This window comes from Halorubrum laminariae, from assembly GCF_024494655.1.
Lineage (GTDB): Archaea > Halobacteriota > Halobacteria > Halobacteriales > Haloferacaceae > Halorubrum > Halorubrum laminariae.
On sequence record NZ_JANHDL010000002.1, the window covers coordinates 392,061 to 447,263 of the forward strand.

General features: G+C 59.6%; 60 protein-coding genes and 1 tRNA gene (2 of these 61 running past the window's edge). 24 read left to right on the forward strand and 37 right to left on the reverse strand.

What is annotated here, in order from left to right; all coding sequences use genetic code 11:
- A protein-coding gene (locus NO887_RS05000) for a hypothetical protein (RefSeq protein ID WP_256417361.1) crosses the window boundary here: on the reverse strand, positions 1–96 show its start. It extends 375 nt beyond the left edge of the window; only the first 96 of its 471 coding nucleotides appear in the window; it begins with the start codon at positions 94–96; the stop codon falls past the left edge of the window.
- A 288-nt stretch (positions 97–384) separates the two neighbouring features.
- Between NO887_RS05000 and NO887_RS05005 the strand changes: the two genes are divergently transcribed.
- On the forward strand, positions 385–609 hold the full coding sequence (locus NO887_RS05005) for a hypothetical protein (RefSeq protein ID WP_256417362.1): 225 nt from the start codon (positions 385–387) through the stop codon (positions 607–609).
- A 13-nt stretch (positions 610–622) separates the two neighbouring features.
- On the opposite strand, the gene NO887_RS05010 is transcribed toward NO887_RS05005, so the two are convergent.
- From NO887_RS05010 to NO887_RS05020, 3 genes are all read right to left on the reverse strand, one after another.
- A complete protein-coding gene (locus NO887_RS05010) occupies positions 623–1,222 on the reverse strand; it encodes a site-specific integrase (protein ID WP_256417363.1) in 600 nt (199 codons plus the stop codon).
- A 123-nt stretch (positions 1,223–1,345) separates the two neighbouring features.
- Positions 1,346–1,945 carry a glutathione S-transferase family protein gene (locus tag NO887_RS05015; RefSeq protein ID WP_256417364.1) on the reverse strand — a complete coding sequence of 200 codons (600 nt, stop codon included), beginning with the start codon at positions 1,943–1,945 and terminating at the stop codon, positions 1,346–1,348.
- Positions 1,942–2,412 (reverse strand): hypothetical protein, encoded by a 471-nt coding sequence (locus NO887_RS05020; RefSeq protein ID WP_256417365.1) that lies wholly within the window; start codon positions 2,410–2,412, stop codon positions 1,942–1,944. The genes NO887_RS05015 and NO887_RS05020 overlap by 4 nt, the downstream gene beginning before the upstream one ends.
- Positions 2,413–2,921: 509 nt before the next feature.
- On the opposite strand from NO887_RS05020, the gene NO887_RS05025 reads away from it, so the two are divergent.
- The 4 genes from NO887_RS05025 (at position 2,922) to NO887_RS05040 (ending at position 8,313) form a co-directional block, all read left to right on the forward strand.
- On the forward strand, positions 2,922–5,696 hold the full coding sequence (locus tag NO887_RS05025; RefSeq protein ID WP_256417366.1) for a phage NrS-1 polymerase family protein: 2,775 nt from the start codon (positions 2,922–2,924) through the stop codon (positions 5,694–5,696).
- A gap of 678 nt (positions 5,697–6,374) precedes the next feature.
- A complete protein-coding gene (locus tag NO887_RS05030; RefSeq protein WP_256417367.1) occupies positions 6,375–6,740 on the forward strand; it encodes a hypothetical protein in 366 nt (121 codons plus the stop codon).
- A gap of 92 nt (positions 6,741–6,832) precedes the next feature.
- A complete protein-coding gene (locus tag NO887_RS05035) occupies positions 6,833–7,654 on the forward strand; it encodes an IS5 family transposase (RefSeq protein ID WP_256417368.1) in 822 nt (273 codons plus the stop codon).
- 149 nt (positions 7,655–7,803) lie between these two features.
- Positions 7,804–8,313: a hypothetical protein gene (locus NO887_RS05040; RefSeq protein ID WP_256417369.1), complete on the forward strand. Its 510-nt coding sequence runs from the start codon at positions 7,804–7,806 to the stop codon at positions 8,311–8,313.
- A gap of 243 nt (positions 8,314–8,556) precedes the next feature.
- On the opposite strand, the gene NO887_RS05045 is transcribed toward NO887_RS05040, so the two are convergent.
- Positions 8,557–8,757: a hypothetical protein gene (locus NO887_RS05045; RefSeq protein WP_256417370.1), complete on the reverse strand. Its 201-nt coding sequence runs from the start codon at positions 8,755–8,757 to the stop codon at positions 8,557–8,559.
- A gap of 246 nt (positions 8,758–9,003) precedes the next feature.
- On the opposite strand from NO887_RS05045, the gene NO887_RS05050 reads away from it, so the two are divergent.
- Together NO887_RS05050 and NO887_RS05055 are read left to right on the forward strand one after the other, a co-directional pair.
- Positions 9,004–9,408 carry a hypothetical protein gene (locus NO887_RS05050; protein ID WP_256417371.1) on the forward strand — a complete coding sequence of 135 codons (405 nt, stop codon included), beginning with the start codon at positions 9,004–9,006 and terminating at the stop codon, positions 9,406–9,408.
- A 24-nt stretch (positions 9,409–9,432) separates the two neighbouring features.
- Positions 9,433–9,747 carry a hypothetical protein gene (locus NO887_RS05055; RefSeq protein ID WP_256417372.1) on the forward strand — a complete coding sequence of 105 codons (315 nt, stop codon included), beginning with the start codon at positions 9,433–9,435 and terminating at the stop codon, positions 9,745–9,747.
- A 533-nt stretch (positions 9,748–10,280) separates the two neighbouring features.
- Here the strand turns inward: NO887_RS05055 and NO887_RS05060 are convergent.
- Genes NO887_RS05060 through NO887_RS05075 form a run of 4 tightly spaced genes read right to left on the reverse strand, consistent with a single transcriptional unit; the run spans position 10,281 to position 17,067 of the window.
- Complete coding sequence (locus NO887_RS05060; RefSeq protein WP_256417373.1) at positions 10,281–10,670, reverse strand: DUF8076 family protein; 390 nt, start codon at positions 10,668–10,670, stop codon at positions 10,281–10,283.
- A 2-nt stretch (positions 10,671–10,672) separates the two neighbouring features.
- Positions 10,673–13,306 (reverse strand): DUF1156 domain-containing protein, encoded by a 2,634-nt coding sequence (locus NO887_RS05065; protein ID WP_256417374.1) that lies wholly within the window; start codon positions 13,304–13,306, stop codon positions 10,673–10,675.
- Positions 13,307–13,358: 52 nt separating this feature from the next.
- Entirely contained in the window at positions 13,359–14,282 is a 924-nt protein-coding gene (locus tag NO887_RS05070) for a PglZ domain-containing protein (protein ID WP_256417375.1), read from the reverse strand.
- Complete coding sequence (locus tag NO887_RS05075; RefSeq protein WP_256417376.1) at positions 14,275–17,067, reverse strand: DUF499 domain-containing protein; 2,793 nt, start codon at positions 17,065–17,067, stop codon at positions 14,275–14,277. Before NO887_RS05075 ends, NO887_RS05070 begins: the two co-directional genes overlap by 8 nt.
- Before the next feature lie 306 nt (positions 17,068–17,373).
- Between NO887_RS05075 and NO887_RS05080 the strand changes: the two genes are divergently transcribed.
- Positions 17,374–17,979, forward strand: a complete 606-nt coding sequence (locus tag NO887_RS05080; protein ID WP_256417377.1) for a hypothetical protein — start codon at positions 17,374–17,376, stop codon at positions 17,977–17,979.
- 217 nt (positions 17,980–18,196) lie between these two features.
- On the forward strand, positions 18,197–19,156 hold the full coding sequence (locus NO887_RS05085) for a hypothetical protein (RefSeq protein ID WP_256417378.1): 960 nt from the start codon (positions 18,197–18,199) through the stop codon (positions 19,154–19,156).
- 214 nt (positions 19,157–19,370) lie between these two features.
- Here the strand turns inward: NO887_RS05085 and NO887_RS05090 are convergent, their stop codons facing one another.
- The 8 genes from NO887_RS05090 to NO887_RS05125 all read right to left on the reverse strand — a co-directional run bounded on the left by NO887_RS05090 (position 19,371) and on the right by NO887_RS05125 (position 25,308).
- Positions 19,371–19,700, reverse strand: coding sequence for a transcription factor S (locus tag NO887_RS05090; protein WP_256417379.1), 330 nt, complete (start codon positions 19,698–19,700; stop codon positions 19,371–19,373).
- Positions 19,701–19,915: 215 nt separating this feature from the next.
- On the reverse strand, positions 19,916–21,004 hold the full coding sequence (locus tag NO887_RS05095; protein WP_256417380.1) for a putative sulfate/molybdate transporter: 1,089 nt from the start codon (positions 21,002–21,004) through the stop codon (positions 19,916–19,918).
- Positions 21,005–21,091: 87 nt separating this feature from the next.
- A complete protein-coding gene (locus NO887_RS05100) occupies positions 21,092–21,631 on the reverse strand; it encodes a DUF8135 domain-containing protein (RefSeq protein ID WP_256417381.1) in 540 nt (179 codons plus the stop codon).
- Positions 21,628–22,557, reverse strand: a complete 930-nt coding sequence (locus NO887_RS05105) for a hypothetical protein (protein WP_256417382.1) — start codon at positions 22,555–22,557, stop codon at positions 21,628–21,630. Before NO887_RS05105 ends, NO887_RS05100 begins: the two co-directional genes overlap by 4 nt.
- Before the next feature lie 100 nt (positions 22,558–22,657).
- Complete coding sequence (locus NO887_RS05110) at positions 22,658–23,494, reverse strand: RAD55 family ATPase (protein ID WP_256417575.1); 837 nt, start codon at positions 23,492–23,494, stop codon at positions 22,658–22,660.
- A gap of 25 nt (positions 23,495–23,519) precedes the next feature.
- On the reverse strand, positions 23,520–24,572 hold the full coding sequence (locus NO887_RS05115; protein WP_256417383.1) for a beta-ribofuranosylaminobenzene 5'-phosphate synthase family protein: 1,053 nt from the start codon (positions 24,570–24,572) through the stop codon (positions 23,520–23,522).
- A 98-nt stretch (positions 24,573–24,670) separates the two neighbouring features.
- Positions 24,671–25,006 (reverse strand): rhodanese-like domain-containing protein, encoded by a 336-nt coding sequence (locus tag NO887_RS05120; protein ID WP_256417384.1) that lies wholly within the window; start codon positions 25,004–25,006, stop codon positions 24,671–24,673.
- A 2-nt stretch (positions 25,007–25,008) separates the two neighbouring features.
- On the reverse strand, positions 25,009–25,308 hold the full coding sequence (locus NO887_RS05125) for a sulfurtransferase TusA family protein (RefSeq protein ID WP_256417385.1): 300 nt from the start codon (positions 25,306–25,308) through the stop codon (positions 25,009–25,011).
- A gap of 150 nt (positions 25,309–25,458) precedes the next feature.
- On the opposite strand from NO887_RS05125, the gene NO887_RS05130 reads away from it, so the two are divergent.
- A complete protein-coding gene (locus NO887_RS05130; protein ID WP_256417386.1) occupies positions 25,459–26,478 on the forward strand; it encodes a PLP-dependent cysteine synthase family protein in 1,020 nt (339 codons plus the stop codon).
- A 37-nt stretch (positions 26,479–26,515) separates the two neighbouring features.
- Here the strand turns inward: NO887_RS05130 and NO887_RS05135 are convergent, their stop codons facing one another.
- Complete coding sequence (locus tag NO887_RS05135) at positions 26,516–26,779, reverse strand: MoaD/ThiS family protein (RefSeq protein WP_256417387.1); 264 nt, start codon at positions 26,777–26,779, stop codon at positions 26,516–26,518.
- 246 nt (positions 26,780–27,025) lie between these two features.
- On the opposite strand from NO887_RS05135, the gene ubaA reads away from it, so the two are divergent.
- Complete coding sequence (gene ubaA, locus NO887_RS05140) at positions 27,026–27,889, forward strand: SAMP-activating enzyme E1 (protein WP_256417388.1); 864 nt, start codon at positions 27,026–27,028, stop codon at positions 27,887–27,889.
- Between the two features lie 6 nt (positions 27,890–27,895).
- On the opposite strand, the gene NO887_RS05145 is transcribed toward ubaA, so the two are convergent.
- Positions 27,896–28,324, reverse strand: a complete 429-nt coding sequence (locus NO887_RS05145) for a desampylase (protein WP_256417389.1) — start codon at positions 28,322–28,324, stop codon at positions 27,896–27,898.
- A gap of 72 nt (positions 28,325–28,396) precedes the next feature.
- Here NO887_RS05145 and NO887_RS05150 point away from each other — a divergent pair, with 72 nt between their 5' ends.
- Both NO887_RS05150 and NO887_RS05155 read left to right on the forward strand, forming a co-directional pair.
- Entirely contained in the window at positions 28,397–28,657 is a 261-nt protein-coding gene (locus NO887_RS05150; protein WP_256417390.1) for a hypothetical protein, read from the forward strand.
- Between the two features lie 24 nt (positions 28,658–28,681).
- Positions 28,682–28,978: a TaqI-like C-terminal specificity domain-containing protein gene (locus NO887_RS05155; protein ID WP_303652253.1), complete on the forward strand. Its 297-nt coding sequence runs from the start codon at positions 28,682–28,684 to the stop codon at positions 28,976–28,978.
- 63 nt (positions 28,979–29,041) lie between these two features.
- On the opposite strand, the gene NO887_RS05160 is transcribed toward NO887_RS05155, so the two are convergent.
- From NO887_RS05160 to NO887_RS05180, 5 genes are all read right to left on the reverse strand, one after another.
- The gene (locus tag NO887_RS05160) at positions 29,042–29,314 is read right to left on the reverse strand and encodes a hypothetical protein (protein ID WP_256417391.1); all 273 of its coding nucleotides are present in this window, start codon (positions 29,312–29,314) and stop codon (positions 29,042–29,044) included.
- A gap of 230 nt (positions 29,315–29,544) precedes the next feature.
- Complete coding sequence (locus NO887_RS05165) at positions 29,545–30,186, reverse strand: hypothetical protein (RefSeq protein ID WP_256417392.1); 642 nt, start codon at positions 30,184–30,186, stop codon at positions 29,545–29,547.
- Positions 30,187–30,398: 212 nt separating this feature from the next.
- A complete protein-coding gene (locus NO887_RS05170) occupies positions 30,399–31,415 on the reverse strand; it encodes a DUF7972 family membrane protein (protein WP_256417393.1) in 1,017 nt (338 codons plus the stop codon).
- Between the two features lie 1,214 nt (positions 31,416–32,629).
- A tRNA-Ile gene (locus tag NO887_RS05175) sits at positions 32,630–32,703 on the reverse strand.
- 118 nt (positions 32,704–32,821) lie between these two features.
- Complete coding sequence (locus NO887_RS05180; RefSeq protein WP_256417394.1) at positions 32,822–33,490, reverse strand: FxsA family protein; 669 nt, start codon at positions 33,488–33,490, stop codon at positions 32,822–32,824.
- 91 nt (positions 33,491–33,581) lie between these two features.
- On the opposite strand from NO887_RS05180, the gene NO887_RS05185 reads away from it, so the two are divergent.
- Together NO887_RS05185 and NO887_RS05190 are read left to right on the forward strand one after the other, a co-directional pair.
- The gene (locus tag NO887_RS05185) at positions 33,582–34,301 is read left to right on the forward strand and encodes a DUF1405 domain-containing protein (protein ID WP_256417395.1); all 720 of its coding nucleotides are present in this window, start codon (positions 33,582–33,584) and stop codon (positions 34,299–34,301) included.
- Between the two features lie 46 nt (positions 34,302–34,347).
- Complete coding sequence (locus tag NO887_RS05190) at positions 34,348–35,394, forward strand: enolase-like domain-containing protein (protein ID WP_256417396.1); 1,047 nt, start codon at positions 34,348–34,350, stop codon at positions 35,392–35,394.
- A 30-nt stretch (positions 35,395–35,424) separates the two neighbouring features.
- Here NO887_RS05190 and NO887_RS05195 read toward each other — a convergent pair whose 3' ends face one another.
- From NO887_RS05195 to NO887_RS05230, 8 genes are all read right to left on the reverse strand, one after another.
- Positions 35,425–35,796 carry a 2Fe-2S iron-sulfur cluster-binding protein gene (locus NO887_RS05195; protein WP_256417397.1) on the reverse strand — a complete coding sequence of 124 codons (372 nt, stop codon included), beginning with the start codon at positions 35,794–35,796 and terminating at the stop codon, positions 35,425–35,427.
- Positions 35,797–35,957: 161 nt separating this feature from the next.
- The gene (locus NO887_RS05200; protein WP_256417398.1) at positions 35,958–36,668 is read right to left on the reverse strand and encodes a TOBE domain-containing protein; all 711 of its coding nucleotides are present in this window, start codon (positions 36,666–36,668) and stop codon (positions 35,958–35,960) included.
- A 44-nt stretch (positions 36,669–36,712) separates the two neighbouring features.
- Positions 36,713–38,053 (reverse strand): glutamyl-tRNA reductase, encoded by a 1,341-nt coding sequence (hemA, locus tag NO887_RS05205; RefSeq protein ID WP_256417399.1) that lies wholly within the window; start codon positions 38,051–38,053, stop codon positions 36,713–36,715.
- Positions 38,050–38,739 carry a precorrin-2 dehydrogenase/sirohydrochlorin ferrochelatase family protein gene (locus NO887_RS05210; RefSeq protein ID WP_256417400.1) on the reverse strand — a complete coding sequence of 230 codons (690 nt, stop codon included), beginning with the start codon at positions 38,737–38,739 and terminating at the stop codon, positions 38,050–38,052. Before NO887_RS05210 ends, hemA begins: the two co-directional genes overlap by 4 nt.
- A gap of 7 nt (positions 38,740–38,746) precedes the next feature.
- A complete protein-coding gene (gene ahbB / locus NO887_RS05215; RefSeq protein ID WP_256417401.1) occupies positions 38,747–39,832 on the reverse strand; it encodes a siroheme decarboxylase subunit beta in 1,086 nt (361 codons plus the stop codon).
- 54 nt (positions 39,833–39,886) lie between these two features.
- A complete protein-coding gene (locus NO887_RS05220; protein WP_256417402.1) occupies positions 39,887–40,354 on the reverse strand; it encodes a DUF7112 family protein in 468 nt (155 codons plus the stop codon).
- Positions 40,355–40,363: 9 nt separating this feature from the next.
- Positions 40,364–40,783 (reverse strand): 30S ribosomal protein S6e, encoded by a 420-nt coding sequence (locus NO887_RS05225; protein ID WP_256417403.1) that lies wholly within the window; start codon positions 40,781–40,783, stop codon positions 40,364–40,366.
- 104 nt (positions 40,784–40,887) lie between these two features.
- Positions 40,888–41,595, reverse strand: coding sequence for a lipoate--protein ligase family protein (locus NO887_RS05230; RefSeq protein ID WP_256417404.1), 708 nt, complete (start codon positions 41,593–41,595; stop codon positions 40,888–40,890).
- A 91-nt stretch (positions 41,596–41,686) separates the two neighbouring features.
- Between NO887_RS05230 and NO887_RS05235 the strand changes: the two genes are divergently transcribed.
- Both NO887_RS05235 and NO887_RS05240 read left to right on the forward strand, forming a co-directional pair.
- Positions 41,687–43,369: a sensor histidine kinase gene (locus NO887_RS05235; protein ID WP_256417405.1), complete on the forward strand. Its 1,683-nt coding sequence runs from the start codon at positions 41,687–41,689 to the stop codon at positions 43,367–43,369.
- A 63-nt stretch (positions 43,370–43,432) separates the two neighbouring features.
- Positions 43,433–44,323 (forward strand): DUF8155 domain-containing protein, encoded by an 891-nt coding sequence (locus tag NO887_RS05240; protein WP_256417406.1) that lies wholly within the window; start codon positions 43,433–43,435, stop codon positions 44,321–44,323.
- Between the two features lie 131 nt (positions 44,324–44,454).
- Here NO887_RS05240 and NO887_RS05245 read toward each other — a convergent pair whose 3' ends face one another.
- The 3 genes from NO887_RS05245 to NO887_RS05255 form a co-directional block, all read right to left on the reverse strand.
- A complete protein-coding gene (locus tag NO887_RS05245; RefSeq protein WP_256417407.1) occupies positions 44,455–46,485 on the reverse strand; it encodes a molybdopterin biosynthesis protein in 2,031 nt (676 codons plus the stop codon).
- Entirely contained in the window at positions 46,482–47,789 is a 1,308-nt protein-coding gene (locus NO887_RS05250; RefSeq protein ID WP_256417408.1) for a molybdopterin molybdotransferase MoeA, read from the reverse strand. Before NO887_RS05250 ends, NO887_RS05245 begins: the two co-directional genes overlap by 4 nt.
- A 99-nt stretch (positions 47,790–47,888) precedes the next feature.
- Positions 47,889–48,821 (reverse strand): CehA/McbA family metallohydrolase, encoded by a 933-nt coding sequence (locus NO887_RS05255; protein ID WP_256417409.1) that lies wholly within the window; start codon positions 48,819–48,821, stop codon positions 47,889–47,891.
- A 108-nt stretch (positions 48,822–48,929) separates the two neighbouring features.
- Between NO887_RS05255 and NO887_RS05260 the strand changes: the two genes are divergently transcribed.
- The 7 genes from NO887_RS05260 (at position 48,930) to NO887_RS05290 (ending at position 53,651) form a co-directional block, all read left to right on the forward strand.
- Positions 48,930–49,448, forward strand: a complete 519-nt coding sequence (locus NO887_RS05260; protein WP_256417410.1) for a nucleoside deaminase — start codon at positions 48,930–48,932, stop codon at positions 49,446–49,448.
- 75 nt (positions 49,449–49,523) lie between these two features.
- Positions 49,524–49,970, forward strand: coding sequence for a DUF7969 family protein (locus tag NO887_RS05265; protein ID WP_256417411.1), 447 nt, complete (start codon positions 49,524–49,526; stop codon positions 49,968–49,970).
- Positions 49,971–50,069: 99 nt separating this feature from the next.
- Entirely contained in the window at positions 50,070–50,408 is a 339-nt protein-coding gene (locus NO887_RS05270; RefSeq protein ID WP_256417412.1) for a hypothetical protein, read from the forward strand.
- A gap of 96 nt (positions 50,409–50,504) precedes the next feature.
- Entirely contained in the window at positions 50,505–51,443 is a 939-nt protein-coding gene (gene mch / locus NO887_RS05275; RefSeq protein ID WP_256417413.1) for a methenyltetrahydromethanopterin cyclohydrolase, read from the forward strand.
- A 12-nt stretch (positions 51,444–51,455) separates the two neighbouring features.
- On the forward strand, positions 51,456–51,989 hold the full coding sequence (locus tag NO887_RS05280) for a double winged helix-containing putative transcriptional regulator (RefSeq protein WP_256417414.1): 534 nt from the start codon (positions 51,456–51,458) through the stop codon (positions 51,987–51,989).
- Positions 51,990–52,072: 83 nt separating this feature from the next.
- Complete coding sequence (locus NO887_RS05285; protein ID WP_256417415.1) at positions 52,073–53,278, forward strand: potassium channel family protein; 1,206 nt, start codon at positions 52,073–52,075, stop codon at positions 53,276–53,278.
- A gap of 25 nt (positions 53,279–53,303) precedes the next feature.
- Positions 53,304–53,651 (forward strand): nuclear transport factor 2 family protein, encoded by a 348-nt coding sequence (locus NO887_RS05290; protein ID WP_256417416.1) that lies wholly within the window; start codon positions 53,304–53,306, stop codon positions 53,649–53,651.
- Positions 53,652–53,895: 244 nt separating this feature from the next.
- Here the strand turns inward: NO887_RS05290 and NO887_RS05295 are convergent, their stop codons facing one another.
- Together NO887_RS05295 and pyrI are read right to left on the reverse strand one after the other, a co-directional pair.
- Positions 53,896–54,756: a hypothetical protein gene (locus NO887_RS05295; RefSeq protein ID WP_256417417.1), complete on the reverse strand. Its 861-nt coding sequence runs from the start codon at positions 54,754–54,756 to the stop codon at positions 53,896–53,898.
- A 321-nt stretch (positions 54,757–55,077) separates the two neighbouring features.
- Positions 55,078–55,203, reverse strand: partial view of an aspartate carbamoyltransferase regulatory subunit gene (gene pyrI / locus NO887_RS05300; protein ID WP_256417418.1) — the 3' end only. 333 nt of this gene lie beyond the right edge of the window; only the last 126 of its 459 coding nucleotides appear in the window; its start codon lies beyond the right edge, outside the window; the stop codon is at positions 55,078–55,080.

Here is a 55,203-nt window from a genome sequence, read left to right on the forward strand (position 1 = left end):
CACCGCCTTCTCAAAAACTACAACTAAAAGATACGCCGCAATACCGCTGATCACCCAGTCTTGAAAGACTTGAGTCGATTCAACTTCTGCGGCCATGAGGGATAGTTCCCGTTGAATTTACTTTTTGTCATCGATTCTGTCTACCAATGGCAACTTGCTGATTACATACTCTCGGCCCTGTTTGAGCGCCCAGATTTGGTAGATCAACTTCTCGATGTCCTGTTCTACGCCAAGGTACTACTCCGTATCCATTAATACTATTTAATATGAAACTTTCTGTAATTTGATTGTTTTAGATGGGTTTAATACATATATATCTTTGTTTTTTAGAAGTAAGATTTATATATTAACTAAACCAATTGTGAACTGTAAGGTGAATGTCTGATGGCTTCCAAATCAACTGATTACAAATGGGCGCTCAAGGACAAGTTAGCTCGACAAGAACACGAGGAAAGATTAGACGAATGTTCTGTATTCATCGTCACAGATGATGCGAAAGATCGAGAGGCAGTTGTTGTCTCGGATGCTGACGGAACCGATATCCAGAGTGTAGACGAATCTAATTATCTAATGGTCGAGAGAGAACTGCTTGTTGATGTGGAACCGTAGGGATGACCGAGCCTCAGACGTTTCGTAGCTCTTCTCCGATCTTCGCAGGGGTTGGCTTAGTCAAATAGGGTTCAATCGCGTCATAGCTACTCCATCCACCGATTTCCATCATAACGCGCACAGCAACATCCTTCTCGACTAGATGATGCGTTGCCCACGATCGACGGAGATCGTGACTACTGACCTCTTTCCACCGATCATGTCCTGTGTTGTCTGCGATATTATCCGTAACCTCTCTTACCCACCGTCTCACTGTCGACACAGAGGTGTCCACATACGGTTCTGAGTCATCTATGTCTCGTTCTGATGCGTACCTATCAAGATTCTTCTTGACGCTCTCAGGCACGTATGTGTCTCTTACAGTCTTATCACCACCCTTCGTGTTTTTACCTCTTATCTGAAGTTCCCAATACTCCCCTTCAGAATTCCAACGTAAACCGTTAGGACAAGCTGTGAGAACTCCAGAGGCTCGACAGCCAACTCTACTCATCAGTTGGATCGCAATCTCTTGTTTCCAGTCTCGTTCACGTGCGTGTTCTTCTAATAACGGTACTTCTTTTTCAAAGTCGATCCAGCATTTAGATTTACTAGATGAATCATCTAATCTAACCATACACGGATACTATAGACTAAACGGTTATTGGTGTTGTGGTGATTCAGAATATAGCGTGAATATCAGGCGTATATTCGCTATTTTGAACGACTTGTGTTACAAGCCGTTCACTTAGTGATTAACTCAATCGAGGAATTCAACATCAAACTCAATTCGATCTTGGTTCAAAACCCACCATAAAAATTGAGGTGGAACTTCATCATTTAATTTAATTTCTTCAGACTCATCCTCAACTTCGATCCTAACTCGGTCTGAATATGATTCTGAATTATGAATCAATTTCAACACACAATCTTTCCAATCTTCCCGAAGTTGATCTATTGATTTATTGAGTGTAGTGTGATCGTGCGCATCCGGATTTTGTGATTGAGTTATAAGATCTCTTGCTGTCTGAAGCGTCTTATTCACCATTATAGCACCTGAATAAAATCTAATTACCGATTCACTTTCTTCAGCAGTCAACAACGATATTTGAGATGAATTTGATCTATACACTTCAGATGTAATTATTTCGTGCGCAGGAATTTGAGTTCGATAATTAGATGACCTCTCATTAAGTAGTTCATCAAAAGAAGCCAACTCTGTAAGCAATGACTGGCGGAGTTGTTTGATTTTCTCTTCTTGTTTATTTTTTCTACTCTTTTCTTGTGCCGCATAAGTCCCTATAGAACCTAGTATAGCGCCTATAAATGCTGATGCAAGACTAGATAGTAACACCGTCATTCGAGAATAGAGATTGTTTCAGACACAGGGTCACTTTGATCACCATTTTGCGATTCCAGAACTAATGTTACTTCATACTCGCCTGCTTGTATCTCATTATCCCACCTATTCAGCATCCACATACTCTGATCAACCCACACAACATCGCTAGTTGAATCTGGTTCAACGTGTTGATCTCGCTCTTTTTCAAGCGTCAAATCATCACTCTCTATCGTCCACTGCTCGGTTATCAGGAACTCATCTCCATAATATGGAGTCTTATATCTCCGAGATAACATCAGCCATTCGTCGTCGTACTGTAGAGATATTTCCTCTATTACAGGCTTTTCAATATCCTCATTCTCAACTTCATTCGAGTCACTCTCTCCCGTACTAGTATTCTCAGGTTCTTTTTCAGATTCAGGTGAATCTGAATCACTGCTATAATTAAACGAAGCAGAACACCCACTTAGAGCAACCACTGACACAGAGAGCAGCGACCTACGATTCATAGTTCAACTAACTAGATACATCCGTATATTAGTTTTTGAGGTGAGAAACCTAGAAGTCGTGGAAGCGGGGGTTTTTTTATTCACAATATGTGACAAATTGCCTAAGACTGCTATTTTGGACGGTTTGAGGAGATCAACCTAGAAACAGTGGGGGGTGAGTAACCTAGAAACAGTGGGGGGTGAAGAGCCGGATAAAGAACAGTAGACAGTCTGTTTTACTCGATACACTTCCAAATATACTACAAAGTAATCTCAAGTAAGATATATAAGGTACCAACCCATTGATACAACCGTCATGATAGAAGACAAAATGACACAGCGGATCAAACGATCGCTATCCACTAAGCGCCAACTCACAATTCCCTCGGAATTCGCAGAAGGCGTGGATGCGTATGTTATTGAAGAATCGACAACTGAACAAGACCAACCAACTCTCACCCTGTACCCAATCACGGAGGAGAGTCAATGACAACTAATATAGACTTATGTCCGCAAAACAGCAAGAATCAACTGATACGACGCACCGCAGTGACTTAAATATTACGGAGGAATCGAACGAAAATAACCTACTCGAAGACCTGAAAACCCGACCACAATGGGTCTGCTGGAAGTTCGAAGAACGAAACGATAAGACAACGAAAATCCCGGTCGATCCTCACACTGGACAGTACGCCAGCAGTAGCGACCCAGACACATGGGGCACATTCGATCTGGTCCGGGAACACAACCAGAGCAACCCGGAAACAGATGGTATCGGCGTTGTTTTCGGTGATGACGATTTTATCGCTGGAATAGACCTCGACAACGTTCGAGACCCCGACACAGGCGCACTCGAACCATGGGCACAAGACGTGATTGATGCCCTCGATTCATACACCGAGATCTCCCCAAGCGGAACAGGAGTTCACATCCTGCTCTACGGGATGCTCCCATCTGATGGACGCACTCGGGCACATCAGGAGTCCACACTAGAGCCGTTCGACACAAGCGAGATCGAAATGTACGACAGCGGGCGATTCTTCACAGTTACGTTCGATCATATTACCTCGACGCCAACAGACCTCAACCACCGCAAAAATGCTCTCGTTGATATCCACAATGAGTATCTCGCTCAGGACGACACAAACGGGCAAAACACTACCACAGAAGCAACTACAGAAGAACTCGACCTAAGTGACCAAGAACTCATCGAGACGGCCAAAAATGCGGGTAACGGGCGTGATTTCGAGCGTCTCTGGAACGGAGACACCAGTGCCTACGATGGTGATCACAGTCGAGCAGACATGGGCCTTCTCTCGCACCTCGCATTCTGGACTCAGAAGGACGCTACCCGCATGGAACGGCTCTTTGGCCAGTCAGGATTAGTCCGTGACAAGTGGACAGATCGTTCTGATTACCGAGACAGATCGATCCAGAAGGCAATCCGCAATTGTTCAGAAGTCTACGAGCCAGCCGACAGCGAAGAGTCACAGGACGGTGTTTCTGATTCGTCTACAGACACAACCGACGACGATGAACTAACACAAATCGATGCTAACACCGACATTGTGGCCCGCAATGGAGCCTATTGTCAACCACAACAACGAGATGATGGTTCCATTGTGTACAACCCGATCACTACGTTCACACTCAGTGCGCAGGCTTTCGTGGTCGATGAACATGGGGACGAATACGCAGATATACGAGTACACCCGCAGTCAGAAGCTGAAGAACCGTATGACGTAGTTGTTCCTTGGACAGCGTTCAACGAACCGAGAAAACTCAAAGAAGAGATTGTGATTGGCCGTACAACGACGTTTGAAGGTCAATCACACCATATTAACGACCTCCGAAAAATCGTTAGTCACCAAGACGCACCACACCTTCAGAAAACAGATAAGCTCGGTATTCACGGTGACGAAATCGTCACCGCCGACGGCGTTCTCGGAACCGACAACCCGTCGCATCGCTACGTACAGTCCAATACTAATTTCGAACAGATGTTCAAACTCAGTGATGTTGGAATTGACGACGACGAAGAGTCTGAAGTCGCAGAACTGCTCGAACTCCTACCGAAGACCCGCAACAAAGAACGTCTACTCCCGATCCTCGGCTATTGGTACGCATCATTGTTCACGCCTCAGATTCGAGAGTGGGAAGGCGAAGTACCATTCTTGGGTATTTCAGCCGAAACAGGTTCAGGCAAGTCGTCTCTATTTGAGCTGCTTAATGAAATGATCGGCGTCAAAGGAGAGCCTCTGTCCGTGAAAGCCTCACAGTTTGCTCTCAAGAACCACTTTAGCGGCGCTACAAACATCCCATTATGGTTGGACGAATACAAGCCGTCAGACATGCCAGACTGGAAAATCAACAACCTCCACGACTACATTAGAAAATCAACTCGTGGCGGCATAGAGACGGCTGGTAGCCGCACTCACACAGGCACAGAATCATGGCACTTCGGCGGGCCGATCGTCGTGAGCGGCGAACAAACAGTCAAAGGAAACGCTGAGTCTCGTCGCCAAATCGAAGTCAAGATTCTCAAAGAAAGCGTTCGTGACGACACATACTGGACGCAAATCGATGGTGGAGATACCCACGAAGACGGCGAGACGATTCATCATGACGCTCTCGATGTCAGCATTCACGCACGGGCGATATGGCAATATATCATTGATTCAGACGACGACGATCTTCAACAACACTGGAGTTCTGCGAAGGAACATGCGCACGAAATCGCAAATCAAGCAGGCGTCGAGAATATCGAGGAACTCGAAATTATACAGTTGACAATGGTGCACTTCGGAATCGCTGTGTATCGACATTTCGCCACAACAGTTGGTGCTGACCCGGATATCACAGAAGACGAAATCGACAACGCACTACTGTACATCGCCGATGCAACAGGTTCAGGAAATCGAGAATCCCACGTGGATGAACTCCTGCGCATACTCTCTGAAGCTGCTCGCAAAGAAGATGCTAAGTGGGAGACTGACTACGCCGTCATCAATGCTGGTAAGAGCAACGAACAACTCTGTATCAAGCTCGCACAGGCGCACTCAACAGTCCGCAAATACATCAGAGACCACGATATTGCCTCAGACGTGTTCAACGATGCGAAAGACTACAAACACCGCCTGAAGGAATTAGAGGATGACTCAGAGAGCTACGTGTTGAATACAAGCAAAGTCCATCGAGATCTTAACCGTTGTGTTGCTATCGATATGGAGATGGCAACAGAGGAGATTGATGGGTTTGACGAACAAGCGTTCGTAAGATAACAGCCACCGCACCGAACAGCGATAATCACGGGGAGGTTTTTCTTTTTCTTCCCCGATTTGTTGACGTTTGTTGAATTTATTGGCGTGGTAATTAGTCTCACTATTAGCTTCGAAGTGTAATATGTTACACCTAGTTACGGTTTTGTTACACCCCAAAAACCGCATGACGTGACGGGTTTGTTTACAGATGTTACACCTCTCATCTAAGAGGGTTAAACATAACAATCCCCTTCTGCTGTACTTCTTCAATTCTCCTCTGTGATCACACAGACACCCTGATATGAGAGGTGTAACATCTGTAAACAAAGTACTGCGTTCATGCGGTTTAGAAGTGTAACAAAGCCGTAACAAAGTGTAATTATCCGTAACTTCGTTTGTAGCAGAAATCAGAAACTCCCTCCGTGATTATGGTGGATGCGGAGTGCGGTTCGGTTGCGGATGTGGTATGTAATAACAAAACATATATGAGTTGGTGCGGGCGGTAATATCACACAGTAATACATACATGTAATGTATGTACTGGGAACACAAAGTACAGGACCTCTATTGCTTGATTAGACTAATTACGATAGTATACATCTGTACCGCTGGGTAGTATAGGGTGTTAATCCATGTATTGATTGTAACATGTAAGGCGGAGTAAGATATATAAATCATAAACTCGTTGACAGTAATGTCATGAACGACAACAAAATAACAAATGCGGCTGAGGAAGAGTTTACAACTGAAATGGAGAAGCGAGACACGGCATTGTGCTGGACGCCATACCAGGATAGTACGCTGTACTTGTGGAACGATCACGTCGAAGTGGGTGGTGAATCCAAGACGATTGTACAATGGTCTGTACAGGACGTTACTGCGCCAATTAGCGTCACTGAGGCCGACAATCCTAAGGCAATGCGAACATGGGTTGAAGACGAACTCAATTCTGACGGGAGTGAGATTGACGACATCGAGGTTCAGTCAATTCGGTCTACTGTGGTGGTGATTGATCTGATTACACGCATGGCCACACGGGTGACTGTGCGTTTTGACGTTCAATAGGTGTTCTAACGAACACGTTGCTTCGTTTTTAGAGTCATACGGCTCTGTTGAAATCCTCAGAGAGTTACATGTTGGCCGTGTAATTCGACGAGATGAAGTCCCTCCCGAAGTCGCAGATTCTCCGGTTTACTGAGAAGGCGATCCATTTGGCACGCCGAGCGGTTTCTCGATACTCCTCAAAGTTCTCCAAACATCGCTATACACTTCCCCAGCACGTTGTTTTGCTGTGTCTCAAAGTTCGGAAGAACACGACCTATCGTGGCCTGCTTGACGAACTGATCGAGATGCCACGCATTCGTCACGCCCTCGGATTAGCTGAACTTCCTACGCCATCAACGCTTTGTAAGGCGTTCAACCGGCTTGATATGGCTGTCTGGCGTGCCATATTGACTCTCTCAGCGACGCTACTTCCGACGAGCGGTGTCGTTGGTGTTGATGCGTCAGGGTTTGACCGCAGTCACGCTTCGAAACACTACACGAAACGAGCTGAACTCACGATTCAGCAGCTCAAAGTGACGTTGCTGGTCGATACGAAAGTGAACGCGATTCTCGATTTACACGTGACGACGACTCGGAAACACGATAGCCAGATTGCGCCGTCGTTGATCAAGCGCAACCCCGAGGATATTGGCATTCTACTCGGTGACAAGGGCTACGACGACCAGAAGATCAGGCAACTTGCCCGGCAACACGAGGTTCGGCCACTGATAAAGCATCGTGAGTTTACATCGCTCCACAAGGCATGGAACGCGCGCTTAGACGCTGATCTCTACGGCCAGCGGAGTCAATCCGAGGCGGTCAACTCAACGCTCAAGCGGAAGTACGGTGCGTTTGTCCGGTCACGGCGCTGGTGGAAGCAGTTCCGTGAACTCACCATCGCCTGTCTCATTCATAACGTAGATCGATCACTCTGAGCGGTCAATATGCGTACTTTAGATGAAAATCCGTGTGAGTATTAGTGAAATATATTGGCGTTTCCACGTCAAGCAAGAGCGCCATAGATCCAAACCATTTTGATTGGGTAATACATTTCTCTATTTAACCGGCTGTTATAATCTCGCTAATGGATCAATTCCAAATTCTTCCGGGAAATTGTGTGGTACATGATGACTATATCGAGATCGAAAGTGACAAAATCACTAGAGCTAAGCGTCTCCTGAAAAATAGCCATACACTACAAATAATTCTATCAACAACAGCTCTCTATCTGATATTATCTATTGTTTTTAACACTAGTATATTTATCAGAGAAGTCGCGGTAAATGGCTTAGTTAGCGGTGTACTTTTGGGAGTTTTATTATTATCAGGGAAATATATCTACAATAGGTATTTTGAAGTCTCTGACGAAACTAAAATTGAGCTTGGAACAATCCAACAGATCATCTTATCCAAACCAAATAAGATCGGTCACCCACACATGATCATACAATATCAGGAGAATGACTCTGAAAAACTCCGAGTAGTTCAATTGATGCCGACGTGGTCTAAGAGTGAAACAGATACTCTATCAGATGTTGAAGATATTTTAATCCAAAATGGGTTGAATGTGAAATATCGTGAGGATCTTGAGTAACTTTTTTTTGACTTCAGCCGCGCAACCCCAGAAGTATCGACTGTAGATCGTTCAGTACAGAGGAACTATCTACTACCGATATTCTCGATGATGGCCGTTCCTACAACGTAGACAGGGAGTATGAATAGAATCATCAAAACCGGAATCACGATAAATTCTGGTGGAACTGTTGAAATCCTATTCTTGAGACATATTTTCGCCTGAAACAGCCGGTCGATGAGAGCTGCGTATTGACGGAATGTATCAGAACCAGTCGTCCTTCTTGAGATAGAACATCGTAATTCCAGAAGCGAGACCGAGTAGCCCTCCCTCCATGACTGCACTAGTCAACTCACCATTGAAGAGCGTCACTTGCATAGCACTTACGACTACTATCCCGAGAACAACGTTCGTGAAAACGAACAGCCACGGATTCTCCAAGTCGAAACGCCGGACCTCGTTCATACTTCAATTACTGACTGCAATAGGAAATACATTCTCTGTACTAACCACGAAGGATCAAAATATATCAGATACTGAGGATTTCAACAGGGCCGAAGAGGAGTATTATTTACGCATAAAACAGAAAAACTGTCTTATAATTTGTATAGAATATCTTTCATAACATTCTTAAGTATACCTACACTATTATGACTTGGTGATAACACGAGAAAAAGAAACAATAATTTTCTCTAAAATCATCCGATATCTATGGAAAATAACAATAACAACTCCAAAAATAGCATCGAAAAGAAAATAAACCGCAGAGATGTTGAATCTCTTGTTCAACGCCTTGCTGATAGAGACGTAGTGGCTATTACAGCCTCTAAAACCGCTCTTAAGACCGGCAATCTGGTTCTCAGAGCATACGGGATAACTAACGATGATCTGCCTGATGAGATCCATCAGAGCTGTCAGGAACTGTCGGAAGGAACATCGTCACAAATTGTAGTAGAAACCAGCCTTGATGGAATCAACACCCTTGATGGGTTCTTGCTGTACGCAGATCAAGACACACAGAACAACCTCAATAACGTAGCTCCGCAAATGGACACGGATCTTGATAACTTCTATGATGAGTTTGTCCAGCAGGTTGAGGAGGTGACCGAAAATTGAAATAAAAATCACATCTGATATAATATGAATACCAAAGACAAACTCAAGAAACGCGTCGAATCGACTCGGGAAAAATATGAAGATTTAGACGCAGTATCTGATCTTGGCGACTCACTAGATATTGAGTATAGGGTGCGGCATGACGGCACAATAAATGAGATCGTACTCTGCGAAGCATCTGGTGGACCAGGTATCCAAGTTCTTCTAAGAAAAGGTGTCGTCAAAGGCGTATGGAGTTCCGCTCGGTTTAGCAGTCCGATAAGCAACGAATCACTGTTGGACGAGCTTTTTGAACACCACAGATCTCTTTTTCAAGAGATGCGCTTTCAAGGAGAATAGATTCTGACGCGCGTTCTATTCGCGTCTTCTGTGGATTCTAGAGCTATCCTGGAGCCTGATAGATTCTTCAGACACAAACTACAACCAGTGCGCCTACAAGAAAGGCGGCTAACTGAGTTCCGATGTTCTCAGTCACACTGCCGCCACTGAAAGTAGGTTACTTAGCCACTGAGGGAATTCGCAGACCAACCATTGCCCAAATTGGAATACAAAATTATCGACAAATGGTCCGTCTACTGTCTCACATACCATCTGTTGAATGTCTATCATCAAATTATAAATATTTTCTGGCTGATTTGAGACAATTCCGTTTATATTTCGAATTTGATTAGGTCTCAAAAATGTAGACTGCCCAAAAAGATACATCGCTGATCGATTCAGTTTGTAAATCACCTGTATTAACCACGTGAGAGTCTACATATATCGTCTACTGAGGATTTCAACAGAGCCAACGCAACCTATCAACAGATACCGCATCTGCTATCCTTGAATTTGAGGAACATATTGGGGAGAATTAGACCCCTCGCGTGTTCTCATTTTCGCGCTACAACATGAGTTGAAGTAAGAGGCTTTGGCTCTTCCACAAACAGCTGCCCAATATCAAGATAAACCCCTCCGTCACTTCCCTCGACTCGGACACGAAATTCAACATCATCAACGAATTGCCCATCAATAACGAACTGAACAGCATCCATCGAGCCAAGTGATCGGGAACTTCGAAGTGTCTGACGGAGTGTACTCAAAATTGCTCCACGTTCGTCTTCATCAGCGTTATAGAGGAGATCTTCAAGTCCAGTTACTGTAGTGGGAGTAGACACCTCTTCATCCGCTGCTAGCCTACGGAAGAACTCCAGCGAAGCCATCTCACTTTCGGTGTCCGCAACTGGTTCCGTCACGAGGTTGTAGCCTTGATGGAGAGCCATGTTTAGAACTGTTGGAGTCCCATCTCCATCACACTCTCATATCGTTCATCATCTGTGACTTCCGCCATAAAGTCGGCTAAGTCCTCAAGATCGTCTGTCTTCCACTCCTTCAGATATTCGACCGTGTTCTGGTCGCTCTTGTAGAGGTGGTACAGATAGTGAACCTTGTCAATATCCAGTAGACTGTCTGACCCTCTACCGTTCTTGTTGAGTTTTCCCTCGATGTAGTTGATCCGCTCATCGGCGGTTACTGGTTCCTTCGCATCCCGTGGACCTTTGACGAGCTTCTCGTCTTCAAGATCACTTACATTCAGATTCTTCGCTAAGAGGTGTTTGTTGAGCTGGTCATAGTCTTCTGCCCCACGCTGGAAGAGAGCAGCGTAAGATTGTGTGAGTGGATCAATCGCTTGCGGGAGATTAACAGAACCCTCCAAGATTTGCTCGATAACGGAGTCCACCGTATCGAGAGCGGTATCGATATCTACCTCTTCACCATCGGAGTATACATTCGGATAGTGTTTTGAATAGTAGTACATACACTTCCCACGGAGAATGACACCGAGGTCTGCCTGTCCGAGATCTTCATGGCGCTCTCGTTCCTCCTGAATGATGTCTTGAAGTTCGAAGAAAAGATTCTGACGGAGTTCTGTCAGCGTTATCTCCTCGTCCGTTCGCTCCTTGTTAGCGAAGATGAGGATGTCGTACTCCGCATTATCCAGATCAGAGATATGTGGGTTGTTCGGCATCTCTGACTGAACGGGATACGCACCAGCAATAGTGAACCCACTCCGAATGAGCGCCTGAAGAATCACCGACCACGCTTCGTTCTCATTGTGGTGGTAAGTAAATATCATCTCACCGTCAGGCTTCAGCACCCTGTTAGCTTCCGAGAAAACATTCGAGAGGGAGTTTACGAAGAACTCCTCATCTTTGTTCGCACTTCGATTAGCGACAATTTCTCGCGCTTTGGGTACGACTTCGGGTGAGAATTCCTCATACTCGTGCTGAAGACACTCACGAAGCCAGACATAAAAATAGTCTGAGAGTTCTGAGTACTGGACATTGTCGTAGTACGGCGGATCTGTGATCACATAGTCTACAGACTCGTCTTCTTGATCTAATCGTTCCGAAGTTTTACAGTTTAGACTCTCAACACAATCATTCGAAATGGATTCAGATTCGACATAGAACTGCTCCATCTTCCCTTTCTTTCTGTTTTTGATCTTCTCAAACGGTCTAACACAGTATTTTTTAGCCTCGTATGTTTTATCAAAATAATTTTGTAGAGAGGCGATATTACCTTCTTCGCTCAAAGGATTGGCTTCCACAGGCTGAACTCTCGGGATATATGCGTGCCTGACAAAAATGTCTGTAGCTTTGTTTTGTCCAGGCCTCCAGCGGGTCAGTTGATTGTTGTAGTTGAGTGAGTTTGAAAGAGTAGTGATAAGGAATTCAGAAATGTTCTGTGCTTCATCGCTCTCAAATTCTTTTGTCTGGATCTCCTTTGCTTTCTTGAATAACAGTCCATAGGTCAGTAGATGTCTATCTGTAAATAGATCTTTAAATCTCTCATAGTTGTAATTCTCAACGATCCTCTTCGTCTCATCACCAACCGGAATTCTCTGATGAGGGATCGGGAGTTCGTCATATAATTCCCCAAGCTTCTCTCGTGCTTTTTTTACACGCTCCGCATCATCCTGCTCAAATTCTTTGATACGCTTATCCCCATGAATATTTACATACTGGATAGCAAATCGCTCAAAATGTGGCTTTTCGTCCCGACGCTGTAGCGTCTCTTTTACATCGTGTTTGTGTCCATTCGAGCAGGTGTATTTTCCGTATCCGTAGGTTCCATCGCTTGGGTCGAATTCGAGCCTACAATTAGAACAGACCTCATTCCCATCATCTGAAATAATCAAGTCAGGTTTCTCATTAGACTGCTCAGAAAGGATTTCTAGATCGCCATCTTTTATTTTAACCTTATCACCTTTCTCAAGCCCTTTACTTCTCGACTTTAGTTCTATTATTCGGTCATCACAGTCTTGGTTTGGGCAGTATAGTGCTCCAGAGCTAGTCTTCTTCTTTTTTGATAGTTGGTATCGGGGGAAAAGCTGAACCTCTTCACCACAGGTTACACACGGGACTTTTTGCGACTGAAAGTAGTAGAGAACTTCACACTCATTTCCAGTCTGAGGGTCTATTGTTTTATACAGGTCTCCAACCTCCTTTTTTGTCTCTTCTATAATACGGTTGTATTCCTGTTCGAGAATATCGAGATCCACCTCATCCATCGACTTCTTTTCGGTCCACCACGCAACGGGGTTCAACTCGTAGCCGATGACATCTGCTCCGATTCGATTCATTTCCACGAGAGTCGTTCCACCACCTGCGAACGGATCGAGAACCGTTACATCGGTATTAATGCGGTCATCGTCTGGATTGATGTACAGCCCGTCGTGAGTTCCCGAATTACGCTCTGTTAGGATGTCGTCTTTCGTTACGGACTCGTCTGTCAGAGCGGCGAGTCCGAGACTACGAAAAGTGGATCCTGCCCGTCGTGCCCACCACTTGTGAAGCGAATAGATGGGTCGGTACACATCTCGTCGGTAGGTCTCTTTCTCTGCCAGTTCGTCCATCAGGTTTAGGGGTAGTTTATCCCAAGTTTCCATTGTGAGTGTCTCCGTGTCGTTAGTTGGTCTGGATCCGCAGTACGGGAGTCATACATTCGGGGAGACTGACCCCCCCGTGTGAGATCTTTTTTGTCGCACCACGCTTCGTCCAGTTGTGGTGCCCTTGTACGACATAGTGCTCCCGTACCCTTTTAATAATGTTCGCCCGTTCGAGAATTCGGTATGATTGCCCATTTCCCACCTCACAGAATCGTCCGCTGAACTTACTGGATAGGGCTTCTTCGTGATCGTCGTTCGTGGAGTAGGGGGAATTCCCGAGATGGTTCACATATCCATGATCGCTTGTTACGAGGAACTCCTCGTGGGTACTCTCGTGGATGATCCCTTCGAGTAACTCCTTCGCGTCCTCGTAGATATCTTCGACCTCTTCGGTCGAATAGTTGCCTTGTAGTGCTGATTCGAGTCGCTTGTCGGGGTGACGGGTCCAAACGAATTCGGGGTCCGTGTTTGGCAGCTGAGGAACGGTCATATCTCCAATGAACCGAAAATCATCACGAGAGACAGCGGAGGGACTCTGTGCGTTGAACCACTCTCGACAGATGAATTGTGTCTCGCTTGGGAGTCGCTCTATTGGTGACCACGAGAACGAAACATCCCAATCGTGTTCGGATTCAAGTTCGTTTTCCAGTCGGAATCCCTCACGCACGCTCAGAGCGTCCATAATGACGCCACAGCCAGACTCCAGCGTCGACAATGGGTGATTGCCCATCTGATCGATAAGTTCGTCGTAGAGCGGCGTATAGAGGCTTGCCAATTCTCGTTCTAGGAGCCGAGTCTGATACTCTGAACGTGCGAGATTCCGATCGCCTAGCGCATTTTCGTCGTCCCAGATACGACGGAGACATTCGAACACCCCATCGAAAATGTTCTCTTCGTCTAGGAGGGAGGAGAATTCCTCACTCCCATAGAGTCTGTTACTCATTCTTGTCTACCTGTAAACTAACGGACAGTGTAGCTTTTTCGGGCACGCTCAAATCCCAGACGAGACTGAGAAATGATTGACGAGACAGTGGTTCGTCAGGTGTGAATTCGAATGTCTCATCAAGTGTTACTTGGTTATCGAGTGCGTCAGCACTAATCCCGTACTCTTCGAGATCGTTGGTTGAGAGTGTCCCCTTGACAGTTATCTCGGCTTCGTGAATTTCCCACTCGATACCGATATCTCGTTCTAATCGGTCGATAAGGTCTGGTTTGTTGTCCGCATCGAGTGTCCCCATTACGGGATGAGGTCTAACAGACGGACGGTCTGGCTTGTCTAATCCAAATTTCCTCAATAGTTCGTCTGTTGTTGCTCCTTCTACCGAAATAGTCCCATCTTGGATATCACTTGAATCGAACTCAAAGCCACATTCACAGGATGTTCCTTCTAACTCTTCACCGCACTGTGGACAAGCAAACGTTGAACTGCCTGCTGAAGTCGAGTCGTCATCACCTGTTTGTGAGGCGGTTTCTCCTTTCGCTTCTGTCTCTGAATCATCCGAGTCGGTACCTGTGGTGTCTATCGTGATCGTCGTCTCTTCTTCGTCGTCATCGTCGTCTTCAGCGATATATTGCTCGTGTACGAGGTTCGTGTCGCTTCCGAGACTGCCGACTCGCTTCTCGAAATAATTACCGACCTGAATCACTCCATCTCTACAGAGTGAGTCAATGGCGTTTTCGAGTTCTTCTTCGGAGGTGAGTGTGGTGTATGAGGTGTTGCGATAGAAATCGTTTCGGAGGTGCTCGTATTGGATGCCGCTTGCTCCAGCATTTTTGACTGCGTTTTTGACTTCTGATCGGAGTTGGCTGGTGTCTGGCTCAACAACTGACAGTGTTGCCGTGTAGAAGTCTGTATTCCCTCCTGTCGGGAGATCTTGCGGGAAGAGTCCACGGTCAGTTGATGTGTGGACTGTTCCGTATTTGTCTCTCACACGATCTCGGAGATTCTGGTAGTTCTGATCGTGGATCTCATCGAAGCCTTCGGGGAGGACTCCTTCGTCTCGTTTGAGCTGTTCGCCGGCAACAACCTTCCGTCCAAGTTCGATGATGCCCGTGTTCGTATCGACACCCGACCGCTTTGCTGGTGTTACCAGCACCAACGTGTTGTTGAATTCTCGCTCTTGTCCCGTTGTTAACTCCTCGAAGTCCTCGTCATAATTTCGTTTTGCCCCCAATGAGACCACGATTTTGAGTGCTTTGTTGTCGGGAACATCTCGGTCGGTATTCACGGGATCGAGGATAGACACGTTGTTCTTTCCGTCGAAGAGATCTTCCCGAATCAGTGATTCTACACGGTGAATCGCATCGTGTTTGTGGATGTCTTCCGCTTTCTTTTCGATCCGAGCCGCAGGGTTTTCTTCGGTATCGAAGGCGTACTCTCCATTAATTCGGTGGATGTGCCATGCGTGTCCGTATACATCCTCTGTGAAGGTCTGAACGATACGATGGGCGTTTATTCCTTTTCGGATGATACCCATTAGCATCTGGCGTTTATTCGCTCCTTCGTCGCCACCTCGTCCGAGACTGTGGAGCAAAACGATATTGAGGAGTTCTTCGATCAGGTCATCAAATTCACCGTCTGCTCGTTGGAGGCGGTGGTAGTCGTTGATGTATTTCCCGACGAGTTCGTTGTCGATATATTGGAAGCGGTCGGTGTACCCGAAGACATCGACATTGCCTGTCAGAATTAGGTCTGTCTCTTCGAAATTGTCTCTGAGAATCTCGGTAAGGAAGCGCAGTAGTCCTCGGGCATCGGAACTGATGCGCTGTTCAGAGTATTTCTCCATGAGAAGGTCTAACAGAAGCGGATGGAATGGATAGTACCGCTCGATGCGGTCTTCCATGTCTTGATAGTCTTCTAATTGGATTTGGTCGTTTTGGCGGTAGACATCGGTATATTCCTTGGCGAGAGAGGAGACGCCTTCGGGGTCGGTTACATCGCCCACGAGACGGTGAAGGATGAAGTCTATTTTTTCATCTCGTCGTGAAGAAAGGTCGTGAGTGAATGGATTGGTCCGCTGGGTTATTGCTTGGACATCGTCATTTTCGTAGAGTAACGAGACGAAGACGCTCAATTGGGTGTCATCTCGACCTGCGGCTTCGAGGAGATTCTGAAGAAATGCCAGATTGTCGTCTTGGTACTCTACTCGATCAGCCATACCGAACCACCGCTCAAACTCGTCGATTAGAACGAGGGTTGGTCGACCTTCGAGAGTATCTCGAATCTCGTGAACTGTTGGCAGGCTGGTGCCATCTCCCCACTGGTCAATTCCGAGATAATCACCAACAGCCTCAGATAGTCGATTGTAATCGCTGTCCAGATTGAACATCTGGAGAGCAGCTGTTCTGGTATTTGTTGGTAACTCGACGGAGATTTCTTGTTGGTCAAGCCATTGTTGGCCGAGTTCGGGAGAGTTGAACAGGTGGTAGATTACCAATTCGATGTGACTTTTCCCACTTCCATATCCACCGCCAATGATTTGCCCACCTTCGTTGAAGTCTGAGTCGCTCCTCAACGTCTCGGCTGTATTTTTGGTTATGGTAGACAGCGTGTTTGTTGGGTAGGTGATTTCGAGTATTCGCTCTGCGTCTTTTTCTGGCGAGTCTCGATCGTCGTAGAGATTGTAGAGACTTACTTCGTCAAGAAGCCCTGACGGATTGATCGTTCCATCAGAGGAGAGGATTTCGTCGCTAGGGACGATATAGTCTGAAAGAACTCCTTCAGCCATAGAGAGTACCTCCTGAAGGGCATTGTAACATCATGTATCTGGCATCTGTTCGTGATGCTAAAATAGTTGTGTAGGCGGATATTCGCGATCGTTGATCATATAGACAGCACTCGAAAAACTACGACCCTCATGAATAGGCCAACACGTCAATACATATGTGTAACACATGTTGCTATAACACCCTAGAGAAGAGTTCTGTTGCCAGATTTGATCCTCTACGACACTTATACTACCGAGAAATCTGTGTTACGCACCACATATCAAATTGGGGATGAATTTAAAAGTGACAATATCTACTATATATGTATGTCAGTAAAACACTCTGCTGATGACACTGATGTACAGACTACAAACAGCAATGCGAATACGACTCCCTTGCGAGATATTGAAGAAATTAGAGTGACATATCTTGTACGGGAACATCCACACATCGAACCGTCAAATGACTACTTCAGTTGGATGCGTAACGCCCAGCGTCTTATGATTGATACAGACCACGACCAAGTGGCTGTAGCAAAGTATGATGGATGGGCTAAGAGACCGAGATTTCGGATGTTGAACCATCAGACGGATCCAACGATTATTACGATCAGCACTGGCGACCAGGTGGATATCAATACGATGGCAGACCTCGTTGATGTGGCGCAGACATACGATATTGACTACATGGACTCAGATATGTCGAACATTAAGATACGCTTCACCTCTGAAGATACAGATGATGACGAGCGACCTGATCAGGTCAATGTTATTATTACGCAAGCTCCGGGTCCAATCAAGAGGTATGCTAATCACGTCACACGTCTGAGTGAGGAATACGAATCACTGATGGTCGACATTAAAGCACGGCAAAAAGAATACGAAGAAAAATACGACGAGTGGCTTGACAGTGACCGTCGTCGATTCCGATAAGAGTTCACCCACGACACTGTCTTCAACCTGTTTTGGCTCTGTTGAAACCCTCAACTGTCGATAGTTCGGAAAGGTCGTACTACATACAAGGCTAGCTCTTCTACGACTGTTGGTGATGTTTACAAATAATTAACATTAATGTTTTAATATCTGTTGAGTCACTCCGTATTTTTCAGAAGAGGAGTTAAGTAGAAAGTCAGAACTATTGAAAGATAATATGCTATCTCCTGGTCAGATCCAGAGACTTCACGAAGCGACAGAATATGAAAGATGGTCACTGGAAAACTTAGCCGAGCTTTCAGGTGATGTGGATATAGGGCTGTATACAGTCACCAAATTAGACGATAAGCCTCCAAGTCGAGAAGTTACATTAGAAGGAAAGAGGAAGGCGTATGTGAGAGTTCCACCTCGAACTCTTGGTGGTTCAGGTGTTGAGGAAGCTATTCACAACATCTCTCCCTTGATTTTCGCTAGTACCTACAAATGTCTTGATCTATTCATTGAATGGTTCTTGGAAATAAATGGTCAAAACCCAACAGGAAACCGATGGACTTTCGACAAAAAGACAGATCAGATAACCAGCGTAATTAGTCAGGGACCACCTTCTCTGCCACAAATTTTTGCCACAGATATTGATGTTTTAGAGTGTCTCTCTAACCTCTATATTGAGCTTGAAGATTATAGACACTCGATCATACACAAGAGTGATTTTGAAGTCGTTAACGGAACTCTGGTGGTTTCCGATGAAACAGGAACGACACACACTTTTCTGAATGAAGAGCTGTTCTGCTTTGCTGGATTGGTTTTGGTGTGTATCAATGCTATTGTCAATGGAACCTATGATTACGTCACTGAACGGCAATTGAAAACGTTGTTAGACCACCTCTCAGAGATTCACGGTAGACCTGAGTTTGATTTGACGAGGTACGACTCAGAGATAATTAAGTGTCCAATGGAACCAATTCGACTGAAACCATTTGAATGGGAGCCGCCGATTGAAGAGATCTCGAAGCTCGCTCCTGTGACAGAAGGAAATGAAGATTTTTGGTTGAATCTGATCGGTCTTCAGAACGGGGAAATAATCACTGAGTGGCTTATTCCCGGAGATATCGCAATGGATTACTGTGATCAAAAATTCATAGTCCCTATTAATGAATTTGATAAATATGTAGTTTAGACGTGTTTTTTGGCAATATTATTTGGAGTCTTGGTGAGTTCTCAGAAAGAGGTACATTCTGACCCGGTTGCGGTCAATACTCCCAACCTGTATGAGTTGTTTGTGAGTCTCTTCTGCGACCCACTGTTTCAGACATGGGCCTGTCTGTGGATGAGGATCTCGATAGAGTCGAAAGACAGGAATTTAAACGACTATTTTGGTAAATTATATGTCACTAGTTATAGCTTCTCCATCTGTTTGAGCACTCTTTGCACTTGAAAAATCGCGTCGGCGGTTCGTCTGCGGCACCCGTCTGTTTGATCGTGTACCACGCTTCGCTGTGGCCACACTCGTCGCAGACGATATCGGTCGCGGTGGGTTTCCCCTCGAAGTTCGCGCCTTCCTCGGTCTCTATCACCTCGTCGCCGGTCTGTTCGGCGGTGGATTCGAACTGCGCGGCGAGGTCCTCGTCGCGCTCCGTGGTCGCGCCGCAGTCGTCGTTTTGACACACCATCTCGCCCTCGACCGAGATCATCATCGACCCGCAGTCGTCACAGAACTGCATATGTACCCCCGGTATGAGAGCGAGCGGTTTAGCTCCCGTGGCTGCTAGATTGCGTCGAGATTCCGTGGTTGGGAATTCGATTCCCACCCCGCGACAGCAACGAGCCTCACACCTCCCCAACCTCGCTGCGAGCGCGTTTAAAACGCGCTCGCAGCGTCCCTCGCGGACTCCTCGCGGGCATTGGCCCACTCGGAGGCGCGCCGATCGCCGCATCTCTAGGTCATTCGCTCCCACGCGAGGTGTGCGACGACGCCGATGAGGAAGGCGACGCCGAGGTTCGTCGCCAGCGCGAGAACGCCGATACCGACCGAGATCGCAAGATTCCCGGAGTCGGTGACGCTGCGCGCGAGCGAGACGGCGACGATCGCGAGCAGCGCGCCGAGCATCGCCACGGGGAAGGCGGCGAGCAGCGCGGGGGTCGCGAACAGGGCGGCACCGAGGTAGCCGACCCCGAGCACGACGTTCGCGCCGCCGGTACGCGCCCCGAACGCGTGCTTGCCGGCCACGCCGTCGCAGCCGTGACACATCGGGATCCCGCCCATCGGCACCGCAAGCAGGTTCGTGACGCCCATGCTCGTCGACAGTTCGTCCGCCGTCACCTCGGCGTCGAACAGGTCCGCGAAGAGCAGGGAGGTCGCCAGCGCGGCGTTGCCGATCGTCATCGCGAGCTGGGCGAACACGCCGTCGAGCGTGCTCCGAGTGACGGCCGTGCCGAACGCGGGCAGCGGCGGCGCACCCGGGACCTGCGGAGCCGGGACCCCCGCGACGGCGATCGCGACGACGACGCCAGCGACCGCCACCGCGAGCGCGCTCGACTTCCGGTGTCCTGCCAGCGCCGCGGCGACCGCGATCGCCACGCCGACGAGTGCGAACGTCGGGTCGCCGAGCGCCAGATCAACGCCGGTCTGGAGGAGTATCAGTCCGACCGCGAACTGCACCCCGCGGATCACCGGTTCGCCGATCCACCGCTCGACGCGCGCGAGCGTCCCCGTGAGGCCGATCGCAAGCAGAAGCACGCCGAGCACGAGCCCGGCGAGCGCCAGTTCCGCGTACGTCAATGCCCCGGCGATCGCGAGCGCCGCGAGCGCTTTCATCGGCTCGACCGAGACAGGGAGTCCGTACCGAACGCCCCACACGACCTGAAAGACGCCGAACGCGACGAGCACGTGCGGCAGCGACACGTCCGTCAGGAGCGCGAGCGCGACCACGAGAGGCACGACCGTAATCGAATCCCCTATCGCACCGGTGACCGACTGTCGATCGATTCTGATCGCGCGATGTCGCTGTATACCCGGTCCAAACACGAACGAACGCCGTTCAGAGTCGAACTGACTTGAGTGTGTTCAGAAATCGATAGGCGTCACGCCTACAGAATATGTAAATTATACCACTTACATGTCGCGTGCAGACTCGGCCGCCCGGTCCGCCTTGGCGACCAGCGGACAGTTTCGAACGCGGAACTCGTCGACGTCGACGACCTCGACGATCTCCGTCCCCTCGTGCGTGCAGTCGGCCTCGGGGGGCGCGGTGAAGTGCGGACACTGTTGACAGTACGCGCGCTTGTCGACGGTGCGGTCAGCGTGTTCGGAGCCGGCATCGCCGGCCCCGAGAGTCGCGTCGGACGCGCTCCCCCGAGTCGACGCGTCCGCGACCGCCGCCGAGTCGGGGCCCGAACCCCCGAGTTCGCCGGCGTCCACGTCGAGCGACTGCCAGATATCCTCGTCGCCGAGGTCTCCCACGTCCATCCGTTCGAACGGGTCGTCGGGGTCGTCGATATCTCCGAAATCGTCGATGTCGTCAGCATCGACATCCCCCGCGGGACCGAGTTCGTCGAAGGGGTCGATCGCCTCGACGTCGGCGTCGCCGACCGGTCCACCGTCGGCGTCGCCGGTCGTCCTGCCGTCCGCTCCGTCAGTCTCGTCGTCGGTCATCGGTCCGCTCCGTCGCGTTCCGTTCGGTCCGCGTCATCTCTCGCTCCGTTCGGAGCAGTCGCTCTCGACTCGTCAACGTCGCCGTCGAGGGCCGGCGGATCGGCGGCGACGAGCCGGGAGGTGCCGAAGAACCACGTCTGCGGCTCTATCTCGGTGAACGCTCGGCCGCAGTGGGGACACTCGGGAGCGCTCAACAGCCCCAGCCTGACCGTCTCGCCGCAGTCGCCGCACGCCGCCGTCTCGACGCCGTGTCGATTCGCCACGACCAGCAACGCGTCGAGCCGCTGCCGGTCGTCCCGCTCCGATTCGAGGGTGTCCAGCCGTCGACGAACCCGAAGGATCGCGCTCGCGACGCGCGAGAGTTTCTCCTCGATCTCGTCGAATGCGAGGTCGTCTACCTGCGTTTCCACGTCTGCGAGGCGGTTCTCCACCGCGGCCAAGTCGGCGGTGGCCGCGTCGAGGGAGACCTCGACCGAGTCGACCTCCGTCGCCACGTCGTCGAGGTCGGCCACTATCGAATCGAGACGCTCTGCCGACTCCTCGTGGCCGTGGTCCGTCAGTGCCTTCGGTTCGAGGTCGCGATACAGCGTCACGAACCGCTCTCGGAGATCCGTCACCTTCTCGTCGACATCGGCGTCGATGTCGTCGAGGCGGGAGCGAATCGACTCGACTTCCTCCGCGTCGGGGACCGCGATTCCCTCGGACTCGGCGAGGGCGACGATGGCGCGTTTTAACACCACCTCGCGATCGACGCCGACCTCGTCCGCCGCGGCCTCGATCGCGTGGTCCTGCCACGCGAGAGCCGACTCGTCACCGATCGACGATCCGTCGCCGGATCCGTCGCCGATGCTCGGGTCGGTCTCGCTGGATCCGTCGCTGACGCTCGATTCGTCGCCGACGCCGTCGGCCTGATCGAGGTCGCTCATCGCGGATCAACCGTCATCTACGCCTCGTAGAGGAGGGAGCCTTAAGTAATCTGTCGCGCCGTTCTCGAAATCGAGACTCGCCGCGCAACCAGAATTAGAATCATCTGATTTTCCGCACGTCGCTGATATCGAAGCCGCCGTCGTGGATCTCGGTCTCGAACCGGACGATGTTCTCCGCCTCCAGCCGAGAGAGCACCCCGCGGAACTCGCGGACGAACATGGTTCGCGCGCGCTTCGACCCGCCGCTCTCCCACGTGAACTGGAAGGTCCCGCCGGCGGCGTCGGTCAGCGCGCCGAACTCGCGGTCGGTTATCGAGTCGGTGTTCACCAACACGAGGATGAGCCCACCCCACTCGTAGGCCGCCTTCTTCAGCCCCTTCATCACCGCCGCGATGTCGCTCCACTCGGTGTCGCCGGAGATCATCGAGACGAGGTCGGTTACGGAGTCGATGCAGACGAGGCTCCCCTCGGCGTTCGCAGACAGGTAATCGCCGAACGCCGTGAGAACGTCCTCGTACTCCCCGCGGTCGCCCAAGTCTGTGATCGACGTCGTCTCGTCTTCGTACCAGTCCCGCGGGATCGGACTGAGCTGGAAGTACTCCGCAGAGAGATCGCGAAACGCGATCTCGTCGATGGCGGTGTCGACGATCTCGTCGACCATCGTGTACCCCATCTCCCGCGTGATCGGGCCCGTGCCGGCGGTAAACGAGAGGTAGTGCACCTCATCAGGGAGCGTCGCTCCCGCCGGGAGGTCGCCGTAGTAGAGGTCGAACAGCTCCTCGTCGGCGCGCGCGAGCGCGTTCATCGCCGCGCTCGTGTAGAGGAACTCCCGCGCGCCGGCCCCCGACTCGCCGGCGAGCAGCACGACGCTCCCCGGCGGTGCGCCCCCGTCGAGGATCGAGTCGAGGCGAGCGACGCCGAACGGCAGGCTCGTCATGTCACTCATGGAGTCGCCGCTCCGCTTAGTGTTGTTGCTCGTCGGCGTTCGTGCCCTCGCGCGTCACCCGCGCACCCCTCGACGCCGCGCGAACGACCGACACCGATCCCTCGACGCCGGCCTCGTCGAGGGCGCGCTCGCCCGCGTCGGCGGCCGCCTCGGCGTGAGCCGCGTCGGTGACGCCGTAGACAATCGGTCCCCACGACGACTGTCCGGCCCCGAACACACCGGCGGCCGCCGACAGCGACGCAACTACATCACCGACCGGTGGGCGGTAGACGCCGCCCTGTTCGTCGGCGTACCACGCCCCGTTGAGCCGACCGATCTCCGCGACGGCGGCACCGAACCCCTCGGCGTTTCCGGTCGCCACGGCGGGGAGCACGCGACGCGTGACGATCCCCCCGATCCGGTCGGCGAGTCCCGGTTCGGCGCGTTCGACCGCCGCGCGCATCGCTCCGTCTTCGTTGTCACCACTCCGACCGGGGTCGGCGTCTGGCCGCACGAGCAGGAAGCGCCAGTCGTCTGGCACGGGGTGACGGGCCGAAACCGGGGGCACCGTCCAGTCGCCGTCGTCCGGGCGGTCAGTAGTGAACCGCGCGGTGGGATGACCGGCGTCGAGGACGAATCCACCGTCCTCGAAGGTCGCGACGCCGACGCCCGAGCGTCCGCCCCGCCCGAAGTCTGGTGCGCGCTCGCGGATGCGAGCCGGTTCGTCGTGGGCGGCCGCGACCGCGGCGAGCGTCGCCGCGGCGAGCTGCGTGCCGCTCCCGAGCCCGGCGTGACGCGGGAGGGAGTCGCAGAGGACGACCCGCACGCCGTCGACGCCGAGGCGGTCGACGGCCGTGCGCGCGTGCGAGCGGAGGTCGGTCGTCGTCTCGGACGCGACGCCGGACGTCTCGGAGCGCGTTCCGCCGGCCGCGTCCGCGACCGCAACGCTCACTCCGGTGGCCGGCTCGGCGTCGACGACGACGCGCGGCTCGCGGAGACCCAATCCGAGCGCGCCGTACAGCCGCTGGTGTGAGAGGCTGAGATTACAGAAACCGAAGTGGAGTCGGGCTCCGGCGCTCACGCGTGCCATGGGGTCGCTTCGCGCCCGACCGCTAAATGGTGCGTGGCCGTGGCGGGCGTTGCCCGGATCGGTCACGGCGACGGCATCGCGGCGTCACTGTCTGCCGGTCACGCGTCGCCGGCCGGCCCGGTCTCCAAGTCGAACTCCCACTCCTCGTAGCCGCCGGCCATGCTCGCGACGAGCACGTCCTCCTCGACGCCCTCGTAGCTCTGGATCAACATCGCCGCCTGCTTCGACGACTGGCCGACGGGACACGCGCAGACCACGTCAGTGTCGCCCCAGTCCATGTCGGACACGCGTGAGGGGAGATTACCGAGCGGGACGTTGATCGCTCCGGGGATGTGTCCCCGTTCGTACTGCTCGGGCGAGCGCGTGTCGATGACGCGGATATCGCCTGCCTGAACGCGCTCGTTGACTTCCGCGGGGGTGAGTTCTTCGACCATGATCACTCCTTCCGCAGGAAGATGCGGTAGCGCCCGTCGCCCGACTTCCACACCTTCGCGGTCGCGTCGTCGCCGACCGCCTTCGGGACATTCTCGGTGCTCGGCACGTGGTCCGTCTTCTGCACGAGCACGTCGCCGGGAGCGAGCCCCGCGATGGCCTTCTTCGCTTCGACCTGCGGATACGGACACACCTCGCCGGTCATGTCCTGTACCTCCGTCGCGTCTTCGAGCAGGGCTTGGGCCGTCTCGTCGTCGAGCTCGTCCGGCATCTCGACGACATCGTCCCACGATGGTTGGCTCATGTGAACGGATACGCCCGGGATCGGGTAACCCCTTTGGTGACCGGCAGGCTTCTCCCGTATCTCGGACGGGAGATCGCGTCACACGACCGCGATAGCCGTCGAGAGCACCGTTTTCGTCGGACTCTTACCGAGGAGCGATCTACAGGACCCATGAGCGAGTACGCCGCCGACGAATCGACTATCTTCGAGACGCCGCTTCTGGAGCTCGACCTCAACATCGAGTCGGACGCGGACGTGTACGCGAAAGCCGAGTGGTTCAACCTCTACGACGCTCCCTACGGCGGGGGATCGGTCAAATCGCGGATCGCGAAGGGGATGTTAGACGGCGCGGAGGCGCGCGGCGATCTCGAACCGGACGACACCGTGATCGAACCGACCTCGGGCAACACCGGCAGCGAGATCGCTCGGCTCGCGAGCGCCCGCGGCTACGACGTGGAGATCGTCATGCCCGACAACGCCGCGGGCGGGAAGGTCGACGCCGTCCGCGACGCCGGCGCGGAGATCCACTTCGTCGACGCCGATCTCGGGTACGACGCCGTCATCGAGCGCTGCGAGGAGATCGTCGCCGCCGACCCGGACGCCTACTACCGACCGAACCAGTACGAGAACTCTGACAATCCCGGTACTCACGAACAGACAACGGCCACGGAGATCCACGAAGCGACCGACGGTGACGTGACCCACTTCGTCGCCGGTGTCGGCACGGGCGGGACGGTCACGGGGACGGGCCGCGGGCTGACGGACCTGACCGACGGCGCGGTCGAGGTCGTCGGCTTCGAGCCGAACGAGCCACTCCACGCCATCGATGGGCTGAAATACCTGAAAACGGGCGACCACTATCACCCTGACACGTACGACGAGTCGGTGCTCGACCGGACCGAGTACGTCGCCACCGGCGACGCCTACGACCGCGCGCGGGCGCTCCGCGAGCGCTACCTCGACCGCGAGATTCCGATCGCCGACCCCGGTCAGCACAACGCCGAGACCGTCCGCGAGCACCTCCGCGTCGACGACCAGTTCGTCGTCGGCACCTCCGCCGGCGCGGGCGCGGCCGTCGTCGCCGCCCTCGACGAGGCGAGCGAACTCGCGGACGACGACGTAGTCGTGTTCATGCTGTGCGACCGCGGCGACAAGTACGCGGACATCCCGCTGTGGGAGGAGTATTTATAAATCGAAACGGAGCCGACAGAGAGTCAGTTGTCGACTTCTACCGACCGCCGCTGGCCGCGGGGATGACCCGGACCTGCGCGTCGGCCGGCACTTCGGCATCGAGCCCCTCGACGGGCGTTCCCTCGACGTAGACGTTGATGAACTCCTTGATCTCGTCGTCCTCGATGACGCTGTCTCTGAGCTCCGGTCCGTGCTCGTCCGCGTGGTTCTCGAACAGTTCGCGGACCGTCTCACCCGCGACTTCGACCTCGGAAGTCGAGGATCCCCCGACCAGCACGGCCGGCAGTTTGATTGTTGCCATACTCACGGTTTGCCGTCCTCGCCAAAAAGAGACCCGCCGACGGCAATCTACACCCCGATCTGATACGCCTCGCTGACCGGGAAAACCGAAGTATTGGCCGTCCCCGTCGACCAGCGGCGGACCCGGACGATCGGTTCCCAGTGGGACACCGCGAACCGGTCGTGCACCGCGATCGCACCTCGGAGAAGGCGGCAGTACCTCTGGTGGACGGCCCGTTTATGCGTTTCCGGCGCGAAATGGCACAAAATGAGCGATCTCGACCTCGATCCGACTCAGCTCGACCGCTACTCCAGACACATCATCATGGACGACGTGGGCCCCGACGGACAGAAGGCCCTGCTCGACGCCGAGGTGCTCGTGCTCGGTGCCGGCGGGCTCGGCGCGCCGATCATCCAGTACCTCGCCGCCGCGGGCATCGGCACCATCGGCATCGCGGACGACGACGAGGTGGAGTTGTCGAACCTCCAGCGACAGGTGATCCACGGGGACGACGACGTGGGGCGCACAAAGGTCGACTCCGCCGCCGACTTCGTCGAACAGCTCAACCCCGATATCGACGTGCAGAAACACGAGCTTCGAGTCACCGCTGACAACATCGAGGACCTAATCTCCGGCTACGACTTCGTCGTCGACGGAACCGACAACTTCGCGACGCGGTACCTCGTCAACGACGCGTGTACGCTCGCCGGGATCCCCTTCTCGCACGGCTCCATCTTCAAGTTCGAGGGACAGGTGACGACGTTCGCGGGCGACGACGACTCGCCGTGTTACCGCTGTCTGTTCCCCGAGGCACCGCCCGCGGGCATGGTGCCGAACTGCGCGACTGCGGGCGTCCTCGGCGTCCTCCCCGGTACCGTGGGGTGTCTGCAAGCCACGGAGACGGTCAAACATATCATCGGTGAGGGCGAGAGTCTCGACGGCTCGATGCTGTTTTTCGACGCGCTCGACATGGAGTTCGACAAAGTCGAGATCCCCAAGCGCGACGACTGCCCGGTCTGCGGCGACGACCCCGCAATCGAGTCGGTCCACGACGTGGAGTACAGCGCCTCCTGTGCGATCGACATTGGCGACGACGATGAGCCCGAACCGGAGATCGAAGCGAACGACTGAGTCACCCTAGCGTTCGCTTACCACCGACACCGTCTCCTGTTCGAACCCTGCGTCGTCGCCGCGCCAGCGCCATGACCCGACGAACGGGTAGCCGTCGAGCGCGCAGATGACGTACGAGTGGCCCGGCCACGTCGCTCGCGCCGCGTCCGTCTCGCTCGGGTGAGTCGGGCCGGTCGGGTGCGAGTGGTAGAAGCCGACCAAGTCATGTCCGTCGTCTTCGACCGCTTCGATCAGTTCGAACTGCTCTTCGGGATCGATGAGGTATCGGATCTCCGGCGTCTCCGCGACGTTCTCGGCCTCGTAGGTCTCGGCGACGACGCTCGGCTTGCCGTCGTCGCCGTGCGTGCCGGCGAGCACGCCGCAGATTTCGGCCTCCCCGCCGCTGTAGGCGTGATACACGATGTCGTCGTAGGCCGCCCGCGAGAGTTCGATCATGTAGCGAAGTAGGGGCGTCCGTCAGATAAGTCCGTCCCGACCGGCAGCGGCTGTGCCCCGTCCGCGAGAGCGGTGGCCGTCGTGTCGGTGTTCGTCCACGCGGAGGATGAGGTACCGCCGCAACTCCGTGACGACTGGACCTACCCGACGATCTCCGGGAAGAAGCTCAACCTCAACGACGGGCCACACAGCGACATGGTGTTCATCAGTCCGTACCTAGTAGACGGGACGCTCCCGCCCGAAAACGAGCTCGGCGATTTCGGCGACTGGGCGGAGATTCACCGCGATCGCCTAGAGGATCGCTCCTGCGTCAAGAAGGACAAGCGCCCGTGATACGGCTGGCACGAGAACCCGCCGCTGGAGGACATCCTCCAGCCGAAGCTCCTCTGTCAGGATATCGCTGAAACGCCGCAGTTCTGGATCGACGAGGAAGGCGACGTGGTTCCGAAACACAGCGTCTACTATCTGATTCCCGAGGATCACGTCGACCTCGAGGAGCTCGCCGAGTACCTGAACGGTCCCGAGGCGCGGGCGTGGCTCGAAGCGAACTGCCAGATGGCCGCGAACGGATTCTACCGACTTCAGACGACGGTCATGGAAGATCTCCCCGTTCCAGAGAGGTTCGGAGAGGTTATTCAGGACACCCTCATCTGAGACTATGCTGAGGCGGACCACACTACAGTTTCCCGAATAGTCACCCCGAACCGACGTTCGTTTTCAGCTCTCTGCTGCGAGTCGCTCACCGACGACGCCGGCGACGCACTTGACCCGCACCGGCACGTCAGCGTCGTGGACGCTATCATTTTCACAGAAGACACGGAAAATCTCGGTCGAGCCGTCAACGATCCGCGCGTCGAGCTGCCAGTCGTACTGGTTCGCGGCCAAGATCTCGATGCGAAGCGAGGAGTTCGCGTCGACGCTGACGACTGCAAGCGCGTGATTGGGGTATCGCAGGCGGCTGATTCGCTCTGCGACGAGGTCGACATCCAAAACTCCTTCGTCTGTGCACTACCGCCGTGAGCCGGTTGCTTCGAGGCCATACTGGCGGCTGGTCGTCGATAGAGGTTTAGTGTGACTCGCAAGGTTCCGAACGGTTCCGGATGATCCTAATCAGTAGAGCCGCGATAGGTCAGTTAATATAGCTGTTCAGATTACTCTAATCAATATATGGGTGTTCTAACTGTGACACTTACAATTCCACAACACCTCCGTCGGGACTGTCAGTAATGCCGTTGAGAAACTTCCAACTCAAAACGCTCAATTTCAGCAGGCTCGACACGGAAAGTATTATCGTCACTAACCTTAGCTCGTAGTTGCGCTGGCTCGTTTCCAATATATCCGAAATCGAGGGACGCATAAGTACTCCCAATCCCGGTACCTCTCCCTACGAACCATTCAATTTCTGCCTCAGCGAGGTATATGTCCTTCTCTGTGGTCACAGTGGCAGTAACTCGATACTCATTCTCATCTTCAAAGTACCCATGAGAGAGATTTTTGATCTCAAAGCCGTCTGGAACAATCACCTCGTTATCTTGGATTTCCTCCTCTCGATGCGGGTTTTCTCCAAATGCACCGTATCCAATGAATGAGGTAGTGGCAACGCCGGCGAATCCCAGTACCCTTCGCCGTGTCTGCCCGTTAGTTGATAGTAAATCGTTCTCATCCTGCTCACCCCAAGACCTGACTACCGGGATTTTGTGATGAGCTACCCGCCAACTCTCAACGGACAGAACAACCGGGAGTGCTACAGCAATTGGTGCGAAGATCGTTCTATATCCACCGTAGAATAGCCCTTCTGGTTCACCGACTAGTGAAACGATGAGTATCGGCGTTAATACAGGAAGGTCATTCACTTTTGACATGGATCCTTGATGCCTTCCGGAGTGGCGGTAGTTCCCTATCTGCCGACCCAGAGTATACTCCAAGTAGCATACAGCAAATAGCCAATCGATGTGGGCTAGAAGTTGCAATAATCAGTATCACCATCACGAAGGTTCGTATCGCACTCTATGACTCTACGAAATGAAACACGACCCCGTAACGATACGTTCGCACACCGGCCGTTTGTCGATGGTTACTCTTCGTCGGAGATCCCTTGAATCACTCCAGTTCGATTACCAGCAACGAACTGACCGGCCGCTTGCGTACGCTTACTGATGATCGCGACGCGAAGAATGTAGGTCGACACGAGAACAAACGGCGCGAACGCGACAGCGACCACACCTGTGGTAAGCAGATCGATGTCTGGGAGATCGTTTAGGAAATGCAGGAAGGTTGCGACAATTGCAATTGTCGGGATTGTGGTGAGCGTCAGATCTCGTGAGAGACGTGCAAATTCACGACGCGTGTAGATTGTTTTGAAATATTCGCGCGCGGCGGCAAAATACTGGAGCAGCCGGAGCATCTCCTCGATATTAGTGCTCGCTTCAGCACTCAGTTGGTCACCATACTCGGCTTGGAGTCGACGGAGATCGTTGATCTGACGATCGTGGTTGTAGTCCATCATCGCCAGCAGGATCTCGAGCGTGGTGGCCGCGTCCATGAGGCTGCGGTTCATTGCACCGGTTTCGTCAGCTAGTGAGCGTACGTAGGTATCAAGATCGCGTCGAAAATCGACATCTATTGCGTGTATTTCGGACTCTATGTACTGTGCCCGTTCGAGAATATCCCCGGATAGTACGCGAAGCAGCTGATCAGGTTGGGCTGGAACGTGATCAGCTCCAATGACATCTTCAAGTTGTCGGCGAAACTCGACAACGCCCTGAATCCGACCGAATTGTTGGCTCAGCGGGTTCTGTTGCTGGGAAACGTACAACGAATTAATCGAGACGACAATCGAGAAGAGTAGCAAAGTTCCAGAGAGCAACGCCGAGGTAAGAGGAATCGCCGTGTTCTCGCTTGCAAGGCTCCCTGATTGTGGTGTAACAAGGATGATCCCAATCACAACCGTTTGAACAAACCCAGCCGCGAGGAGAAATCCGGCAACAACCCGTCTATCCCCCGAAATTGCCAGCCACTCCCATGCATGTGTAAGTGGTCTTGGGAGGTTGCTGCCGACGCCACGTATGTTCCCCTCGGTATTTTCGCTCACACAACGTTTGTTCGGATACATCCTGTTTAGTGATTTCGCGATTCCGCCATGTGGGTGTCCTCAGCGTCGCTCAGAGTATACGACTACATAAGCTTGATATTGACATCCTCGCACGCCTGAGGACACGGGAATCCCGGAGCGTTGGGGGTTTCAGGTTTGCAACCATGCTTTCAGTTTCTTCTTCGGGAGCCCGTGTAACCCATCACGAAACGGCGGTGACTCCCATCTGTTGTTTGTGCCAGCAGGGAGTCGCTGATGCTTCAACGGACTCGGAGGTACCTTTGAGGCTTGCTCGACCAACATCCGGAGCCGAACGCGATTCACTCGACATCTCTACAGGCGGAGCAGGCCGAGTGCCTCGGGGCTTGACCCCGAGGGTGAAGGCCGTCGAAAGATTAACGAAACCACGGTTTGTACAGTTGATACAGTCAGAGACCCACAAAGACGGGTTAAAGACCGTAATCCAACGCTGACTGAGACGATTTAGAAATGCGACTCCTCTCAAAACCCGCGTCTTCGACGTGGTGCGACGGGAGTTGTCGGGCGGGGTGGAGCCGCCGACCCTCACGGACGCAGCGAGCGTTCAGGTGTGAATTCCAGCCGACCCATCTCGGGAAGGTCGGGGGGAATTAAATTTGCCTGCGACGGCACGGCCCTGTTTGAGACGTGCGGTCAAAACGGTGAAGCCTCGGGGACAAGCCCCGAGGTACTTCACCTCCTCGTTGGGATCATCCTCGTCTGCGAGCTCGTCGGGGAGATTGTCGTTCTCCTCAGCGAGCCGGAGCTGCTCGGCGACGTGTTCGTGGAGCGTTGTCTTCGCTCACGCTGACGCACGTCCGTCAGTGTCAGCGTGGTCCGGAGCATACCGATATCCGCCGCCAGCGGTGCCTTTCGTGAACTGCACAGGGCGGTGTGGACAGCCAACGAGAGGACCGTATTCGAAATCTCAGTACGGACTCCGAGTACAGCGAGCGCCGCAGGTGTCGCAGAAGAACTCAGAGTCCTTCTCAACAGTGAGTGAACCCGAGTAACCGAGGCTCATGCACCGACACCTCTTGTGCTGGAAATTCGCAGACGGCTCTGGGGGTCGCCAAGGGTTCTGTTTGGACAGCGATAAACGGCCCTCTCAAGAAGTAGCAGAAGTGCCGAAATTAGGTGGCTGGGGAGTTCCCGGCCCCTAACACGCCACGGCTAAAGACCGTGGACGTAGTAGGTGGGCCAACACGGATTTGAACCGTGGACCTCCCGGTTATCAGCCGAGCGCTCAACCTGACTGAGCTATTGGCCCAGGTGAGCGCATTCAGTCGTTGCGCGGGTAGGATTTTAAGGGTTTCCTTTCGAACGTCGTACCGCCGTCTCGCGATTTCTACCGAAAGACATTCCACTATTCAGAACCGCTGAAACGGTCAGTCGGTCTGTTTCGACCCGTCCTCGACAGTGTAGTCCACGTCGACGATATCGTCCGCGTCGTCGCCGTCAGTCTCACGCTCCTCATCGGGACCGGCCGATCGGCCGTCAGACGCGTTTCGGCCAAGCGAATCTACCGACTGTCCGACACCCGCGTCGTCGGTGAAGCCGCCGCCGTCGGGACCTCCGTCGCCGAATCCACCACCGAAGCTTCCCCCCATTGTGAACCCGCTGCCGTCGCTGTCACCGGGGAACCCACCCACGTAGACGTTCCCGGTGGTGAAGCCGCCGGTTTCGCTGTCTAGATACGGGATCACGACGTACTTCTTGAGTGCGACTCGGATCGGAACTCGGGAGAGCGGAAACGCAAACAGGAATCCGACCGCGTCGGTGACGAGCCCGGGCGTAAGCAGGAACGCGCCGGCGGCGATGAGCAGTCCGCCGTCGAGCAGCTCGTCGGTCGGGGGCTCACCGCGTGCGAGTTTCCGTTGGACCCGCGCGAGCGTCGCGCGCCCCTCGGCGCGGAGCAGGAGCATTCCGAGCACGGCCGTCAACACGACCAGCGCGACGGTGAGCGGCCACCCGAACTGCGTCGCGACCACGATCAGGAAGAGCGCGTCCACTAGGGGGACGACGAGCAGCAGCGCGAGCAGCGTTCGCGGGCGCATACCACGGCGTTCCCGCCGCGGACTCATAGCCCTTTTCGTCCCTGTCCTCCACGACCGCCACGGCTTTGACCGCCGGGTCCGACCCGGGCGTATGGACATCGCCGGTACGCTCGGGCGCGACCCCCCGGACCGCGAGTCGCTACCCCGGTGGCTCGCTCCCCTCCCGACGGCGCTCGAAGACGTCGCCTTCCGGTTCGTCTGGGTCATCGTCGCGATCAACCTCGCCGGCACCGCGTTCGGCTTCTGGTACTACCGGTTCCAGTTCCGTGCGCTGCCGACCGAGATGTGGCTGTTCATCCCCGACAGCCCCGGTGCGACGTTGCTCATCGCGGCCGCGCTCGCGGCGTGGGCCGTCGGTCGATCGAGCGACACCCTCGCCGCGCTCGCCTTCTTCGGGAACGTCAAGCTCGGGCTGTGGACGCCGTACGTACTCGCCGTCTTTTACCCGCAGTTCCTCGCGAACTCGGGGCCCGCCATGTACGCGTTCCTCTTCGTGAGTCACCTCGGAATGGTCGTGCAGGCGTTCGTGCTCCACCGGATCACGGACTTCCCGCTGAAAGCGGTCGGCGTCGCGACGGCGTGGTACACGGTAGATCTTCTCATGGACTACTTCGTTCCCGTCACCGGCGGGATGACGCATACGTCGCTGCCGTACGCGGACGCGACGCCGTGGTTCACGACGACCGTCCTTCAGGTCGCCGCCGCCGGCGCAGTCGTGTTGACCGTCGTCCCGCTGTACTGGACGCTGGCGACGCGGATCGCGACGCTCCGACGGCGGGGTGCGTCGCAAACCGGAGACGGCTCTGCCTGAACCGCGTCGCTCTCCGCTTAAGTTCCTCCGGACCGTCGAGGAGGCTATGAGCGTCTACGAGCGGATCGCCGATCTGACGGTGACGGTCGAGTCAGTCGATCGCCGTCGGTACGTCAGCGAAACGACGAGCGCCTTCGAGCGAACGACCACCGAGTTTCGGCTCTCCGGCGACGGCGTCGTCGGCCGCGGCGAGGACGTGACCTACGAGACCGCAGACCACGACGCGCTCGTGGAAACGGACCCGATCGACCTCGAAGGCGAATGGACGATCGCGGACCTGTCGGCGCACCTCGACGGCGTCGACCTCTTTTCGACGCGGCCGCCGACGCAGCCGCACTTCCGGCACTACCGGCGCTGGGCGGTCGAGAGCGCCGCGCTCGATCTGGCGCTGCGTCAGCGCAACGAGTCGCTTGGGGAGTTCCTCGGGATCGAACCGAACCCCGTCCGCTTCGTCGTCTCGACCCGGCTCGGCGACCCGCCGACGACCGACCGCGTCGAGGAGCTGTTGGCGCTCGACGACGACCTAGAGTTCAAACTCGATCCGACGCCGGACTGGCCGGAGGAAGCGTTCGTCACTCTCCGTCAGACGAACGCCGTGCGGATCCTCGACCTGAAGGGCTGGTACGAGGGAACGGACGTCGACGTCGAGGCCGACCCGGAGCTGTACCGCGACGTGTTCGCCGCGTTTCCGACCGCCATCGTCGAAGACGCCGCCGTGACCGCGGAGACGCGAGCGCTCGTGGAGCCGCAGGCGGAGCGGCTCTCCTTCGACTATCCGATCGACGGCGTCGAGAGCCTACGCGAATTGCCGGTCGATCCCGGCTGGTGTAACGTCAAGCCCTCGCGGTTCGGCACGCTCGAATCGCTGTTCGAGACGATCGAATACTGTCAGGCAAACGGTATTCGGCTGTACGGCGGCGGCCAGTTCGAACTGGCGAGCGGGCGGACCGCGATCCAGACGCTGGCCGCGCTGTTTTACCCGGACGCGCCGAACGATGTCGCGCCCGGAGCGTTCAACGATCCGGACGCGTCGCCGCCGTATCCGACGAGTCCACTCGCCCCGCGGGTCGACGCGGTCGGCTTCGAGTTCTGACGCGGGCGTGAGCGAGATAGAGCCGTCCCGTCAGTCGTCGTCCGCGGCTGCGTCGTCGACGCCATCGACACCGCCCGCCCCGTCGCCGTCGGTTCCCGTCGCGGTCGCCGCGTCGTCTTCGATGCTCGGCGGGTACGCGCCACGGTCGAGTTTGAGGTCTGACTGCGGTCGCGCCATGCAGGTGAGCGCGTACGTCTCCGCCTCCTCGTCGGTGAGGCCGCGGGCGGCCGGCTGAGTCACCTCACCTTCGCGGATCTCCGCAGAGCAGGCGAGACACATCCCGACGCGACAGGAGTACTCCTGAGCGATCCCCGCCTCGATACAGGACTGGAGGATCGTCTCCGTGTCGGCCACCTCGATCGTCTCGCCCGTGCCGACGAACTCGACGGTGTACTCGGTCATGCCGCGGAGTACCCGCCGACCCATGAAAAAGGGATCCCCTCGATCGCGTCGCCGTCGCGGGGACGGAAGCGGCCGAGTCGGTCACCTGTCGCTTCCGCACCGACGCGCCTCAGTCGATTTTCCGCCGCTCCATCGGTCGCTCCCACCGACGCCGGCGTTCGTCACCGCTCCGGCTCGCCCGTCTGTCGCACCAGCCGCGTCGCGGTCGCCTTCCACCGGATCGACACGTCGTCGCCGACGGTCAGGTCTAACCGCTCCGAACTGTCGTTCGTGATCAACACGCGAAAGCGCACGCCGTCAACGCCGAGATGCACCGTCGCCACCGTCTCGCCGGCCTCGATGTCGACCACCTCGCCGCGCAGCCGATTCCGCGCGCTCGTCTCGTTCGGATCGACCCGCCCGTCGCCCGTGTACACGGTCACCGCGTCCGCGCCGATGCGGACCTGCACCGCGTCGCCCGCAGCCACCCCGTCGTGGAGGCCGCGAACGTCGCCGACCGCTGTCTCGACCGTGGCCAGTTCGCCGTCGACACAACTCACGGTTCCGTCGAGCACCGTCTCGGGGACGGTCGCCGTCGCCGCGAGCACGGCCTGCAGCCGGTCGTACCGATCGAGCAGCCGCCTGCCGGCAGCAGTCAGACGGCTCCCTCCGCCTCCCGACCCGCCGCGCGTGCGCTCGACGAGGGTCCCGAACGCCTCCTCTAGCGTCTCGATCCGCGAGAGCGCCCGCGCTCGCGACCGCTCCAGATCCGCCGCGGCCGCCGCGACCGACCCGGTCTCGTGGATCGCATCGAGCAACGCGGCATCGCGGTCGTCGAACTCGACATCGTCTTCGATGAGTGCCGCTCGACCCCGGCCGGTCGTCTCGTTCATGAAACGCGCGTCGCTCCGAGGGGTGTTGGCGTTTTCCCTCCTGTTCAGTCGTCGAGCTCTTCGGTGACCGAGTCGGGCGGGGCGTCGAACTCGGCAGCCGCATCGTGTTCTGGCGCGAACGCACCGGGGCGATCGGGAAGCGTGTCGAACTCGGGATCGAACAGCTGGAGCGCGGTTCGGATGGTCTCCCAGTCGTCCTCGCCTGCGGCGTCGCGCAGCGACCGGGTGGGTGCCGCGAGCAGCTGCCCGACCAGCGCGTCGGCCATGTCCTCGACGGTCTCGCGCTGGGCGTCTGTGAGATCGCCCTGCGACTCCAACTTCGAGACGGCGCGGTCGACCTCGCGGGCCTTCACCCGGTCCGCGCCGGCGTACATGGCCGAGATCGCGTCGTCGGCGCGCTTGCGCTTGTACGCCTGCAGGATGCGGTCGAGCTCCTCGTCGATGATGGCCTCGACCGTCCGGGCCTCCTCTTTACGACTTTCGCGCGTCCGTCGGGTGACGTCTTCGAGCGCGTCGATGTCATAGAGCGTCACGCCCGACCGATCGGCCGCCGCGGGGTCGATGTCACGCGGCTGTGCGATATCGATGCAGACGATCTCGCCCGCGACAGCGACGTGGTCGGGATCGACGACCGGATCCGTGCTTCCCGTCGCCGAGATAACGAGATCGGCGTCCGGTATCACGCCGGGAAGATCCGCAAGCGGGACCGCCTCGGACGGCGTGTCGACCTCCTCGGCGACGAACTCCGCGTTCGGCACGGTCCGGTTCGCGACGACGATCTCCGAGACGGGGGTATCGTCGAGCGTCCGCGCGGCGAGCATCCCCATCTCGCCGGCACCGATCACGACGGCTGACCCGTCGGTGAGGTCGATCTCGGTGGCGGCCAGCCGAACCGCCGCCGAGCCGAGGGAGACGACGCCCTCGTTGATCGACGTCTCGTTGCGGGCGCGCTCGCCGACGTGGAGGGCCTTCGTCACCGCGTCCTTCAGCACCGGGCCGATGCCGCCGGCGGACTTCGACTCCTCGTACGCCTCGCGGAGCTGTCCGATGATCTGGTCTTCGCCGAGCACGAGGGATTCGAGTCCCGACGCGACGCGCATCAGGTGCTCCAAGCTCTCTTCGTGGTCGAGGCGGCGGACCGCACCGCCGCGAACTGCCGGCGCGAACGACTCCAGCGCGACCGCTCCGTCGACGGTCCGATCGGTGACGACGAACGCCTCTGATCGGTTACACGTCTGGATCGCGAACGCCTCCTCGACGCCGTCGCGCGCGAGCAGGTCCGAGACGGTGGCGCGGACGCCGTCGCCGCCCGCGGCCTCGATCTCGTCGACCGTCGCGTGGGAGTGGGCGACGCTGACGCCAGTGATGGCTCCCGTCTCGTTCATCGGGTGAGTACCTCCTCGATCACGGAATCTGCCTCTTCCCGACCGTAGGATCTCCCCTTTTGTAAAGCCTTCCAAACCCCGTCGGATCGCACGACACGACGGATCGCCTCGCGCCGCCGTTCGGGAGCGATTCCGCGCGCTTTGAGTTCCGCGCGAAGCTGACCGGAGAGCGACGCCATGGCACCCGCTCCCTCGATTTCGGTCTCAATGCGCTCTCTGAGCGCCTTCGCGAGCGCCGGGCTCGCGCCGCCGGTCGAGAGTGCGACCCGGACCGAACCGTCGTCGACCGTCGCTGGGACGATCACGCTGTTCGCGTCACGGCCGTCAGACTCCGGACCGGCCGACACGTCCGTCCGGTTGACCATGATACCGCGCTCGCCCGCGGCCGCCTCGATGGCCGCGTTGACGGCCGCGTCGTCCGTTGCGGCGACGACGAGCGCCGGCGCGACCCGGTCGATCCAGTCGCCGACCGCGTCGGCGTCGGGGGCGGCGCGAACGAGATCGACACCGGACCGGCCACCGCCGTTGTCGTCCGCTGCAAGTTCGAGCAGTCGATCGTCGAACGCCGGACTCACCGCGACGATCCGTGCCTCGTCGGCGAACCGCGACGCCTTCCGCGCGCCGACGGCCCCGCCGCCGACCACGAGCACCGTCTCATCGGTGAAGTCGTGATACAGCGGGATCAAGACGAGATCACGCCGTGTTGCTGTCCGCGCGGTCGGCGATGCGGATTCCCGTCTTCTTCAGGATACGCGTGGAAAACAGCGTGTCCCAGTCGCCCTCGCCGACATCCCAATGATCCGCCATCAGGTCTCGGACCTCCGCTATCCGTCGTTCGCTCTCGGTCTCCGTCCGCCCGTGCGTCATCGCGAAGAAGTTGTACTCCCAGACGCCGGCGTGACGCGGACGCTCGTAGCAGTGGGTGACGAACGGGAGCTCCGCGACCGCCGGTCCGACCTCGTCCAGCACGTCTTCGGGCACGTCCCAGACGGTCATCCCGTTCTCCGTGTACCCGAGCGCGTAGTGGTTCGGAATGACGCCGACCCGCCGGACCTTCCCCTCCGCCTCGAACCGCTTGATCGTCTCGATCACCCAGTCAACGTCGGCGTCGATCGCGGCCGCCACGTCGGCGTACGGCGTCTCCGTGATCGGTAGGCCGCCTTGGATCTCGACTACGAGGTCGCGTTCGGCGGGCGTCAGCGTCGTCCGATCGGCCGCCGACACGTCGGGGCCAAGCTCCGACAGATCCACGTCGCCGTCCGACACCGGTCCGTCCACGAGGAACGTCGCGCCGACGTGGAACTCTCGCAGCTTCGGCAGGTTGTACGTCTCTTGACCGGTCGCAGCCTCGATCTCCGCGAGCACCTCTTCAACCCGGTCGGACCCGTCTTTGTCCGGGTCCGGGTGGTCCGCGACGCTCACGACGAACCACATGTTGAGGTGCGGGTGTTCGCGCTCGTAGTTGTGCGCGACCGCGGTGAACTCGTTGACCGTCTCCGCGACCGACTCGTATCGCTCTTCGGGCGCGTGCATGGCGACGAGCGACGCCGCCCCGCCTATCGCCTCGGCGTTGACGAGCGCGCCGAACCGCGACAAGATTCCTTCCGCGTCGAGGTCGCGGACGCGCTCGCAAAGCTCCGGGCCCGTCACGTCGACACCGCGGTCGCGGAGCGCCGCTGCGGCCGGCTCGAAGGGGCGTTTGACCACCGGAAACCCGCCTTGAAAGGCGTTGATGATCCCGCGGTCGAGCGTCGTCAGGTCCGCGTCGACCTCTCTCATGCCTCCGGATCGGAGCCGAGCGAGAATAAGCGATCCGACCGGCGGGTCCGACGTTCAGCCGTCGAGGTCGCGGGCGATGTCTGACAGCGACGACCGCGGACCGCGGTTCGCGTCGTAGATGGCGCGCTCGCCGGGGATCCGGAGCCCGTACAGTTCGCCGGGAACAACGACATCGAGGACGACGCTCTCGTCCGGTTCGCGGTCGTTGGCGTCGAGCCACTCGACGAGTCGGTTGTCCCCCTCGCCCGGTTCGCGCGCGAGCCGCCGGTTGTCGTACGCGCCGCGGATCAGCCGCCCGCGACCGTCCGCCCGCACGAGCGCGTGGCGCTTCTTACGGTCGAAGACGAGTCGGATGACATCGCCCTCAGAGAGCCCGAGCGATTCGCACGCCCCCGACTCGACACGCCCGACGAGTGCGTCGTCATCCGGGAGACGGACGCAGGGGCGGCGAGTGCCGCCGCTACGCGCGATCGAGACGCGTATCGAAGCGACGCCCTCGTCGTCGGAGAGAACGCGGGGCATCGAAATGGGTTATTCTTCGTCTGCGTCGGCGTCTGCGTCGGCGTCTGCGTCGGCGCTCTCGCCGAGCGCCGCGGCAACGTCGTCACCCTCGACGACCGAGACGTTGATCTGTGCGACGTCGTCGTCGATCTCGCGGCCGCGGACCGTGATCCGCTTGCGCTCGCCCTCGCGGGACGGCTTGAAGCCGACGCCGCCCTCCAAGAGCAGTTCCTTCAGGCGAGTTCCGGAGACATCCTCGCGCATCGGGCGACCAGTCTCGTCGGAGCCGCCGGTGATCTCGACCGTGTGTTCCGAGAGACCGACGGCGTCGCCGCCGATCTCGTCGCCGAGCTCACGCCCGAGGAACCGGTTCGAGTCCTGTCCGTCGACCTCTCGCTGGAACGTCTCGCCGGTCTCGGGGTCGGCGATGACGACTTTGAATTCAGCCATGAGCGAATCGAGACACCCGCGAATAAAAAGCACGTCGAAACCGCGATCCGCCCGGGAGGCGGAAGAGACGCGGTCGAGCAAGGCACTCTCCCGGAGCGAGCGCGTTACTCGCGTCCGCCCAGACGCTCGGTCCGACGCCGACCGCTCCCCCACGGTCCGTCGACGAACGCGTCCTCGACGGTCCGAGCGACCCGATCTGGATCTGACGGTCCCCCGGCGGCGGCGACGCTACCGACGCTCGCGGGGTCGAACCGAACCGAGAGCGCGTCGTAGACCGGTTCCGTGACGGCGGCGATCGCGCCGGCGTCGGTCGGAGTGACGACGACGCATCCGGCGACGAGCGCCGCGTCGGAGCGGACCCGCTGGGCGAGCCCCGCGACCTTTCCGCCGCCGGTGACCCGGAGGGAGTGGTCGCCCGGACAGAACGACGCGGACGGCTCGCCGGCGACCACGTCCGCGCCGAGCCCTCGGAGCGCATCGACTAGCGTCGACGTCGCTCGCTCGTAGCGATCGGCGATCGACTCCGAATCGCCTCTCAGCGGAACCGCGTGCGCGAACGCCAGTGTCTCGCCCGGATACGCGACGGCTCGGCCGCCGACATCGCGTTCGATCGGCTCAAACCCCCGGTCTTCGGCGATCCGGTTCGCGCGATCGAAGGCGGGATCGCGGGCGTCGCGGCGGCCGAACGCCAGCACGCCCGGCGGCCGCCACACCCGGAGCGCTGGCGTGCCGTCGGCCGCGCTCGCGAGCAGATCGGCGCTCCGCGACCGCGGTACCTGCGACCGGCCGACGAGGCCGCGAAACACGCGCATACCGTTCGATCACCCCGAGTGGTGAAACCGGTTGCGGGGGAGACGCCGTATGACGCAAAGGTTTTGCTGGGGTCGGCCGAGATATCATCAGATGAGCGACCTCGGCGCGCTCCCGGTACAGGCGTACCTCGTCGCCTGCCTGCTCGCCGGAAGCATCGGGCTGTGCCTCGGACGCGTCGCATGGCGCGACCGTCGGGAGCCGGGCGGGACCGAGGTCGCGCTCTATCTGCTCTGTGGCGGCGGTATATCTCTCCTGTACGGCGTGCGGGTCGCGAGCGGGAGCGAGTTGGTGATGCTGGTCGCGCTCAACCTCGCGACACCGCTCGTCGCTGCAGTGCCCGGGATCTGGATGGCCTTCGTCCTCGCCTTTTCGGGACGCGACCAATGGCGGACCGAAGAGCGGATCGTCGCGCTCGCAGCACCGGCGTTCGTCTGGGTGTTGACCGCGTGGTCGAGCGCGACGCACGGGCTTTCGCGGCGGTCCCTCCGATCCGTCGTCGAAGGACCGTTCTCGCTCCTCTCCTTTGGATTAGGTCCCGCAGACTGGGCGTTCGTGCTGTACGCCTACGCGCTGTGTCTCGCTGGCGCGCTCGTCGTGATCGATCTGTACCGCCGGACGGGAAACCGCTACCGTCTCCAGACGTTCGTCATCCTGCTCGGCACCCTGTTTCCGTTCCTCGCTGGGATCGTCACGGTGGTCGACGTGGGGAGCTACGCGAATCTGGCGTGGTTTCCGGCGGCGCTCGTCGTTCACGGCGTCTTCCTGTACGGCACCGTCTTCTGGCTCGGGACCCTCGACGCCGCGGTCGTCGCCCGCGACACCGCCGTGGAAGTCATGCAGGACCCCGTGATCGTCGCCGGCTCGGACGGACGGATCCGCGATCTCAACCCGGCCGCGGAGGAACTCCTCTCGCCCGACGCGGTCGGCGCGTCGCTGTCGGCGGTGTTTCCACGCCTAGAAGTCGGCGTCGAACACCCGATCGCGATCGACGGCCAGCAGTTCGACATTCAGGAGGACCCGATCACGGACCCACGCGGAACCGACCGCGGACACGTCTTCCTGTTGCGCGACGTGACCGAACGCGAACGGCGTCAGGCGGCACTCGAACAGCGCGAAGCGGAGCTGGAACGGCAAAACGAGCGTCTGGAGGACTTCGCGGGCGTCGTCTCACACGACCTCCGGAACCCGCTCGCGGCCGCGACCGCGGCCGTGGAACTCGCCAGACACGGCGACGGAGAGGGTAGCGAGGCGCTCGACCGAGCGGCGGACGCCCACGAACGGATGGACGATCTGATTGAGGGGTTGCTGTCGCTCGCGACAGCCGGGAAGGCCGTCGACTCCCTCGATCACGTGTCTCTCGACGCCGCGGTCCGTCGAGTCTGGTCTCGGCTCGAAACCGCGGAGGCGACGCTGACGGTCGACGGCGCGGACCCGACGGTGCTCTCCGACCGTGACCGTCTCGAACAGCTCCTCGCCAACCTGTTCCGAAACGCGATCGAGCATGGCGGCAGCGATGTCGCCGTCCGCGTCGCGGTCGAGTCGGAGGAGGACGGCGTGATGCTCTCCGTCGGCGACGACGGTCCCGGAGTGCCGCCCGACCGTCGCGACCAAGTGACCGAACGGGGCGTCTCGCTCGACGGGGGGACGGGCCTCGGTCTCGCCATCGTCGGAGACATCGCCGACGCGCACGGATGGGATCTCTCCGTCGAAGCGTCGGCGGCCGGCGGCGCTCGATTCGTGATCTCGGGCATCGAGACGGCAGACGACGGCTGAGCCGGTCCGCGTTCGCCAGTTCCGACGCGTACTTGCCCGCCGAGGCCGCACGTCGGACCGACGATGCCGATCTCGATCGCGCCGGATATCCTCTCCCGGTATCGACGCTTCTCCCGGTTCAACTCCCCGTACCGGGCGCACGACGACGGCAGCGCGATCGACTGCTATCCCGCCGGAGAGGCCGGACCGTCTCCCGTCTCCGGCGTCGTGCGCGAGACGCGGACCGTCACCTGTCCAGATCGGGCATACGCCGCAGACGAGGATCACCTGATCGTCATCGACCTCGACGATACGTGGTGCGAGCGGGCGAACGCACCTCCCGGAACCGTCGCACGAATCCTCCACGTGATCCCCGAAGTCACCGCCGGTGACCGCGTCGCCGTCGGCGATCGGCTCGGCGTGCTGACGCGGTCCGGATTCTTCGGACAGTGGGTGGACGACCACGTTCACCTCGGGTTCCGGTCCTCAGATGCGGATCCGATCCGGGCGAGCGGGTCGCTCCCGGTGACTGCCGCCGTCGACGTGGAGGCGATCGAGTGGGGCGGGTCTGGAACCGTCGTCGAGCGCGGACCGACGCACGTGGTGCTGGACGCACCCGCACACCCCGCACCGGGCGAGCGGTTCGCAGCACTCGCAAGCGACGAGGGAGTCCCCATCGACGGCGGGCTGACGCACTACGGCGACGGCGGGACGTTCGGAGCGCAGCCGCTCGGTGACGGGACGGCGCTGTCGCTCTGGGGTAGTCGTGTCGGCGTCGCTCGCGGGCGAGGCGTCGAGTGGGACGACGTGGCGGTGGTCGCAAACGGCGAGCGCGTGGCAGGGCTGTCGCTGTTCGCCGCGCGCGACGGTCTCGGCGCGAAGGTCGTCTGGCGGGACCCGACGGTCGACGTGGGCGACGACGTGCGCGTCGAAATCGCGCGAGACGGCGATCGGATCCGACTCGGCGACCGATGATGATGGATGGCGAACAGCCGGCGCGACCGCTGTCTCGCGGCGGTACGCCGGACGATCGCCTCGGTCGCCACGAGCGGGGCGTCAGGTCACGAGGTGTGTGGCCGCGGCATATGGTATAACGCGTCGGCCGGTCAGGAACCGGTCTCGTCGTTCCGCGAGTAGCCGGCGAGCGTGTCGATGGGATCGTCCTCGCCGGAACCGTCCGCGCCGAAATTTTCTAGGACCGAGGCGAGCGCCCGCACCGCGTCGCGATCGGTCCGATCAGGCGCGGCGTGGATGGTCACAGGTTGATCGCCGAGGGCGACGAACGCACAGCCCAGTCGCTCAGCGGTCTCTCGAAGCCCGAGTCCCGCGTCGGCATCGCCCGCGATCACCCGTCTGACGGGGCTCTCGAAGGCGCGAACCGTGTGTGCGTATCCATCGATCCGGTCCGTGAGTTCCGACCGCGAGACCGACCGACGCGTCGCGAGGTCGTCGAGCGCGTCGTCGAGGCTCCGACGGAGCCCGGAGTCGGTCGACCGGTTCACGAACCGGAGGTCGCAATCGACGAGCGACGCGAGGCCGTCGACGTCGGCGGGGTTCCCCTCGGGCACGACGATCCCCCACTCGCGGGACCAGCCGCCGAGTTCGACCGAGTCCACCTCGCGGTCCGTCGTCCCGGCAACCACGGCCACATCGGGGACGCCGTCGCGGAGTCGGCGCAGACCCTCTCTGGAGCCGATCGGAAGATACCGCGGCGCGTCGAGGCGGTCGAGCAGCCGGTTGAGTGCCGGGTCGTCCTCGCCGACGCCGAGCAGCGACGGCGGACGAACGTCGGGCGAGAACAACTGGACGCTGACGGTCTCGCCCGCGTCGAGGACTTCAGTGTCGGGAGCGACCGTGACGACGCCGTCGGCCTCGACGAGGCTCGTCGTCGCCCCCGACCCCTTGTCGACCGGGTAGACGAGGGGCGGGCTTCCAGAGTCGGGGTTGAGGTCGAGGAGTCCGACGGGCATCAGTCGGAGGCGTCCCTCGCCGTAGCGTTCCGCGACGCCCATCCGCCCCTCGATCGTCGCCGTGGCGGGCTCGGGCTGCCGGGCGGCCTCGCGGATCGCGGGCGCGACGAACGTCCGGAAGATCGTGAGCGCCGAGACGGGGTACCCCGGGAGTCCGACGTACGCGGACTCGCCGGATCTGCTTTCATCGTCCGAACCGCCATCATCGGCGTCCGACTCGCTGCGGTCGAGCCGGCCGATCAGCATCGGTTTTCCGGGCTTGACGGCGACGCCGTGGAGGAGCAGGTCGCCGCGCGCCTCGATCACGCGGTAAATCACGTCGACGGCGCTGGCCGAGGTCGACCCCGACGAGAGGACGAGGTCGCACTCGTCTGCGGCCCGTCGAAGGAGCCGCTCCATCTCGTCGTAGTCGTCGCCGGCGTGCGGGTAGAAGATCGGCTCGCCGCCGGCCTCCTCGACGCCCGCGGCGATCGTCGTCGAGTTCACGTCGTAGATCTCGCCGCGCGAGGGATCGAGGTCGTCGCCGGGGCGCACGAGCTCGTCGCCGGTCGAGACGATCCCGACGCGAGGTTTGCCCTCGACGGGAACCTCGTCGATCCCGAGCGCCGACAGCAGGCCGATCTCGCGAGGTGTCAGCCGCGTTCCCGGGCCGAGCGCGCGTGCGCCGGCTGCGATGTCCGCACCGGCGCTCATCACGTGATCACCCGGGGCGACCGCGGTCCGGACCGCGATCCGGTCCGGTCGGTCGCCGTCGCCTCCGCCCGCCTCGTTGCTGTCGCCCGATCTCATCTCGTCGGTCCGCTCGACCATCACCACGGCGTCGGCTCCGTCGGGCATCACCGCGCCGGTGGATATCTCCGCACACGTTCCGGGCTCGACGGTCACGTCGGGAGTCGATCCGGCGTGGACCGCGCCGACGAGGTCAAGCTCGGCGGGGTCGACCTCGTCCGCGCCGAAGGTGTCGCGAGCGCGGACCGCGTACCCGTCCATCGACGCCCGGTCGAACCCCGGCACGTCGATCGCGGCATCGATCCGCTCGGCGAGGACCCGCCCTCGCGCGTCGGTCAGCGGGACCGTCTCCGGTTCCGGCGCGAGGTCGAGCGAGTCGATGGCCTCGCGCGCCGCGTCGGGGGTGGCGAGGTCGCGGAACTCCCGGCGGTCGCTCACGGTGTCACCTCCCACAGCTGCACGTCGACGACCGCGCCCGCCTCGATCCCCTCCCGCGACTCCGGAACGACGACCCAGCCGTCCGCGAGCGCGACGCTAGAGAGGATCCCGGAGCCTCTCGCACGGGTCGGCATCGCCGCGGGGAGATCGCCGTCGTCGGTGTCGGCGTCGGCCTCGCCGCCGTCTATCACATCGGTTTCTTCGAGAGACACCCGCGCGAACGTCCGCGTGCCGGGCTCGCTCGGCACCTTCCGTGCGAGGCGCGCGCGCCGGGTCGGGAACGGGGCTGCCGTCGTTCCGCCGATCCGCTTTTGCACCGGTCGGAGGAACTGCGCGGCGTTGACGATGCAGGCGACCGGATACCCCGGAAGCGACACGATCGGCGTGTCGCCGGCGCGGCCGAGACACACGGGGTGGCCGGGTTTGAGCGCGACGCCGTGGACGAGCACCTCGCCGATGTCGGCGACGACCTCGGGCAGCAGGTCGCGCTCGCCGACCGACGACCCGCCGGTCGTGACGACGACATCGGCGTCGAGGTCGCGTTCGATGGCCTCGGCCAGCGCCGTCTCGTCGTCGGTGACGACCTCGCGATAGCGCGCCTCGCCGCCCCAGCGATCGACGAGCCGTGAGACGGTGAGCCCGTTCGTCTCAATCACCTCGCCCGGACCCGGATCCGACTGCACGAGCTCCTCGCCCGTCGGGATCACGGCGATGGTCGGCCGCTCGTAGACGGTGACCGACTCGATCCCGACCGACTTCAGCAGTCCCAGATCGCCCGGACGGAGCGTGTGACCGGGCTCGAAGAGCCGCTGGCCGGCGGCGACATCCTCACCGGCGTCGCCGACGTTCTCGCCAGCCGCGACCGCGTCAAACGCCTCGATCTCGTCGCCGATCTCCTCGACGTGCTCGATCATCACGACCGCATCGGCCCCGTCAGGGACGGCGCTGCCGGTGTGGACCCGCGCGGCCTCGCCGGGAGCGATAGCGCCGATGTCACCCGGTTCGTCGCCCCCGTAGTTCCCACTCTCGCTGTCGCCGTCGGCCACCCGCAGGACCGCCGGCGACCGGGACGACGCGCCGAACGTGTCCTCGGCGCGGACCGCGTACCCGTCCATCGCCGCCCGGTCGTAGCTCGGGACCGGGACTGCGGCGTCGATCGGCTCGGCGACCACCCGCCCGTCGGCGTCGATGAGGGGGACCGACTCCGTCCGTCCGTGCGGCGCGACGGCGTCGAGCAGGGTCGACCGCGCGTCCGCGACCCGGGTCCGCCGCTTGAACCCGGACTCGCGTCTGTCGTGACTCATGTCGTTCCGTTTCGGGCCCGCGTGCAAAAACCCCGCTCTCCGTGGGATCGTCCCGTTCCGGAGGCGGTCACCCGCGCGTGGCGTCGGTCTCGCCGTCCGTCAGGTCACCCACGAGAGCACCCGCGCGGCGCGATGGGCACCCTGCGCGACAGCGACACGGACCGTCGAGACGAGGTCCGTGACTCCCCGCGTCGCGGCGGCCGCGCTCCGGGTCGCACCGGTCGTGGCGTAGTAGCCGGTCTTGCGCCCGGCGGCACCGACGTAGTGTTTCGCGGCCATCCGGATCGGCGCGCGTCGGCCGTCGACGCTCGTCGTCCCGCCGCGGATCGCGTCGAGCACGTCGTCGGCCGTGACCGCGGTGATCGAGTCGCAGTCGGGGATCTCGACGTCGGTGTACGCCCGCCCGACGTACTCCAAGTGGTGGGCGTCGCTCGCGGCCACGCCGGGGTAGCCGTGGTCGGCGGCGAACCGCCGCGCGCGACGGTTGCGGTACCCCGTGAACAGCCACGCGTTGAACACCTCGACAGCGTCGACCTCGGCGACGGTGTCGCGTCCGTCGACGCCAACAGTTCCGTCGACGCCAACAGTTCCGTCGCTTCCGACTACGACATCGTCGCCGGCGCGGACCCCGGATGCGTCTTCGACGGTCCCCGGGACCGGAATGTTACGCTGTCGCACACCGTGGCGCGAGCGCTGGAACGGGTGCGGCACGATCGCGACGCCGCCGCACTCGTGGATCCACGCGATCGTCTCGGCGTACGACCTCCCGCGCGGCGGCATCCGCTCGACCCCGATCGCGAGGAGGTGGCCATGCGCCGTCGACACCTCCACGCCCGGGATTCCGATCAGCCCGTACTGGTCGGCGATCTCGGCGGCGCGCTTCGACTCGCCGATCACGTCGTGGTCGGTGATCACGACCGCGTCCAGTCCGATCTCGGCGGCGTGCTCTAAGATCAGCTCGATGGGCTCGTGGCCGTCGTAGCTGTCCTCGGAGTGGACGTGCAGGTCGATCGAGACGGAAACGCCAGACACACCATCACGTACGCGCCCCGAGGTATAAAAAAGCGCGAGAGGACCGGTCGGAACCGCACTGCCGGATCCCGGGCGAACTGTTAGGTGGTCCCGGGCGAACGCGGACGTATGACCGACTCGACGGAACCGAACGCGACGAGTTTAGACACAGAGGATCGCACAGATCACACGGACGCAGACCGCGCACACGTCGAGCGCACGATCGGCCTCGCAGAGGAGGCGGTCGCGGCCGGCGACACGCCGTTCGGCGCGCTGCTCGTCGTCGACGGCGAGGTCGTCGCCGAAGAGCGCAACCGGACGCGAAGCGACGACGACGTGACCGCGCACCCGGAGCTGGTCCTCGCGCGCTGGGCCGCCCGCGAGCTGTCTCCCGCCGAACGCGAGCGCTGCACGATGTACGCGAGCACCGAACCGTGTCCGATGTGCTCGACCGCGGTCCACTACGCCGGGCTCGACCGCGTTGTCTTCGGCGTCGCGGGCGCGACCCTGAACGAGGTCGCCGGCGACGTGATCGAGATCCCCTGTGCGGAGGTGATCCGACGCGCCGGCGGGACGACGACGGTCGACGGGCCGATCGACGAAGACGCCGCGATGGCCGTCCACGAGGCGTTCTACGGGGAGGCGTAGCGCGGTCCGGTCGCTCATCTCGCCGGTACCGACGACCGGTCGCTTATACTGTCTGTCCTCGTATTCACGACGAGCATGAGCTACCCGGTCACCTACTATTGTCCGCGCTGCGGGACCCTCGTTGAACTCGACCGCGACGGCTACCTCGCGGACAAGTCGGTGACGCCGTACCCGCTTGAGGGATGGGCGTACGTCGCGCCGACGGAGCCGTTCGAGGACGGTTCCGACGCCGACGGCGTCGAGTTCATTTGCGGCGAGAGCGACGGCGTCGTCTGGGATCCGCGCGACGGCGTCCGAGGGACCGACGCCGGCGGCGACGAGCCGGACCGACTGCCGCGCGAGGACGCGGTCGGCTGCGGCGAGCCTTTTTACCTATCCTTCGTCCGACACGAGAACGGCCGCGAGGTCGACCCGCGCGCCGAGACGGAACTGGTGGAGATCGATCCGGATCCCCGACAGAGCGGGCCACGCGGTCCCGGCGGCCCCGGCCGAACGGGCGACTCCGACGGCGGCTTCTGGTGAATAGACGCGTGGACGACCGCTCCGTCGAAACCGTCCGCCGGACTCGGTTCGCCGGAAGCCGCCCGTAGTGTTATCCCGATGAGCCTCGATGGTAGGCGTATGCCGGACACCAAATCAAGCCGAGAGAAGCAGGCGCGAAAGGCGGAACGGCGACGAGCACAACAGGACATCGCGGAGGCCCGCGAGCGCGTCGACGAGACGGAGCCACCGGACGACACGCCAGCCGAGTGCTATCGCCGGGGCTGTTCCGAGCCAGCCGCGTTCTCCGTCACCGAGCGGTATCTGGAGGACACGGGCAAGGGTGCCGTCGAGTCGACCGCGCTCCTCTGTGTGGACCACACGGTCGCGGAGGGACCCGCCAATCTGGACCGCGCCTACGACGAGTACCTGTTCCGCATCCGACCGATCCCGGGCGTCGACGTCGAAGACGTCGCCTGATCGAACGCCCGTCGCCTGATCGAACACGATCGAGATTGGCGACGCCCGCGGCGACGACAGACAAGCCCCTTAATGCGCGAGCGAGAAGGGGACGGCATGGAAAGCATCAACCGGACCGCGATCGAGCTCGTCGACGAGGCGCTCGACTTCGCCGGCGAGCTCGACGTCGTCGGCTACGAACTGGACAACGGCGCGACCGTCGTCGACTTCGGGATCGACGCTGCCGGCGGCGTCGAGGCGGGACTGCTGCTCGCCGAGATCCAGACCGCCGGCCTCGCGAACCTCCGCACCCGCATGGGCGAGGTCGCCGGCGCGCCGCGCCAGTACGTCGAACTCTCGACGGATCACCCCGCGATCGCCCTGCTCTGCTCGCAGAAGGCCGGGTGGGAACTCGCCACCGAGGACGGCTTCGAGGGGCTCGGCTCCGGCCCCGCCCGAGCGCTCGTCGGCCGCGAGGCGGAGTTCGAGCGCGTGGGATACTACGACTCGTCGGAGTTCGCGACGCTCGCGGTCGAGTCGACCGCGCTTCCGACCGAGACGGTCGCAGAGCACGTCGCCGACCTCGCAGAGGTCGACGCCGAGGGCGTCTTCCTTCCTGCGTACGCCACCGGCTCGACCGCAGGGTCAGTCGCGACCGCGGCGCGCGCGGCCGAACTTGCCGTCTTCCGACTGCTCGAAGTGGGGTACGAGCCGACCGACGTGCTCCACGCGTCCGGATCCGCACCGATGGCCCCGGCGACCCGCGACGAGGACCTCGCGATGGGACGGACGAACGACGCGTTAGCCTACGGCGGCGAGGTGCACCTGCAGGTCGCCCGCGACGACGACCGCTTCGAGCAGATAGTCTCGACCGCCCGAGACGAGTACGGCACGCCCTTCGTCGAGGTGTTCGAGGAGGCCGACTGGGACTTCTACGAGGTCGACGAGCGCGTCTTCGCGCCCGCGACGGTCACGGTCGACGTGGTCGACGGACCGGTGTACACGGTCGGCGAGACGGACGAGGAGCTGTTAGCGGAGTCGTTCGGATACCGCTGAGGCGGCCGGCCGATGCGCCTCAAACCCGTCCCCGAACCGCCCGACTCCCTCGACGCTCTCCGCGAGTACCAGCGCGCGGTGCCGCTCGTACCCGGCAGCACCGACGACTGCTGCGCGCGGCTCCGGGACCGCCGCGATCTCCCCGACCGTCAGACGGCGAACGACTGGCTGGCGTTCCTGCGCGCGCTCGGGCTGGTCCGAGAGACGCCGCGGGGATTCGTTCGGACCGACACCGAGCCGACCGCGGAGCGCGTCCGTGAGGGACTTCGTGAGGGCGTCCTCCTCGTTCCGGAGGCGCTCGACCTGCTCCGGCGAGCCGCTCCCGACGACCCCGTTACACCGGGAGCGCTGTTCGCCGCGACGCGCGGGTCGGTGCCGCGTCACGACCGCGCCCGCGACCCGGAGTGGGAGGCGACGTGGCGCGAGCGCGCCGACCGGCTCCTGCGGTGGCTCGCGCTCGTCGATCTGGCCGAGCCGGTCGAGGCCGGCGGACCGCCCGACGAATCGGACGACGCCCCCGCCTACCTCGCCGGCGACGCAGCCTGACCCGGCGGTTCGGGCCGATCGGTTCGAATCGGTCGGTTGCGGTCCGTGGCAAGCCTTTTACTCGGAGCCGGAGAGGATGTCGCATGGGACGATTCGACGAGCGGGAGTCGCCGCTCTCGGTCCGGTACGAGCCGGCGAGCGTGAAGGACCTGCTCGTGGAGATGAAAGACACCGCCGAGCTGCTGATCGATCTGTCGTACTCCGCGGTCCTCCACGGGAGCCCGACGGTCGCCCACGAGGTCGTCGAACTCGAACACCGGATGGACGTGCTCCAGATGCGCGCGCGGATGAGCCTCATGCTCGCCGCCCGGAGCCCGGACGAGGCCGAGACGCTCGCACCCGTGCTCGGCGTGGTGGGCGCGGCCGACAAGATCTCAGACGCCGCGGGCGACATCGCGAAGATCGTCACGGAGGAGATCGGGCTCCCGGACGCGATGCGCGGCGCGCTCACGGAGGGCGTCGAGACGCTGATCCGAGGAACCGTCTCGGCCGACTCCGACTACGCGGGGCGGACGCTGAAAGACATAGACTTGGAGTCCGAGACGGGCGTGCGGGTCATCGCGATCCGCCGCGAGGACGACTGGATCCTCAACCCCGGCCCGAAGACGCGCCTCGAGGCCGGCGACGTGACGCTCCTCCGGGGGCCGGAGACGGGCGTCGCCGAGGCGTATCCCGAACTGGCGCAGGAGCCGTTCGAGCCTGCCGAGCCCGTCGAGCCCGCGATCGACGACTTAGAGCGGGCCGTCGACTCGATCGTGTTGATGAAGAACCTCTCCGAGCTCGCCGTGGATCTCGCGTACGGCTCCGTGCTGTTCGACAACGCGGCGCTCGCCGAGGAGGTGAACAACCTCGAGATCGAAGTCGACGCCCTCCAGTCGCGGTTCGAGGCGTGGACGCTCCGCGCCGCCCGCGAGGCCGACGACCCCGTCTCGCTCCGCGGGCTGATCCACCTCGGCGTCGCGACCGAGGAGATATCGGACGCCGCGCTGGAGATCACGGAGGGCGTCGCTCGCGACATCGGCGTCCATCCCGTCGTCGAGATGGCGGTGCAAGAGTCCGACGAGATCATCACCCGCACGGTCGTCGACGCCGGCAGCGCCCTCGAAGGGACGCGGATCGAGGCGGGGATACCGGCGACCGACATCTCCACGAGCGTCATCGCGCTCCGCCGCCCCGAGGAGGGATGGCTGGTGGGTCACGACATCGACACGACACTTCGCGCCGGCGACGTGGTGCTCTCGAAGGGAACACGAACCTCGGCGGCGGAGTTCGAGGCGCTCGCGTCGTGACGGTCCGACCCGTGGGGGTCGACCGATGACGGCGACCGCCGAGCGCGCTCGGCTCGCCCGCGCGTACTACGACGCGCTCGACGCCGGCGACTACGACCGGCTCACGGAACTGCTCGCGCCGGAGTTCGTCCAGCGGCGTCCGGACCGGACCTTCGAGGGCCGCGACCGCTTCGTCGCGTTCATGCGCGACGAGCGGCCGATGACGAACACGACCCACGCTGTCGAGCGGGTGTACGCCGCGGGTTCGGGTGTCGCCGTCCGCGGGCGGCTGCTCGACGCCGACGGCGACGTGCTGTTCGCCTTCGTCGACGTATTCGAGGTCGCGGACGGGCAGCTCGCCTCGCTGGAGACTTACGCGGCAACAGACGAGTAGCGGGCTCACTTCTCGGTTCGACCGCCTTTTCGACGAGCCGGCGGCTCAAGGGTGTAGAGTGACCGCCGCTACGGCGCGGACGTTGAAAGGCGACCGCCTCACGCGAACGCGAGACGACCGGTGTGTCGCACGCCGGCGGCCGGTCACGTGGGAGTCCGCCGCGGCGGCGTATAAACCCTCGTTCACGCGGACGGGTCGGACAGCCAACAGGGCCGCCGGGTAAGAATCGTCGAAACCGACGCCCTCAGTCGGGGCGGTGAACCTCGCCGTCGCGCGAGTCGGCGTCCTTGCGACGGAGCGCGGCCGCGGCGTTGTTGGCGTCGTAGCCGAAGTACACGTCCTTCGCGTACGTCTCCGCGACCTCCGCCGCGCGGATCAGATCGTCCACGTCGACCTCGACGGCGTACAGCTCCAGCGAGAACGGCGTCTCCGGGGGCGCGCCGTGCACGTCGTAGTCGCCGCCGAGCCGCGACCGGAAGCCGCGAGCGATCGTTTCGAGCCAGTAGGTCGTCGCGTACTCGGTGTCGTACAGCGGAACGACGAACTCGTCGACGTGCTCGGAGAGTTCGTCGACGTCGAGCCCCGACCGCGCCCGGAGGTGCCCCGGATACGGGTCCGGATACAGCGTGAGAAGCAGTCGGCCGGGGACCAACTCGGCCGCGTCGGCGACGAACTCGGTTATCACGTCGGCGCGCCAGTCCGCCCAACGCTCGCGGTCGCTTTCGGCGAACAGCCGCTCACAGCGGTCGCAGCGACAGAACCCCTCGCGGGGGAATCCCACGTCGTCGAGGCGCACATCGTCGCTTTCTGCGGCGCAGTCCTCGATGATTTCGAGGAGGCCCTCGCGGTACTCCGCGTGCGTCGGGCAGATGTACGCCCAGTCGAAGTAGTCGCGGTCGCGGGTCGCCGGCTCGCCGCGCTCGTCGACGGGGACGAGGTCCGGGTTCTCGCTCGCCGCGGCGTTGTCGCCGAAACACGACACCATGTTCACGGCGTTTGGAAGCGGCGCGGCAGCTCGCCCCGTCACATCTTTTACCTCGTAGAAGCCGAGGTCGAACGGCTCCATCTCGACTTCGTCGGCGTTCCGCGTGACGACCCCGTACATGCGCGTCGCTACGCGGTTGCGGGGTAAAAACGGCGGGCATCCGCCCGCCGGAGGGAGTTGCATGCCGATGCGGCCGGACCGCTTGGAGTCGCACCGGCTCGACCGGACGGGGACGGATCGAGCCGGGATTCGTTACGGGCCCGTGAGTCAGACCTCGACCGGCTCTTTGTCGCCGGCGAGGAGGAAGTACGCGAGCGCGACCAGCGACAGCACGAGGACGAGCTTGAGTTTCTTGCTCATACCTGTACGATCGCACGGGGGTCGCTAAAATCTACCGGCGGCGGTCGGATCGGCCGATTCGGTGATGGCGATGCGAGCCGGTCAGACGTCGATGTGTTCGGCGATGTCCGTCCGCAGGATCGTCGAACAGTAGTCGCACCGGACGCCGTCGGCGACGACATCGAACCGGGTCTCGACGGGCTCGCCGGCGTTGGTGATGCAGTTGCG

What these genes read in the sequence shown, in the direction of transcription:
- NO887_RS05075 (WP_256417376.1), bottom strand. Translation starts at nt 17,067, where the DNA reads ATGGCTGAAGGAGTTCTTTCAGACTATATCGTCCCTAGCGACGAAATC.
- NO887_RS05195 (WP_256417397.1), bottom strand. Translation starts at nt 35,796, where the DNA reads ATGACCGAGTACACCGTCGAGTTCGTCGGCACGGGCGAGACGATCGAG.
- NO887_RS05220 (WP_256417402.1), bottom strand. Translation starts at nt 40,354, where the DNA reads ATGCCCCGCGTTCTCTCCGACGACGAGGGCGTCGCTTCGATACGCGTC.
- NO887_RS05055 (WP_256417372.1), top strand. Translation starts at nt 9,433, where the DNA reads ATGAATACCAAAGACAAACTCAAGAAACGCGTCGAATCGACTCGGGAA.
- NO887_RS05190 (WP_256417396.1), top strand. Translation starts at nt 34,348, where the DNA reads ATGAGCGTCTACGAGCGGATCGCCGATCTGACGGTGACGGTCGAGTCA.
- NO887_RS05285 (WP_256417415.1), top strand. Translation starts at nt 52,073, where the DNA reads ATGGGACGATTCGACGAGCGGGAGTCGCCGCTCTCGGTCCGGTACGAG.
- NO887_RS05250 (WP_256417408.1), bottom strand. Translation starts at nt 47,789, where the DNA reads ATGAGTCACGACAGACGCGAGTCCGGGTTCAAGCGGCGGACCCGGGTC.
- mch (WP_256417413.1), top strand. Translation starts at nt 50,505, where the DNA reads ATGGAAAGCATCAACCGGACCGCGATCGAGCTCGTCGACGAGGCGCTC.
- NO887_RS05105 (WP_256417382.1), bottom strand. Translation starts at nt 22,557, where the DNA reads ATGAGCGACCTCGATCAGGCCGACGGCGTCGGCGACGAATCGAGCGTC.
- NO887_RS05110 (WP_256417575.1), bottom strand. Translation starts at nt 23,494, where the DNA reads ATGACGAGCCTGCCGTTCGGCGTCGCTCGCCTCGACTCGATCCTCGAC.
- NO887_RS05040 (WP_256417369.1), top strand. Translation starts at nt 7,804, where the DNA reads ATGGATCAATTCCAAATTCTTCCGGGAAATTGTGTGGTACATGATGAC.
- NO887_RS05260 (WP_256417410.1), top strand. Translation starts at nt 48,930, where the DNA reads ATGACCGACTCGACGGAACCGAACGCGACGAGTTTAGACACAGAGGAT.
- NO887_RS05090 (WP_256417379.1), bottom strand. Translation starts at nt 19,700, where the DNA reads ATGCAGTTCTGTGACGACTGCGGGTCGATGATGATCTCGGTCGAGGGC.
- NO887_RS05290 (WP_256417416.1), top strand. Translation starts at nt 53,304, where the DNA reads ATGACGGCGACCGCCGAGCGCGCTCGGCTCGCCCGCGCGTACTACGAC.
- NO887_RS05135 (WP_256417387.1), bottom strand. Translation starts at nt 26,779, where the DNA reads ATGGCAACAATCAAACTGCCGGCCGTGCTGGTCGGGGGATCCTCGACT.
- NO887_RS05185 (WP_256417395.1), top strand. Translation starts at nt 33,582, where the DNA reads ATGGACATCGCCGGTACGCTCGGGCGCGACCCCCCGGACCGCGAGTCG.
- NO887_RS05180 (WP_256417394.1), bottom strand. Translation starts at nt 33,490, where the DNA reads ATGCGCCCGCGAACGCTGCTCGCGCTGCTGCTCGTCGTCCCCCTAGTG.
- NO887_RS05080 (WP_256417377.1), top strand. Translation starts at nt 17,374, where the DNA reads ATGTCAGTAAAACACTCTGCTGATGACACTGATGTACAGACTACAAAC.
- NO887_RS05125 (WP_256417385.1), bottom strand. Translation starts at nt 25,308, where the DNA reads ATGAGCCAACCATCGTGGGACGATGTCGTCGAGATGCCGGACGAGCTC.
- NO887_RS05235 (WP_256417405.1), top strand. Translation starts at nt 41,687, where the DNA reads ATGAGCGACCTCGGCGCGCTCCCGGTACAGGCGTACCTCGTCGCCTGC.
- NO887_RS05145 (WP_256417389.1), bottom strand. Translation starts at nt 28,324, where the DNA reads ATGATCGAACTCTCGCGGGCGGCCTACGACGACATCGTGTATCACGCC.
- NO887_RS05050 (WP_256417371.1), top strand. Translation starts at nt 9,004, where the DNA reads ATGGAAAATAACAATAACAACTCCAAAAATAGCATCGAAAAGAAAATA.
- NO887_RS05165 (WP_256417392.1), bottom strand. Translation starts at nt 30,186, where the DNA reads ATGTCAAAAGTGAATGACCTTCCTGTATTAACGCCGATACTCATCGTT.
- NO887_RS05065 (WP_256417374.1), bottom strand. Translation starts at nt 13,306, where the DNA reads ATGGACGAACTGGCAGAGAAAGAGACCTACCGACGAGATGTGTACCGA.
- ubaA (WP_256417388.1), top strand. Translation starts at nt 27,026, where the DNA reads ATGAGCGATCTCGACCTCGATCCGACTCAGCTCGACCGCTACTCCAGA.
- NO887_RS05010 (WP_256417363.1), bottom strand. Translation starts at nt 1,222, where the DNA reads ATGGTTAGATTAGATGATTCATCTAGTAAATCTAAATGCTGGATCGAC.
- NO887_RS05230 (WP_256417404.1), bottom strand. Translation starts at nt 41,595, where the DNA reads ATGCGCGTGTTTCGCGGCCTCGTCGGCCGGTCGCAGGTACCGCGGTCG.
- NO887_RS05045 (WP_256417370.1), bottom strand. Translation starts at nt 8,757, where the DNA reads ATGAACGAGGTCCGGCGTTTCGACTTGGAGAATCCGTGGCTGTTCGTT.
- ahbB (WP_256417401.1), bottom strand. Translation starts at nt 39,832, where the DNA reads ATGAGAGAGGTCGACGCGGACCTGACGACGCTCGACCGCGGGATCATC.
- NO887_RS05240 (WP_256417406.1), top strand. Translation starts at nt 43,433, where the DNA reads ATGCCGATCTCGATCGCGCCGGATATCCTCTCCCGGTATCGACGCTTC.
- NO887_RS05270 (WP_256417412.1), top strand. Translation starts at nt 50,070, where the DNA reads ATGCCGGACACCAAATCAAGCCGAGAGAAGCAGGCGCGAAAGGCGGAA.
- NO887_RS05030 (WP_256417367.1), top strand. Translation starts at nt 6,375, where the DNA reads ATGAACGACAACAAAATAACAAATGCGGCTGAGGAAGAGTTTACAACT.
- NO887_RS05200 (WP_256417398.1), bottom strand. Translation starts at nt 36,668, where the DNA reads ATGAACGAGACGACCGGCCGGGGTCGAGCGGCACTCATCGAAGACGAT.
- NO887_RS05115 (WP_256417383.1), bottom strand. Translation starts at nt 24,572, where the DNA reads ATGGCACGCGTGAGCGCCGGAGCCCGACTCCACTTCGGTTTCTGTAAT.
- NO887_RS05265 (WP_256417411.1), top strand. Translation starts at nt 49,524, where the DNA reads ATGAGCTACCCGGTCACCTACTATTGTCCGCGCTGCGGGACCCTCGTT.
- NO887_RS05130 (WP_256417386.1), top strand. Translation starts at nt 25,459, where the DNA reads ATGAGCGAGTACGCCGCCGACGAATCGACTATCTTCGAGACGCCGCTT.
- NO887_RS05295 (WP_256417417.1), bottom strand. Translation starts at nt 54,756, where the DNA reads ATGTACGGGGTCGTCACGCGGAACGCCGACGAAGTCGAGATGGAGCCG.
- NO887_RS05085 (WP_256417378.1), top strand. Translation starts at nt 18,197, where the DNA reads ATGCTATCTCCTGGTCAGATCCAGAGACTTCACGAAGCGACAGAATAT.
- NO887_RS05035 (WP_256417368.1), top strand. Translation starts at nt 6,833, where the DNA reads ATGAAGTCCCTCCCGAAGTCGCAGATTCTCCGGTTTACTGAGAAGGCG.
- NO887_RS05015 (WP_256417364.1), bottom strand. Translation starts at nt 1,945, where the DNA reads ATGACGGTGTTACTATCTAGTCTTGCATCAGCATTTATAGGCGCTATA.
- NO887_RS05025 (WP_256417366.1), top strand. Translation starts at nt 2,922, where the DNA reads ATGTCCGCAAAACAGCAAGAATCAACTGATACGACGCACCGCAGTGAC.
- NO887_RS05120 (WP_256417384.1), bottom strand. Translation starts at nt 25,006, where the DNA reads ATGGTCGAAGAACTCACCCCCGCGGAAGTCAACGAGCGCGTTCAGGCA.
- NO887_RS05100 (WP_256417381.1), bottom strand. Translation starts at nt 21,631, where the DNA reads ATGACCGACGACGAGACTGACGGAGCGGACGGCAGGACGACCGGCGAC.
- NO887_RS05060 (WP_256417373.1), bottom strand. Translation starts at nt 10,670, where the DNA reads ATGGCTCTCCATCAAGGCTACAACCTCGTGACGGAACCAGTTGCGGAC.
- NO887_RS05070 (WP_256417375.1), bottom strand. Translation starts at nt 14,282, where the DNA reads ATGAGTAACAGACTCTATGGGAGTGAGGAATTCTCCTCCCTCCTAGAC.
- NO887_RS05280 (WP_256417414.1), top strand. Translation starts at nt 51,456, where the DNA reads ATGCGCCTCAAACCCGTCCCCGAACCGCCCGACTCCCTCGACGCTCTC.
- NO887_RS05005 (WP_256417362.1), top strand. Translation starts at nt 385, where the DNA reads ATGGCTTCCAAATCAACTGATTACAAATGGGCGCTCAAGGACAAGTTA.
- NO887_RS05225 (WP_256417403.1), bottom strand. Translation starts at nt 40,783, where the DNA reads ATGGCTGAATTCAAAGTCGTCATCGCCGACCCCGAGACCGGCGAGACG.
- hemA (WP_256417399.1), bottom strand. Translation starts at nt 38,053, where the DNA reads ATGAACGAGACGGGAGCCATCACTGGCGTCAGCGTCGCCCACTCCCAC.